48 protein-coding genes and 1 pseudogene (1 of these 49 running past the window's edge) are annotated in these 52039 nt (G+C 63.9%); 31 read left to right on the top strand and 18 right to left on the bottom strand.

Features of this window, described 5'->3' with window-relative positions; genetic code table 11:
- Positions 1-63: 63 nt before the first annotated feature.
- The 3 genes and pseudogenes from MTR72_RS35695 to MTR72_RS35685 form a co-directional block, all read right to left on the bottom strand.
- Positions 64-1680: a phosphoenolpyruvate carboxykinase gene (locus MTR72_RS35695; RefSeq protein ID WP_280967948.1), complete on the bottom strand. Its 1617-nt coding sequence runs from the start codon at positions 1678-1680 to the stop codon at positions 64-66.
- 282 nt (positions 1681-1962) lie between these two features.
- Positions 1963-4550, bottom strand: a pseudogene (locus tag MTR72_RS35690) (CHAT domain-containing tetratricopeptide repeat protein).
- Positions 4551-4638: 88 nt separating this feature from the next.
- Entirely contained in the window at positions 4639-5373 is a 735-nt protein-coding gene (locus tag MTR72_RS35685; protein WP_341512008.1) for a HugZ family pyridoxamine 5'-phosphate oxidase, read from the bottom strand.
- A gap of 241 nt (positions 5374-5614) precedes the next feature.
- Here MTR72_RS35685 and MTR72_RS35680 point away from each other — a divergent pair, with 241 nt between their 5' ends.
- The 5 genes from MTR72_RS35680 (at position 5615) to MTR72_RS35660 (ending at position 9619) form a co-directional block, all read left to right on the top strand.
- On the top strand, positions 5615-6316 hold the full coding sequence (locus MTR72_RS35680; RefSeq protein ID WP_280967946.1) for a response regulator transcription factor: 702 nt from the start codon (positions 5615-5617) through the stop codon (positions 6314-6316).
- 121 nt (positions 6317-6437) lie between these two features.
- Positions 6438-8240: a sensor histidine kinase gene (locus MTR72_RS35675; protein ID WP_280967945.1), complete on the top strand. Its 1803-nt coding sequence runs from the start codon at positions 6438-6440 to the stop codon at positions 8238-8240.
- Positions 8237-8761 (top strand): HPr kinase/phosphorylase, encoded by a 525-nt coding sequence (locus MTR72_RS35670; RefSeq protein WP_280967944.1) that lies wholly within the window; start codon positions 8237-8239, stop codon positions 8759-8761. The genes MTR72_RS35675 and MTR72_RS35670 overlap by 4 nt, the downstream gene beginning before the upstream one ends.
- Before the next feature lie 133 nt (positions 8762-8894).
- Positions 8895-9296 (top strand): PTS sugar transporter subunit IIA, encoded by a 402-nt coding sequence (locus tag MTR72_RS35665; protein WP_024339151.1) that lies wholly within the window; start codon positions 8895-8897, stop codon positions 9294-9296.
- On the top strand, positions 9293-9619 hold the full coding sequence (locus MTR72_RS35660) for an HPr family phosphocarrier protein (RefSeq protein ID WP_280967943.1): 327 nt from the start codon (positions 9293-9295) through the stop codon (positions 9617-9619). Before MTR72_RS35665 ends, MTR72_RS35660 begins: the two co-directional genes overlap by 4 nt.
- Before the next feature lie 51 nt (positions 9620-9670).
- Here the strand turns inward: MTR72_RS35660 and MTR72_RS35655 are convergent, their stop codons facing one another.
- Positions 9671-11299, bottom strand: coding sequence for a glycosyltransferase family 39 protein (locus MTR72_RS35655; RefSeq protein ID WP_280967942.1), 1629 nt, complete (start codon positions 11297-11299; stop codon positions 9671-9673).
- Between the two features lie 114 nt (positions 11300-11413).
- Between MTR72_RS35655 and lepA the strand changes: the two genes are divergently transcribed.
- Positions 11414-13225, top strand: coding sequence for a translation elongation factor 4 (gene lepA, locus MTR72_RS35650; RefSeq protein WP_280967941.1), 1812 nt, complete (start codon positions 11414-11416; stop codon positions 13223-13225).
- A gap of 504 nt (positions 13226-13729) precedes the next feature.
- Complete coding sequence (locus MTR72_RS35645; RefSeq protein WP_280967940.1) at positions 13730-15463, top strand: adenylate/guanylate cyclase domain-containing protein; 1734 nt, start codon at positions 13730-13732, stop codon at positions 15461-15463.
- Positions 15464-15527: 64 nt separating this feature from the next.
- Here the strand turns inward: MTR72_RS35645 and MTR72_RS35640 are convergent, their stop codons facing one another.
- Entirely contained in the window at positions 15528-16568 is a 1041-nt protein-coding gene (locus MTR72_RS35640; RefSeq protein ID WP_341512007.1) for an alpha/beta fold hydrolase, read from the bottom strand.
- 420 nt (positions 16569-16988) lie between these two features.
- Between MTR72_RS35640 and MTR72_RS35635 the strand changes: the two genes are divergently transcribed.
- The gene (locus MTR72_RS35635; protein ID WP_280967938.1) at positions 16989-17423 is read left to right on the top strand and encodes a hypothetical protein; all 435 of its coding nucleotides are present in this window, start codon (positions 16989-16991) and stop codon (positions 17421-17423) included.
- A gap of 117 nt (positions 17424-17540) precedes the next feature.
- On the opposite strand, the gene MTR72_RS35630 is transcribed toward MTR72_RS35635, so the two are convergent.
- Both MTR72_RS35630 and MTR72_RS35625 read right to left on the bottom strand, forming a co-directional pair.
- Complete coding sequence (locus MTR72_RS35630) at positions 17541-18284, bottom strand: Crp/Fnr family transcriptional regulator (RefSeq protein ID WP_445819670.1); 744 nt, start codon at positions 18282-18284, stop codon at positions 17541-17543.
- Positions 18285-18664: 380 nt separating this feature from the next.
- A complete protein-coding gene (locus MTR72_RS35625) occupies positions 18665-19990 on the bottom strand; it encodes an acetamidase/formamidase family protein (protein ID WP_280967937.1) in 1326 nt (441 codons plus the stop codon).
- A gap of 460 nt (positions 19991-20450) precedes the next feature.
- Between MTR72_RS35625 and MTR72_RS35620 the strand changes: the two genes are divergently transcribed.
- Together MTR72_RS35620 and MTR72_RS35615 are read left to right on the top strand one after the other, a co-directional pair.
- Positions 20451-21959 carry an amidohydrolase family protein gene (locus tag MTR72_RS35620; protein ID WP_280967936.1) on the top strand — a complete coding sequence of 503 codons (1509 nt, stop codon included), beginning with the start codon at positions 20451-20453 and terminating at the stop codon, positions 21957-21959.
- A 217-nt stretch (positions 21960-22176) separates the two neighbouring features.
- Positions 22177-23325 (top strand): acyl-CoA dehydrogenase family protein, encoded by a 1149-nt coding sequence (locus MTR72_RS35615; protein ID WP_280967935.1) that lies wholly within the window; start codon positions 22177-22179, stop codon positions 23323-23325.
- 183 nt (positions 23326-23508) lie between these two features.
- On the opposite strand, the gene MTR72_RS35610 is transcribed toward MTR72_RS35615, so the two are convergent.
- Positions 23509-25656 carry a putative bifunctional diguanylate cyclase/phosphodiesterase gene (locus MTR72_RS35610; protein WP_341512006.1) on the bottom strand — a complete coding sequence of 716 codons (2148 nt, stop codon included), beginning with the start codon at positions 25654-25656 and terminating at the stop codon, positions 23509-23511.
- Here MTR72_RS35610 and MTR72_RS35605 point away from each other — a divergent pair.
- The 7 genes from MTR72_RS35605 to modC all read left to right on the top strand — a co-directional run bounded on the left by MTR72_RS35605 (position 25655) and on the right by modC (position 30376).
- Entirely contained in the window at positions 25655-26047 is a 393-nt protein-coding gene (locus MTR72_RS35605) for a hypothetical protein (protein ID WP_280967932.1), read from the top strand. The two genes, MTR72_RS35610 and MTR72_RS35605, sit on opposite strands and share 2 nt — an antisense overlap.
- A 73-nt stretch (positions 26048-26120) precedes the next feature.
- Positions 26121-27065 carry a penicillin-insensitive murein endopeptidase gene (gene mepA, locus MTR72_RS35600; RefSeq protein WP_280967931.1) on the top strand — a complete coding sequence of 315 codons (945 nt, stop codon included), beginning with the start codon at positions 26121-26123 and terminating at the stop codon, positions 27063-27065.
- Positions 27066-27294: 229 nt separating this feature from the next.
- Positions 27295-27504, top strand: coding sequence for a TOBE domain-containing protein (locus MTR72_RS35595; protein ID WP_341512005.1), 210 nt, complete (start codon positions 27295-27297; stop codon positions 27502-27504).
- Position 27505: 1 nt separating this feature from the next.
- Positions 27506-28012, top strand: coding sequence for a hypothetical protein (locus MTR72_RS35590; protein ID WP_280967929.1), 507 nt, complete (start codon positions 27506-27508; stop codon positions 28010-28012).
- A gap of 191 nt (positions 28013-28203) precedes the next feature.
- Positions 28204-28989, top strand: a complete 786-nt coding sequence (gene modA, locus MTR72_RS35585; RefSeq protein WP_280967928.1) for a molybdate ABC transporter substrate-binding protein — start codon at positions 28204-28206, stop codon at positions 28987-28989.
- 27 nt (positions 28990-29016) lie between these two features.
- Complete coding sequence (gene modB / locus MTR72_RS35580; protein WP_280967927.1) at positions 29017-29712, top strand: molybdate ABC transporter permease subunit; 696 nt, start codon at positions 29017-29019, stop codon at positions 29710-29712.
- A 1-nt stretch (position 29713) separates the two neighbouring features.
- Positions 29714-30376, top strand: coding sequence for a molybdenum ABC transporter ATP-binding protein (gene modC / locus MTR72_RS35575; RefSeq protein ID WP_280967926.1), 663 nt, complete (start codon positions 29714-29716; stop codon positions 30374-30376).
- 158 nt (positions 30377-30534) lie between these two features.
- On the opposite strand, the gene MTR72_RS35570 is transcribed toward modC, so the two are convergent.
- Together MTR72_RS35570 and MTR72_RS35565 are read right to left on the bottom strand one after the other, a co-directional pair.
- A complete protein-coding gene (locus MTR72_RS35570) occupies positions 30535-30795 on the bottom strand; it encodes a hypothetical protein (RefSeq protein WP_280967925.1) in 261 nt (86 codons plus the stop codon).
- Positions 30796-31124: 329 nt separating this feature from the next.
- Positions 31125-32918, bottom strand: coding sequence for a potassium/proton antiporter (locus MTR72_RS35565; RefSeq protein WP_280967924.1), 1794 nt, complete (start codon positions 32916-32918; stop codon positions 31125-31127).
- Positions 32919-33382: 464 nt separating this feature from the next.
- On the opposite strand from MTR72_RS35565, the gene MTR72_RS35560 reads away from it, so the two are divergent.
- Together MTR72_RS35560 and map are read left to right on the top strand one after the other, a co-directional pair.
- On the top strand, positions 33383-34699 hold the full coding sequence (locus MTR72_RS35560; protein WP_280967923.1) for a mechanosensitive ion channel family protein: 1317 nt from the start codon (positions 33383-33385) through the stop codon (positions 34697-34699).
- A 129-nt stretch (positions 34700-34828) separates the two neighbouring features.
- A complete protein-coding gene (map, locus tag MTR72_RS35555; protein ID WP_341512004.1) occupies positions 34829-35647 on the top strand; it encodes a type I methionyl aminopeptidase in 819 nt (272 codons plus the stop codon).
- A gap of 36 nt (positions 35648-35683) precedes the next feature.
- On the opposite strand, the gene MTR72_RS35550 is transcribed toward map, so the two are convergent.
- Complete coding sequence (locus tag MTR72_RS35550; protein ID WP_280967921.1) at positions 35684-36280, bottom strand: bifunctional transcriptional activator/DNA repair enzyme AdaA; 597 nt, start codon at positions 36278-36280, stop codon at positions 35684-35686.
- A gap of 131 nt (positions 36281-36411) precedes the next feature.
- Between MTR72_RS35550 and MTR72_RS35545 the strand changes: the two genes are divergently transcribed.
- From MTR72_RS35545 to MTR72_RS35530, 4 genes are all read left to right on the top strand, one after another.
- Entirely contained in the window at positions 36412-37353 is a 942-nt protein-coding gene (locus MTR72_RS35545) for a DMT family transporter (RefSeq protein ID WP_280967920.1), read from the top strand.
- Positions 37354-37432: 79 nt separating this feature from the next.
- Positions 37433-38254, top strand: a complete 822-nt coding sequence (locus MTR72_RS35540) for an intradiol ring-cleavage dioxygenase (RefSeq protein WP_280967919.1) — start codon at positions 37433-37435, stop codon at positions 38252-38254.
- Between the two features lie 60 nt (positions 38255-38314).
- Positions 38315-39028, top strand: coding sequence for a RadC family protein (gene radC / locus MTR72_RS35535; RefSeq protein ID WP_280967918.1), 714 nt, complete (start codon positions 38315-38317; stop codon positions 39026-39028).
- Between the two features lie 93 nt (positions 39029-39121).
- A complete protein-coding gene (locus MTR72_RS35530) occupies positions 39122-39295 on the top strand; it encodes a hypothetical protein (protein WP_280967917.1) in 174 nt (57 codons plus the stop codon).
- A gap of 69 nt (positions 39296-39364) precedes the next feature.
- On the opposite strand, the gene MTR72_RS35525 is transcribed toward MTR72_RS35530, so the two are convergent.
- A complete protein-coding gene (locus MTR72_RS35525; RefSeq protein WP_280967916.1) occupies positions 39365-39670 on the bottom strand; it encodes a YMGG-like glycine zipper-containing protein in 306 nt (101 codons plus the stop codon).
- 486 nt (positions 39671-40156) lie between these two features.
- Between MTR72_RS35525 and MTR72_RS35520 the strand changes: the two genes are divergently transcribed.
- From MTR72_RS35520 to MTR72_RS35505, 4 genes are read left to right on the top strand one after another with little or no spacing between them, the layout of a single operon-like run.
- On the top strand, positions 40157-41059 hold the full coding sequence (locus tag MTR72_RS35520) for a DUF6662 family protein (protein WP_280967915.1): 903 nt from the start codon (positions 40157-40159) through the stop codon (positions 41057-41059).
- 24 nt (positions 41060-41083) lie between these two features.
- On the top strand, positions 41084-41539 hold the full coding sequence (locus MTR72_RS35515) for an FMN-binding protein (protein ID WP_280967914.1): 456 nt from the start codon (positions 41084-41086) through the stop codon (positions 41537-41539).
- A gap of 3 nt (positions 41540-41542) precedes the next feature.
- Positions 41543-42358: an FAD:protein FMN transferase gene (locus MTR72_RS35510; RefSeq protein WP_280967913.1), complete on the top strand. Its 816-nt coding sequence runs from the start codon at positions 41543-41545 to the stop codon at positions 42356-42358.
- 4 nt (positions 42359-42362) lie between these two features.
- Entirely contained in the window at positions 42363-42848 is a 486-nt protein-coding gene (locus tag MTR72_RS35505) for a hypothetical protein (protein WP_280967912.1), read from the top strand.
- Positions 42849-42883: 35 nt separating this feature from the next.
- Here the strand turns inward: MTR72_RS35505 and MTR72_RS35500 are convergent, their stop codons facing one another.
- Positions 42884-43258 (bottom strand): hypothetical protein, encoded by a 375-nt coding sequence (locus MTR72_RS35500; RefSeq protein ID WP_280967911.1) that lies wholly within the window; start codon positions 43256-43258, stop codon positions 42884-42886.
- Between the two features lie 287 nt (positions 43259-43545).
- On the opposite strand from MTR72_RS35500, the gene MTR72_RS35495 reads away from it, so the two are divergent.
- The gene (locus MTR72_RS35495; protein ID WP_280967910.1) at positions 43546-44919 is read left to right on the top strand and encodes a peptidoglycan-binding protein; all 1374 of its coding nucleotides are present in this window, start codon (positions 43546-43548) and stop codon (positions 44917-44919) included.
- A 38-nt stretch (positions 44920-44957) separates the two neighbouring features.
- Here the strand turns inward: MTR72_RS35495 and MTR72_RS35490 are convergent, their stop codons facing one another.
- Genes MTR72_RS35490 through MTR72_RS35470 form a run of 5 tightly spaced genes read right to left on the bottom strand, consistent with a single transcriptional unit; the run spans position 44958 to position 49302 of the window.
- A complete protein-coding gene (locus tag MTR72_RS35490) occupies positions 44958-45650 on the bottom strand; it encodes an AprI/Inh family metalloprotease inhibitor (protein WP_280967909.1) in 693 nt (230 codons plus the stop codon).
- Complete coding sequence (locus MTR72_RS35485; protein ID WP_341512003.1) at positions 45650-46639, bottom strand: 2-hydroxyacid dehydrogenase; 990 nt, start codon at positions 46637-46639, stop codon at positions 45650-45652. The genes MTR72_RS35490 and MTR72_RS35485 overlap by 1 nt, the downstream gene beginning before the upstream one ends.
- A complete protein-coding gene (locus MTR72_RS35480) occupies positions 46639-47457 on the bottom strand; it encodes an ABC transporter permease (RefSeq protein WP_280967907.1) in 819 nt (272 codons plus the stop codon). The genes MTR72_RS35485 and MTR72_RS35480 overlap by 1 nt, the downstream gene beginning before the upstream one ends.
- A complete protein-coding gene (locus tag MTR72_RS35475) occupies positions 47454-48269 on the bottom strand; it encodes an ABC transporter ATP-binding protein (RefSeq protein ID WP_280967906.1) in 816 nt (271 codons plus the stop codon). Before MTR72_RS35475 ends, MTR72_RS35480 begins: the two co-directional genes overlap by 4 nt.
- Positions 48270-48279: 10 nt before the next feature.
- Complete coding sequence (locus MTR72_RS35470; RefSeq protein WP_280967904.1) at positions 48280-49302, bottom strand: ABC transporter substrate-binding protein; 1023 nt, start codon at positions 49300-49302, stop codon at positions 48280-48282.
- A 168-nt stretch (positions 49303-49470) separates the two neighbouring features.
- On the opposite strand from MTR72_RS35470, the gene MTR72_RS35465 reads away from it, so the two are divergent.
- From MTR72_RS35465 to MTR72_RS35455, 3 genes are all read left to right on the top strand, one after another.
- The gene (locus MTR72_RS35465) at positions 49471-50277 is read left to right on the top strand and encodes a creatininase family protein (protein ID WP_280967903.1); all 807 of its coding nucleotides are present in this window, start codon (positions 49471-49473) and stop codon (positions 50275-50277) included.
- Between the two features lie 138 nt (positions 50278-50415).
- Positions 50416-50679 (top strand): hypothetical protein, encoded by a 264-nt coding sequence (locus tag MTR72_RS35460; RefSeq protein WP_280967902.1) that lies wholly within the window; start codon positions 50416-50418, stop codon positions 50677-50679.
- A 393-nt stretch (positions 50680-51072) separates the two neighbouring features.
- On the top strand, positions 51073-52039 hold the beginning of the coding sequence (locus tag MTR72_RS35455) for a carbohydrate porin (protein WP_280967901.1). The gene runs 1010 nt beyond the window's last position; 967 of the gene's 1977 nt are visible here — the first part of the coding sequence; it begins with the start codon at positions 51073-51075; the stop codon falls past the right edge of the window.

Here is a 52039-nt window from a genome sequence, read left to right as displayed (position 1 = left end):
CAGCAGTCGCCCAAACAAAAAGGGCGGCCTCTCGGCCGCCCTTTGCATTTCCGTTGAACAAAGTTACTCCGCCGCGAGCTTCACGTCCGGAGCTGCCGCACGGATCTCGGCGTCGACCTGGGCTTCGAACTTGGCGAAGTTCTTCTGGAACATGCCGACCAGTGCGCGGGCGGTCTTGTCGAACTCGTCCTTGTCCTTCCAGGTGTTGACCGGATTGAGAATCTCGCTCGGCACGCCCGGCAGCGCCGTTGGGACCGCGAAGCCGAAATACTTGTCGGTGCGGAATTCGACGTTGCGCAACGAACCGTCGAGCGCCGCGGTCAGCAGCGCCCGCGTCACCTTGATCGGCATGCGCGAGCCGACGCCATACTTGCCGCCGGTCCACCCCGTGTTGACCAGCCAGCAGTCGACATTGTGCTGGGCGATCAGGCCGCGCAGCATGTTGCCGTAGACGCTTGGGTCGAGCGGCAGGAATGGCGAGCCGAAGCAGGTCGAGAATTCCGGCTGCGGCTCGTTGCCGAGACCGCGCTCGGTGCCGGCAACCTTGGCGGTGTAGCCGGAGAGGAAGTGGTACATCGCCTGCGCCGGCGAGAGCTTGGCGATCGGCGGCAGCACGCCGAAGGCGTCGGCGGCGAGCATCACCACGTTCTTTGGCTGCGGCGCACGGCCGGTACGCGAGGCGTTCGGGATGAAGTCGAGCGGATAGGCCGAGCGCGTGTTCTCGGTCTTGGAGCCATCGTCGAAATCCACCACGCGGGTGTCCTCGTCGAGCACGCAGTTCTCAAGCACCGCGCCGAAGCGCGTCGAGGCGGCATAGATCTGAGGCTCGGCTTCCTTGGACAGCTTGATGCACTTGGCGTAGCAGCCGCCCTCGAAGTTGAAGACGCCGTTCGGGCCCCAGCCGTGCTCGTCGTCGCCGATCAGCGTGCGGTTGGGATCGGCCGACAGGGTGGTCTTGCCGGTGCCGGACAGGCCGAAGAAGATCGCGGCATCGCCATTGGCGCCGACATTGGCCGAGCAGTGCATCGGCATCACGCCGCGCTCGGGCAGGTAATAGTTCAGCGTGGTGAAGACCGACTTCTTCATCTCGCCGGCATAGTAGGAGCCGCCGATCAGCACGATCTTGCGGGCGAAATCGATCGCGACGACGTTCTCCGAACGCACGCCGTGACGTTTCGGATCGGCGCGGAAGCTCGGCATGTCGATGATGGTGAGCTCGGGCACGAAGCTCGACAGCTCGACGGCTTCGGGGCGGATCAGCAGCGTGCGGATGAACAGCGAGTGCCAGGCGAGCTCGGTGAAGACGCGGGTCTTGATGCGGTAGGCCGGGTCGGCGCCACCATAGAGGTCTTGCGCGAACAGCGTCTTGCCTTCGGCGTGCTTCAGGAAGTCCTGGTAGAGCGCCTCGAACTGCTCCGCGGTGATCGACTGATTGCCGGCCCACCACATCTTCTGGTCGGTGGTGGCATCACGCACCGTGAACTTGTCCTTCGGGCTGCGGCCGGTGAACTCGCCGGTGTCGGCGCACAGCGCACCGTCTGCAGACAGAACCGCTTCGCCCGCAGCTAGCGAATATTGATAAAGCTGCGGCGCGCCAAGATTCCAATGCACCTGCTTGAGCTTCTTTAAGCCGAATTTGTCGGCGCCGAAGGCACCGTTGCGCACGCCCGTCTCTTGCACGAAGAATCCTCCTAGAACCCGCGACACTCAGCGCGACCAAGTTTGGCGCCATCGCGGTCACCGTGAATAATAGGCCATCCGGCCTCGGCTGGGCGACCTAATAATGATGAACGCTGGCGTTGCCAAGCTGATCCCGCAGGAATTGGTTTATTCAAGGACCGCGCCAAACGTCGCGCATGTCAGCTCTGAGCAGGCGCATCAAAAATTCGCGGATGATCGCGCAACCAAACGCGCGATTCAGCGTTATCCGGTGTTTTTGCGACGCACAATCATGGGGGCAATCTACTGTACTGCACCTTCGCCGATGAGTGCGAACGGTGCCCAGATAGCGGGATATGCATTGCGCGGTGACGATCCGTCGTCGAGATAGGCCAGCATCGCGCGCCGCAAGGCTTCAGCGCGCCCCATTCCCGGTTCGCTCTTGAGCAAATCGAAAGTCGACGTGGTCAAGCGTGTGGCAGCTTCCGAGTCGACCGCCCAATGCGAGACCAGCAGTGCGCGGGCCCCGGCGTAGAAGAACGAGCGCGCCAATCCCGACAGCGCCTCGGCGCCCGGCCTGTCGCCGGCAATCGTATTGCACGCCGACAGCACCACCCAATCCGCATTGAGCTTGAGCGAAGCTACTTCGCTCGCGGTGAGCAGACCGTCGTCGAGCTCGGAGGCTGGTCGGGGATGGAGAGCGCGAGCGAAGGCTCGCCCAGTCCCTTGACGTCGCCGGCGACGAGGCCATGGGTTGCAAAATAGATGATGCTGTATTGAGCAAGCGCTGCGCGCTTGAGCGTCGTCTCGCTGGCATCGCGCCCGAGATGGATATCGGCTTCAGTCGCACCGACATCCTTCGCCACGGCATTGAGCTCGTCCGCGGTGTCGGGAAGCCGCGGCAGCGCTTGCGAAAGCCGTGCACGATCGACGCCCGCACCGCGCCAGAAGTCGGTATAGGCGACAGCCGCCAGACTGCGCGCCGCAACCTTTCCGCTTGCGCGACGGTCGGCCGTCCCGGCTTCGGCAGGGTTGAACACAGGATCGCCAAAGCCGGTCATCGGCTTGGCACCCTGATTGTTGCGTGCAAAGGCGCGCAGCGATTTTAGGCTGACCACCGACGGCAGGACAGAAACCGCCTGACGCCGCAACAGCCAGGCGGCGCTGCGATAACCTTCGAGCTTATCGGGAATGGCAGCTTGCGGCTTCTCCGTGACAAGCAAATGAAACGGCAATGCGGTCAACGCGCCGGAGGGCACCACCAGCAGGCTGCGCTTGTCCTTCGTCAACGCCTCGACCGGACCGAGCAGTGCGACATAGAGCTCGTTGGCGAGCGCAAGGTCGAACAATCCCGACTTGCCCGATGCATCGCGTGCCTTGCCGACATCGAGCCCTCGGCGGAAGGCGGACAATTTCAGCGCCAGCGAATCGGCACCGAGCGAAATTTCCTTCCAGTCGACGTCCTCGCGCGTGATCGCGATGACATAGCTCCGCTCGTCGACGACGGAATAGAGCACCATCGCCTCGTCGGCTGATAGCAATGCCTGAATATCCTTCGCCGTCAGCGGCAGCGGATTGGAGAGCGAGGCGTAGTCGGGGAATTCGACGGCGAGCGTCTTCTGCAAGCCTGAACGCTCGTTCGCGATTCCCACGAGCCGCGCGCGGCTGCGCTGCTCGGCGGCGACGTCGCGCTGGGTGGAGGGTTTCGACACCGCGGCAACGATGGCCTTGTCGAGCGTCTCGGCCTCAGCCGCAAGATCCTGATCGCTGCGCACGAGTTCGGCGAGCCGATCGCTGCCGGCGGCAGGCGCACCGCGAGCTTGTTGACGGCGAAGGCTGCGGAAGATTGCGTGCCGCGCTGGATCGCGGCGAGCGCATCGTCCAGGGACTTGTCCGCGGGCAACAGAGATTGCTCTCGCGCGGCGAACAGGATCGGCAGCACGACGCGTAACTGCGCGCGATTGTTGCGAAGCGTCTTTTCCGCGAACGGCAAAGCGTCGGCGGTGTTCCCGGACACGTACAGGAAATAGGCGAGATTTCCGGTCGAGGTCGCGACGTCAGGATGATCGGGCCCAAGCGCACGCTCGCGGATCGCCAGCGCGCGCCGATAGAGCGGCTCGGCCTCAGTGTAGCGGCGCTGATGCTCGTAGAGTCCGAAGATTGTTCAGGGAGCGCGCGACGTCGGGGTGATCCGGCCCCAGCACCTTTTCGCGAATCGCGAGCGAGCGCTTGATCGGCGCCTCGGCGTCCGCATAGCGATTCAGGTCGCGATCGAGCTGGCCGAGATTGTTGAGGAGCGTCGCGACCGCCGGATGCTCGGGGCCGCCGACCTTCTGGTAGATCGCGAGTGCCTGCCGGAACAGTGGCTCGGCGTCCGCATGGCGCTCCTGCTTCACATAGAACGTGGCGAGATTGTTGAGGGACTGGCCGACATCAGGGTGCTCGCGCGACAGCGACTTTTCGCGAATGGCGAGCGCGCGCTTGAACAACGGTTCGGCCTCGACAAAGCGGCTCTGCCGCTGGTCAAGCGCGGCGAGGTTGTTGAGCACTGGCGCGATCTCGACGCTGTCGAGACCGGCGCCCTTCTCCATCAGCGCGATGGCGCGCTTGTAGAGCGGCTCCGCCTGATCGTCGCGGCCCTGGTCTGCATATATCTGCGCGAGATTGTTGAGCGCCGCCGCGAGGTCGCGGCTGTTATTTGTCTTCTCGAGGTTCGCCACCATCGCCTGCGCCAGCGGCAGCGCCTCGGGATATTTGCCGGCGCTCCTGAGCGCGTTGATCCGCGCGCTCTGAGCAGAGAGATCACCCTTCTGGGCAAGGCCGGGCGTTGCCAGCGATGCGGCGAGCGCGAGCGCCAAGCCGGCGACCAGCGTCAAACGGCGACCTGTCATGAAACCTCTCGGCTGGCGACCGCCGGCCACGTCCGGCCGACACCGTGTTGGGTCGCAGCGATGCGCCGGGGCGTTCAATTTGTCGCAGCTACTCCGCCTTCGCCCGCGCTTCGCCCGCAAGCCTGACCAGCATCTTGCGCAATGCGGCGCCGCTGGTGACACGCTCCGGGAACTCCAGCCGCAGCACGGTCTGCGCTGTCTGCATATCGAGCCCTTCGGGATCGCAGCCGCTGCAGCGCCAGTTTCCCGCGGCACTATTGAGAAGCTTTGTCGCGTAGAGATTCATGGTGTCGCGGTGATCGGCATTCATGTGCGCGACGGCCGCCTCTTCCGCGTCCAGCAGGTCCTCGGCCCCGGCGAGATCCGTAAGGAACTGCTCCGGCTTGAGATCGATGATACGGCCGAAGCCCGCTACCAGATGGGTTCCCGTGGGTCGAATCCGAAAGAAGGAGAAATCGTTAAAAGAAACAAAGGCCTCCGCCGACGGATGAGCATTGAGATAGCGCCGCTGCAGCAATTCCCTTTCGGCATCGACCTGTTCGGCTCGGCCCGAGAGCATGATCCGGGCCCCCTCCAGGGGATCGCCGGGGGCGCGCTCGTCCAGCATCAGGGAGACCCTGGCGTCGGCGAGGATGTTCCTGGTGTGAACGGCGAGGCGCGAGATCAGCAGGATCGGAGCACCATCAGGATGGCTCGCCAGATTGACCAGCGAGCAATAGGGATCACCGCTGCCGGCCATCAGCGTTGCCAGGGCGCCCTGACGGGAACGCCGCAGCAGCGATTTGGCGAGCTTTGCGGGGTCGAAATCGGGGGTCGGTTGCATCGGCTTTCTCGGCTCGGGTGGTTGCAAGGGAGGCCTTTTTTCGGGTAAACGAGGGTCCGGTTATGGGTCGAAACACGGCAAATTTGCCGTGTTTCGTGGAACTTGGTCACACTTCAGCCCAGCTTGCATTGCTCGTTGACCTTGTCGAACCCCGAGTTCGGGACCCATGTATGCGGCGCATCACTGGATTGCTCGCCGTTTCAAGCCACGACCCAAAACGGAAAGCAGAAAGCAGAGGCTCATGCCCACAATCGCTTTGGTCGACGACGACCGCAACATTCTCACATCCGTCTCGATCGCGCTGGAAGCCGAAGGCTACCGCATCATGACTTACACCGACGGTGCCTCCGCGCTCGATGGTTTCCGCACCACTCAACCGGATCTTGCCATCCTCGACATCAAGATGCCGCGCATGGACGGCATGGAGACGCTGCGGCGGCTGCGGCAGAAGTCCGACCTGCCGGTGATTTTCCTCACCTCCAAGGATGAAGAGATCGACGAGTTGTTCGGCCTCAAGATGGGCGCCGATGATTTCATCCGCAAACCGTTCTCGCAGCGGCTTCTGGTCGAGCGCGTCAAGGCGGTGCTGCGCCGCTCAGCGCCGAAGGATCCGGCCGCCGTGCCGAAGGAGAACGACGCCAAGGCACTCGATCGCGGCCTGCTGCGCATGGATCCCGAGCGGCATACCTGCACCTGGAAGAACGAGCCGGTGACGCTGACGGTGACCGAATTCCTCATCCTCCAGGCCCTGGCAACGCGGCCCGGCGTGGTGAAGAGCCGCAACGCGCTGATGGACGCCGCCTATGACGATCAAGTCTATGTCGACGACCGCACCATCGACAGCCACATCAAGCGGCTGCGCAAGAAGTTCAAGGTGGTCGACAACGAGTTCGAGATGATCGAGACGCTGTACGGCGTCGGTTACCGTTTCAAGGAAGCCTAAAGGCGCGCACGCCTTCATGAATGCTGCAGGGCCCGTATCGGTTCTGATTCCATCAGGACCGATATGGTTCTAGGATGCGGGGCCCCCAATCGCACGAGCTGACCTAACGCGGGCGTAAGCATTGCTTGACCGAACGCAGCCTCATTCGAGCGTGAATGCCGAGGACGCCATCCACGGCGTGCCGGATCGTGCGGTCGAGGACAAGCCGCCCGCGCAAGGCTGGCGGCCGCTGAACTGGCTCAAGCGCGCCGGGCAGTTCTTCTTTGCTCTGTCGTTCTCGAGCCTGACCCGCCGCATCGTCTCGCTCAACCTCGCGGGCCTCGTCGCGCTGGTCGCGAGCATCCTGTATCTCTCGCAATTCCGCGCCGGCCTGATCGACGCCCGCGCGCAGAGCCTCCTGGTGCAGGCCGAAATCATCGCCGGTGCAATCGCGGCCTCCGCCACCGTGCAGACCAACGCCATCACCATCGATCCCGACCGGCTGCTCGACCTCAAGCCAGGCGAGACCTATGGTGGGTCGGACGAGTATTCGCCGCTGGATTTCCCGATCAATCCGGAGCGCGTGGCGCCGGTGCTGCGCACGCTGATCTCGCCGACCAAGACCCGCGCCCGCATCTACGATCCGAACGGCAGCCTGCTGCTCGACAGCCGCAACCTCGAGAACGTGCTGCGCCTCGATTTGCCGCCGCCCTCCGCCGAGAAGCCGAACATCGTCGAGCGCGGCATGGTCGCGGTGCGCACCTGGCTGAACCGCGGCGACCTGCCGCTCTACCGCGAGCTCGGGCCGGAGAACGGCAATGGCTATTCGGAGGTGGCCGATGCGCTCCAAGGCCAGAAGCGCTCGATGGTGCGGGTCAATTCGCGCGGCGAGGTGATCGTCTCGGTCGCAGTCCCCGTGCTGCGCTCACGCGCCATCCACGGCGCGCTGATGCTGTCGACACAGGGCGACGACATCGACCAGATGGTGACCGCCGAACGCCTCGCGATCCTGAAGGTGGGTGGCGTCGCGGCCGCAGTCATGATCATGCTGTCGCTGCTGCTCGCAAGCACGATCGCTGGTCCCGTGCGCCGGCTCGCCGACAGCGCCGAGCGCGTCCGCCGCCGCATCAAGACCCGCGTCGAGATTCCCGACTTCACCCGCCGCCGCGACGAGATCGGCCATCTCTCCGGCGCGCTCCGCGACATGACGAATGCGCTCTACAGCCGCATCGAGGCGATCGAGATGTTCGCCGCCGACGTGGCCCATGAGCTGAAGAATCCGCTGACCTCACTGCGCTCCGCGGTGGAGACGCTGCCGCTGGCGCGCAACGAGAACAGCCGCGGACGCCTGCTCGAGGTGATCGAGCATGACGTCAAGCGGCTGGACCGGCTGATCTCGGACATTTCCGATGCAAGCCGGCTCGATGCCGAGCTGCAGCGGCAGGATGCGATTCCGGTTGATCTCAGGCGCCTCTTGAGCACGCTGGTTTCGGTCGCCAACGAGACCAAGCTCGGCCACGACGTCGCGGTCGAGGCGCGCTTCGAGGGCCGTGGCCCGACCGACAACTTTTCAGTGCCCGGTCATGATTCACGGCTGGGACAGGTGGTCTCCAACCTGCTCTCCAACGCGCAATCCTTCTCCGAGCGCGGCAGCAAGGTGCGCCTCACCTGCCGCCGCGTGCGCGCCGAGATCGAGATCGTGATCGACGACGACGGCCCCGGCATCCGCGAGGACGCGCTGGAGCGCATCTTCGAGCGCTTCTACACCGACCGGCCGCATCAGGGCTTCGGCCAGAACTCCGGTCTCGGACTTTCGATCTCCAAGCAGATCATCGATGCACATGGCGGACGCATCTGGGCGGAGAACCGCGCAGGCCCGCCAGACGCCGACGGCGCCCCGACGGTTGCCGGCGCACGCTTCGTGGTGAGGTTGCCGGCGCTATGAGCGAAGACGGCCCGAGCGTTCACGCCTCCGCGGTCAAAGTGGGAAATTTGGCGGTGCTGATCCGCGGGCCTTCGGGCTCCGGCAAGTCGCGGCTTGCCTTTGATTTGATCATGACAGGGCGCAGCGGGGTGGTCGAAACGGCCGTTCTGGTCGGCGATGACCGTGTCCATCTGGCGACAGTCGGCAACGAAATTGAGGTCCGCCCTGCCCGCATGTTGGCCGGCCTGATCGAGATCCGTGGCCTCGGAATTCGCCGCTGCGACTTCGTGGAGCGTGCGACGGTCGGTCTCGTGGTCGATCTCGCCGCTCCGGACGCCGAACGCCTGCCACCGCCCGAGGCGCTCAAAACGCGCATTTTTGGTGTTGAAATACCGCGAATCCCGGTCGGCAGCGACCATTCGCCGCTGCCTTTGGTTGTCGCAGCCTTGACCACTACCAAAAGTTCATCTTCCGTTAACCCTTCGGGCGATTGTTTGAAGGGAAATGGTAACCATATGAACCCCACTATCGCGACCGAATAGACCGGCGCAGCTCCCCTCATCCATCCGTCTAGATTCAGGGAGATACGCAACATCCCCTCTTGCGCAGGGGCTCTGGATGGTCAAAGTGGCGCGTTCGTGCGGCGCACCAAGAGCGCCCGCGAGGAGTTTTCCGATGATTGGTCTAGTACTTGTGACCCACGGGCGCCTTGCCGACGAATTCAAGGCGGCGCTTGAACATGTCATGGGTCCGCAAAAGCAAATCGAAGCGATCACGATCGGCGCCGAGGATGATTCCGATCTCTGTCGAAGCGACATCATCGAGGCGGTTAACCGCGTCGATTCCGGCGACGGCGTTGCGATCCTCACCGACATGTTCGGCGGCACGCCCTCCAACTTGGCAATATCCTGCATGAGCCGGCCCAAGGTCGAAGTGCTCGCGGGCATCAACCTTCCCATGCTGGTGAAGCTCGCGAAGGTTCGCGAGGAGCGTTCGTTGCCGGACGCGATCGCGATGGCCCAGGAAGCGGGCCGCAAATACGTCACCATCGCCAGCCGCGTGCTCGCCGGCAAATGAGCGACGACGCGCCGCTCGGAAACCAGGCCGGGACAGGCGTGCCCGCGGGAGCGATCTCCAAAGAGCTTCTGATCATCAACAAGCGCGGCCTGCACGCCCGCGCCTCCGCAAAATTCGTTCAGACCGTCGAGCGCTTCGACGCGCAGGTGTGGGTGACGCGCGGCGGCGAGACCGTCGGCGGCACCTCGATCATGGGCCTGATGATGCTCGCTGCCGGCCCCGGCACCACCATCACCGTGGCGGCCGCCGGCACCGACGCTGAAGCTGCACTCGCAGCGATTACCGAACTCGTCGAGAGCAAGTTCAACGAGGAAGGGACGTAGCCCGTGCTGGGCTGCGCGCCCTCGCCCCGCTTGCGGGGAGAGGTGAAGGCGTCACTTCGCCGGCGGCGCGATGTAGACGTTCCAGGTCATTGCCGGGCCGGCCTTGCCGTGGGTGAAGCGCCGTGTCGTCATCACCATGCGCTCGGCATTCGGCGCGGTTTCCGACATCCATTTCTCGAACGCAGGCAGGCGAGGATCGGTCGTATCGAACACGCCGATGAAGCCCTCCTTCTTGACGTCCTCCAGCGAGGTCAGCCCCGAGCTCCAGGCTTCGTTCGGCGTGAACGGGCTCGGATGATCCTGGCTGTAGAACACCATCGGCTGGATGGTTTCCATGGTGCCGGCGACCACCGGCCAGCGCGAGGCGAAACGGGTATGCCAGGCGTGCGTCAATTCGCGCGCAAGCTCCGAGCGCGCGCCATAGGTCGCCGTGTTGCCGGCATTGGCGGCCATCTCGCGCGTTGCAATCCATGGCGAGGCGGCGAGCGTCGCGACGCTGAGCACGAGCCAGATCGCGGCGATGTTGAACAGGCTTGCGCCCTGCACCCGCAGCGCAGGGATGGCGACCAGCGCCAGCGGCACCAGGAAAAACAGCGATATGCCCCAATCGGTCTTCAGGTAGACGCTGAAGGCGAGCGCGCCGAGCGGCGGGCCGAGCGCGACGATGATCTGGATGATCCAGACATTCAGCGCCTGCGAACGGTCGACGCCGGAATTGGCGCCGCGCGCCCAGGCCCGTGTGACAATGCGCAAGGGCGCGCGCAGGAGCAGCGTGAACCACGGCGGCACCAGCGCGATGGCGAGCGCAGCCAGCGCGACCGGCAAGGCCAGCAGCGCGACGTTGTGCAGGACGTAGCCGAACACGAGCTGCCGCACGTAGCTCTCGTGTCCTTCGAGACTATAGGTATCCCCCGCATAGGTCAGCGGGACGAAATGCGCTTCCGCCAGCCAGATGATGTGCGGGATCATCGCGACGAGAAGCGTCGCGATCGCAACCCAGGGCGCCGGCGAACGCAGGAACTTCAGCCGCTCCGGATGGAGCAGCGCCGCAAGCCCGATGGCGCCGATCATGGTCAGCACCCAATACTTGGTCATCAGCGCCAGCGCACCGGCAAGCCCGAGAAAGAATCCGGACTGCCAGCTCCGCTTCTCGAACGCGTTGAGATAGGCGAGCACGACGAGCGGCAGGGTGACGAGTTGCAGCAGGTCCGCGTTGTACTTGAACCCCTTGAAATTGAAGATCGGGTAGAGCGCGACCATCACCACGACCAGGAACGCGCGCCTGGCGTCCACCACGCGCAGTGCGACGAGCCAGCAGATCACCATGCCGACGCTGACGGTCGCCATCGCGAGCGCGTAGGTCGCCCAGTCCGTCGCCGGGAACGCCTTGAACCAGAGGCCGGCGATCCAGCCCGACAGCGGCGGGTGCTTGCCGTAGCCGAACAGGAATTTCTGGCCCCAGGCATAGGCTTCTGCGACGTCCATATGAACGTCCTGTGCCGCCTTGAGATTGATCAGGATGAAGGTCCAGAGCACCGCATGCAGGATGGCAAGCTGGATCACCAGCCACAGGCTGGCCTCGGGGCGGGTCGCGCAGGCAACCAGCCAGGCTTTGAAGCGGCCAAAGCTCACCCGGGTCTTCGCGCGCGCTCTGGCAGATGGGATCGAGGTCGTCGACATGGGCCGTTGCGTAGCGCGTTTTGAGCCCTCGTGGAATCAGCTTGGCGTGAAGAAAGGCCCTGAAAATACAGCAATATGGTTGCCGCACGGGGATGTGAGTGGTATCCCGCGCCCATGACGACCGTCCCCATTTCCAACATCCGCAATTTCTCCATCGTCGCCCATATCGACCATGGCAAATCGACGCTGGCCGACCGCCTGATCCAGATGACCGGTGGCCTGTCCGACCGCGAAATGGCGGGCAAGGAGCAGGTGCTCGATTCCATGGATATCGAGCGCGAACGCGGCATCACCATCAAGGCGCAGACCGTTCGGCTCTCGTACCGCGCCAAGGACGGCAAGGATTACATCTTCAACCTGATGGACACGCCCGGCCATGTCGACTTCGCCTATGAGGTCTCGCGGTCGCTGGCGGCCTGCGAGGGTTCCCTGCTGGTGGTCGACGCCAGCCAGGGCGTCGAGGCGCAGACGCTCGCCAATGTCTACCAGGCGCTCGACAACAACCACGAGATCGTTCCGGTCCTGAACAAGGTCGACCTGCCCGCCGCCGAGCCTGAGAAGATCAAGCAGCAGATCGAGGACGTCATCGGCATCGATGCGTCCGACGCGGTGATGATCTCGGCCAAGACCGGCCTCGGGGTGCCTGATGTGCTGGAAGCCATCGTCACCCGCCTGCCGCCGCCGAAGGGCGACCGCGACGCGACGCTGAAGGCGCTGCTGGTGGATAGCTGGTACGACGTCTATCTCGGCGTCGTCGTGCTCGTGCGCATCGTCGACGGCGTGATGAAGAAGGGCCAGCGCGTCCGCATGATGGGCACCGGCGCGGCCTATGACGTCGAGCGCGTCGGCTTCTTCACGCCGAAGATGCAGCAGGTCGAGGAGCTCGGCCCCGGCGAGATCGGCTTCATCACCGCCGCGATCAAGGAGGTCGCCGACACCCGCGTCGGCGACACCATCACGGACGACAGGAAGCCCGTTGCCGACATGCTGCCCGGCTTCAAGCCGGCGATCCCGGTGGTGTTCTGCGGCCTGTTCCCGGTCGATGCTGACGACTTCGAGACGCTGCGCGCCGCGATGGGCAAGCTCAGGCTCAACGACGCCAGCTTCTCCTTCGAGATGGAGACCTCGGCCGCGCTGGGCTTCGGCTTCCGCTGCGGCTTCCTCGGGCTGCTGCATCTGGAGATCATCCAGGAGCGGCTGTCGCGCGAGTTCGATCTCAATCTGATCGCGACCGCGCCGAGCGTCATCTACAAGATGAAGCTGACCGACGGCACCGAGATCGAGATCCACAATCCCGTCGACATGCCCGACGTGGTCAAGATCGCGGAGATCGACGAACCCTGGATCGAGGCCACGATCCTCACCCCGGACGAGTATCTCGGCAGCGTGCTGAAGCTGTGTCAGGACCGCCGCGGCTCGCAGAAGGAGCTCACTTACGTCGGCTCCCGCGCAATGGTGAAATACGACTTGCCGCTCAACGAGGTCGTGTTCGACTTCTACGACCGCCTGAAATCGGTCTCCAAGGGCTACGCCTCGTTCGACTATCATCTCACCGACTACAAGCCGGCCGATCTCGTCAAGATGCAGATCCTGGTCAACGGCGAGCCGGTCGATGCGCTCTCCATGCTGGTGCATCGCACCCGCGCGGAAGGCCGCGGCCGCGCCATGGTCGAGAAGATGAAGGAGCTGATCCCGCCGCACATGTTCCAGATCCCGATCCAGGCGGCGATCGGCGGCAAGGTGATCGCCCGCGAGACCGTGCGCGCGCTGCGCAAGGACGTCACCGCAAAGTGCTACGGCGGCGACATCACGCGTAAGCGCAAGCTTCTGGAAAAGCAGAAGGAAGGCAAGAAGAAGATGCGGCAGTTCGGCAAGGTCGACATCCCGCAGGAAGCCTTCATTGCCGCGCTGAAGGTGGATAGCTGAGGCGAAGACTGAAAGCCACCTGAAGCGCGACGGAATCAGGTCCGGTCCGAGATTTTCGCGACCGGACTGCAAGAATCTCGAAAACAACCCCATGCACAGTAGCCGGCGACTTGTCGGCATTACGTTTTTTCGATTTTGCGAAACCCCATTTGACACGTCGGGCAAAACACCGGCAGGATGCCCATCCTCGCGGCTCGTGGGCCCGGTGGGCTTTGCGAACCCGCCGAAACGGCGCAGTCGGCAAGAGCGACATTCCGCAAAGGGGCTCTCCTTGCCGCGCCAAATTATGCTGCAGGCATATACGGCGGTGCGCACTGGCGCTCTTTCCATATCCCAGACAAACCTCGGTCAGTGCGGCTGACGCGTTTCAACTTAGCTGCAATGACCGTGAGAGCCCGTTTGGCGCCGCAGTCCGATCCATCGTAGAATATTGGTGGGTTGGTGGGCCATGTGCGGGCCATGGTGCAAGAGCGGGTTCGAGTCGAGCGTAGATTATCGGCGATCTTGGCCGCCGACGTGGCTGGCTATTCTCGGCTCATGCACAATGACGAAGAGGCGACCCACGCCAAGCTGACGGCACTCCTCGCCGGAGGTGTCGAGCCCGCGATTGCGCAGCACGGCGGCCGCATCGTGAAGAACACCGGCGACGGGTTTTTGGCGGAGTTTCCAAGCGCGGTCGAAGCGGTGCGGGCTGCCATGCAGTTCCAGTCCCGCATCAACGAGCTTACCAGCGACGATGCGGAAGACAGGCGCATTCTCTTCCGTGTGGGGCTCAATATCGGCGACATCATCGTCGAAGCCCATGACATCTTTGGAGACGGCGTCAACATTGCGGCGCGGCTCGAGAGCATCGCCGAACCCGGCGGCATCTGTATCTCTCAGACTGTCTTCAATCACGCGCGCGATAAGGTACCTTTCGACGTCGAGGAAGCGGGCGAGCAAACTCTGAAAAACATCGCCCGGCCTGTCCACGTTTACCGCATCATCATCGACCCCGCCCCGCGGACTGCGACGCCCAAACGCGAGATTCCCGCGCTCGCGTTGCCTGACAAACCGTCCGTCGCCGTGCTGCCGCTGACCAATATGAGCGGCGACCCCGAGCAGGAATTCGTGTCCGACGGTATAGCCGAAGATGTGATCACGGCGCTATCGCGCTATCCCTCACTGTTCGTCATCGCTCGGAACTCGTCGTTCACCTACAAGGGGCGAGCGGTTGATGTGAGACAGGTCGGGCGCGAGCTCGGCGTCCGCTACGTGCTTGAAGGCAGCGTGCGCAAGGCCGGCGGTCGGATCCGCGTGACCGCGCAGCTCATAGAGGCGGCGACCAGCAATCATGTGTGGGCCGAGCGCTACGACCGCGATCTCGCGGATGTTTTCGCCGTGCAGGATGAGCTTACCGAGGCGCTGACGACTGCGCTCGCCCCCGCCATTGCAGACGCCGAGCTCCGACGCGCCATGCGCAGGCCGCCGGGGAGCCTTGATGCCTGGGCAGCCTATCAGCGCGGCCTGTGGCATCTGAGCAAAGCGACCGCAGACGACGATGAGATCGCAGAGCAATTCTTCAGACAGGCGATCGATCTCGACCCGACCTTCGGCGGCAGCTACAGCGCGCTCGCGCTCTATCAACTGCAAGCGGCCGCGCTCTACCAGAAGATAGGCCTGCGAGACGCGCAACGCTCGGCGGAGGCCTTGGCCCGCCGGGCGGTCGCGCTCGATGGCGCCGATGCGGAAGCCCGTTCGTGCCTTGGCTGGGCCTTGCAAGCACGCGGCGAGGCTGACGATGCGTTGGCGGAGATCGAGCGGGCTCTCTCCATGAGTCCAAATCTGGCGATCGCGCATGGCCATCGAGGCGCGACGCTGATCTTTGCTGAACGGCCCGAGGAGGGGGTCACGGCTCTCAAGGCGTGCATCAGGCTCGATCCCCGCGACCCCTATCTGGCAGTCCGCTTGTTGCACATTGCGTGCGGCTTATATTTCTGCGGCGAATACGCGGCTTCGATCGAGGCCGCAAAACGTCTGATCCGGTCGTATCCCGATTTTCCGATGATCTACCGCTGGTTCGCGGCGGCGCTGGGCCAGCTTGGCCGCACGGCGGAAGCGAGGGAAGAGCTGGAAAAGGCCGTGTCGCGTGCACCGGGGGCATTCGACATGTATGTCCGCAACAGGGCTCCGTGGTTTCGGCCAGAGGACCACGCACATCTCATCGACGGTCTGCGTAAGGCCGGATGGAGGGGGTGAGGCTGCATTGAACTTCGGGTCATCCGTCCTGCTTTGCAGCGAGCTTTGCCGCAGAACCGGCCTATCAGCGATGAGACGCCAGCCAACCAATGATCTTCGGCCAGATACGCGCGTAAGCTTCCCGCCCCAAAAGAATTCCGAGGTGCTGCAATGCAATGCCGATTTCGCCGGGGTATTTGATGAGCGCGACATCCTTGGCAGGCAACGCATCGAGGAAAGGTTCAATCGAGGCGAGCGGTGCAACGTCGTCTGCCGTGTTGACCACCGCGAGCATCGGGATATCGAGACATGATGGACCAATCGTGTGACCCAGCACGGTGAGGTCGCCGCGGCAGAACCGGTTTTCCCGATACAGCCATTCAGCAATCTGATGGACCAGCTTGCCCGGAAGCGGAGTCTCGTCCAGAGCCCAGCGCTCAACCCGCGCATGGACATCCAGCGCACGCAAGTCGCCAAGGCTCATTGCTGCATCCGTCAACCGATGCCATACGAACGTATCGGGGGAGGCGAATGCGCTTGCATGCGACAACAGCGAGCCCGGGATGATGTCCGTTTCACTCAGGTCGGGCGGGATCATTGAAACAAGCGCATCGCGAAATCTGTTCGTCGCCGGTTGAAAGCAAAGCGGCGCACCGAGAAGCAATAGACCGCGCACGGCTCGCGGTTCGCATGCACAGAAGACTGCCGCTAACGTCCCGCCAAGCGAATGGCCGATCAGGAAGGGCTTTGTCGATTTCGGCTCGGTTGCGATCCTCGCCACACATTCGGATATGGCTCTTGCGCATTCATCGAGCCCGACATGTCCTCCTGATGCTGTCGGTGCAATCCATTCGAGGAGGTATATGCGCAGGTCATGGTTCAAACAGTTCCGGATGACGCTGAGGTTTGGCCCGAGATCCCAAATATAGGGCCGCTTGATTGGAGCAGCGACAATGAGCAGCGGTGGCTCTCGGCCGCCATAGTCGCGCAGCCGCCAATGATCTCCACTGGCAAGTATCCGATGCTTCAGTTCGGCAGGATCAAATCCGATAGCTCCCAGGGCATGGCCCTGTACTCGACGCATGAGATCAAGGGCCGCAAATTGGGCCTGTCGTAACGATTCCACCCGGCCCGCTCCTTGGAGTTTTGTCGGCTTAACTCGGCCGCTCGAGGGGCGTTCCTGGCTTAGGAGAACATGTCGCAGCGCTAGTCACCGTTCTATCGCCGCGGACATTGATCCTAACGACCTCCAGCTCAGATGGCCCATGGCGAAAGACCTGAATCAAAGTCGCAGCAATCAAAGTCGCAGTGTCCATTCAACTTAGCCGGCCGCAGTTTGCCCAAGACGTTCGCCTTGTGGTGGAAGGCGAAAAGGGCACGGATGATGACGAAGAGGGAGAGGCCGCCGACTGAGGCGGCCTCTTGGTGGAGATCTTGAGCCTCGCTGAACTCAGCCACTCGTCAGTGTTGGCGCTGCTTTCGCGCGCCCGGAACAGAAGGCCCCTACTTTTGTTCAATCGTCCTGAGAGCTCAAAGGAGAAGGGATATGATCGCTAACAGACTTATGATCTTGGGCGCGGTGCTCGCCTTCAGCGCCACCTCCGTTTATGCCGGTCCCTGCAACACGGCGAGCCGCGATGCAGGATCGGGGAAGGTCCCGGGCTACACGGGACAAACCACCGGTTCCACAGCAACTGATTCCAAGCAGCAACCGCCGACATCTTCGATGAGCAAAGCCTCGGAGAACACCGCAACGTCGTCGGAAGACGCGCAGCGGCAGATGCAGAGCCAGCCCACCGCTGCCGAGCAATCAACGGCGGCCAAGCCTGCACCCTCCGCGCAGGCGCCGGATCGGACGGCAGGCACGACGGAGCAGACCCGTCCAGCGCCCACCGAACAATCAAAGAAGGCGACGGCCGGTGCGGCCGAGCCCGCACCGTCCGAGAAAAAGGTGACGGCGGCCGAGCAGGACTGCGAGTAAGCGCGAGGATAATGGTTTGACGGAGGGAGCATATCGAGGGCTGGCCGAACGCCTTGGCCCTCGATCGGCGCCCGGAGCAAAATCGCGCGCCGAAACGGCCAGCATCGCCCGATTCATTTACTGCGTCGGCAGAACCAAAGCGCGAGATCCGGCTGCATTCATCGAGAATATCTCTTCGATTTCGAGACGCATGGTATCGCGGCATTCGCACGCCGCCGCTGCGAGCCGCGACGGGTCGATCTCGATTTCGCCGCGCCGTTCAGATCTGATCGCTCCGGAAGCGCGCAGATTGCGCATCAGGAGCGTCACCGTCGTTCGTCGCACACCCAGTATCTGCGAAAGTGCCTCCTGGGTAAGCGGGAGGACGTCGTCGTCGATGCAGTCGCGAAGCTGGAGCAGCCAGCGTGCCATGCGGGCTTGCACCGGATGCAGCGCATTGCAGGCCCCGCCGACTTGAAACTGTATCAGCATCGCCTTGAAGTGAATCTGGACTGCGTGGCGGATCGCGGGGCTCCGGCTGAAGGCCGTGTGGAATCGCGATGCCGGAATCCGCGAAGCGGTGCCCGCAGCACGAACGACGGCGGTAACGGCCGTGTGGGACGGCCCCAGCACGGACAGAGTGCCGACCGCTCCCTCGCGCCCTATTGCAGCGCTGGCGACCGTCTGCCCGTTCGCCATGTCGACCATCACCGAAATGGCGCCGCTATGAGGGAAGAAGACGTGCTCGGTCTGGTCACCCGCGCGCGAGACGACCGCATCGCGATCGAGCGGGACCATCTCCAGCTCGGGTGCCAGCAGATCGAGGTCGGCCGCCGGGAGTGCAGCCAGAAGTCGGTTACCAACTCCGCTGGGAAGCGTCACTGTGGCCCGCCGCGAACCATCCGCCGCAGCGCATTTCGAATGGCATAGGGCGGCAGGTTCAAACTTTGTTTAAATCCGCCGACGCTACGCGCTCCGAAATCCAGTTCAGCCACGGAAGCTCTCAATCTCAAAAATAAACTCCAAACACGGGCGATCGAGGCGACTTTTTGTCTCGCAGGATCATTGAGGACTTAGATTCAGGCGTTACGCGGCACCATTGCAAAATGCGTATGGGTAACACCATAGGGCGTTCCAATTTCCGGAACGCGGCAAACGCGTCATACATCGGCGAATGCCGAAGCGCTGTCGTATTTTCCGGGATAAACATGCGCTATGCGCCAGACCCCGTTGGTCCGTTGCTGCGCCGTAGAGTGAGCCACTCATACCACCGTCATTTCGCGCCTGAGATCGGGAGCGAAGATGGCCTTGGGGATCAGGGCGTGAACGCCGCGCACGATGTCGACCACCTGCGTCACGCGGAAGCTCGCGGCGATGCTGCACAGGGCGTACGCGTCCAGCTCACTGATCTTCGCGCGCGTCGCCAGAAACTTGATCGCATTGCGCGCAGCAAGCGTCATCGCTGCGTTCAGGTCCTTGTCAAGCCCGATGACGATCCAATGTGTGTCCGTCTCCGCCACCGGCCAGGCCAGGTTCTTCTGCTTGTGGAGGATGATTTGGATGCGCAACTCCTTCATCCGAGTCTCCAGCGCAGTGAGCGAAATCTCGCCGTCCCCCTGCACAGCGTGGCTATCGCCCGTGTAGATGAGGGCTCCCGGCTTCCACACCGGGATGTAGAGCGTCGAGCCTTCGGACAGCTCGCTGAGATCGAGATTGCCGGCGTGCGGGCCTGGAGGCACCGAGCTGGTCACGCCGGGACTCAAGGGTGGAAAATAGCCGTCGGGTGGCGCGACGCCCAGGGTGCCCTGGAACGGCTTCAATGGAATGCTGATGTTAGGCAAAAACTTGCCCTTCATGGCGCCAAGGTCGAGATCAACGTACTTGACCTGCCCCTGCGCATAGTCCTGCGGCAGCAGCCCGGAGCCGAGCGATCCCGGGTTATTGAACACCGCGCCCCATTCGTAGGGACGGATCGATTGGTACCGGATTTCCAGCACGTCGCCCGGTTCGGCGCGGTTCACAGCAATCGGTCCGATGATGGAATGTGGCCCCCGGCCGGGATTACTTGCGCGCATCTGCGCCAGGGTATCAATCGACACTCCTGGCTGCATTTCATTCAGGAAGTGCGACCAAGTATCGGGGAAGCTGATGATGTCGCCCGACTCGATGGTGAGAATGGGCGGCAGGGTGGCATCGAAGACCCCGAGCCGAACCGTTTCCCTGGTCGAAGGAATCACGTGCACGCGACCCTCAGGCTGGGAACGGCGCACAGGCCCAGCGCCGGGCTCCTGCTGCGCCTGCGCAAGACTGGTGAACCACGGCTCAACAGCCGCCAGCACACCCATAAAGCTGCTCGCCTGCAAGAACTTCCGGCGCCAGCGGCCACGGGCTGACAAATAGCCATCAAATGTACACTGATCAACGTGGTTCATATTGAGGAGGCGATCGGAGGCGCGACTGTCAAAGGCCGCGTCCTTGATATCCTCGCGGATGATACCCGTTCCCTTCTCGTCGCCGCAGCCGAAGAGGTCGGCGCAGGCGTGATGGTGATCGTGTGTGTGTTGGTGTGCGCGCTCGAGCTCTGACATGATGACCCTCGCAAATAGAGCTGATGCTAGGGGTTCGCGCCGTCAGCAAACTCCTGCTGAGTTGTCCCGTCAACGGAATGCCCGCTGCCGCCAGCCCAGGCCGTCCATTGGAACAACGAGCCTTTCACACTTCGGCCCTGAGAACGATAAGCTGAAAGAAAGATGCCGTGTTGGGACAGCGGGACTGTCGGATTACATCGCTTGCGCCAACAAAAGTTTGAGCCTTGAATCAGCAACGGCGCGCCAATGCTCAGGTAGTTTTCGAGTATGCCTACCGCTCTCGCAGATGAAGCGATGAAGAGATTCGCCTGGGAGTGGGACGTGCGTGATGGCTTCATGCGTGGTGAACCGGAGAGGTACGCCTGGTCGGTCTAGCTAACCGATTGGGAGTTGGCCAAACGCGTAGCCTCATGCGAGCACCGCCCAGCACGGTCGATGGCCAACAAACGGGAGGAGAACAATGAGCACCTGGCTTAGTGAGCGAGAACAGCGTCTCGTCGCGGGCGCGGAGGCAGCATCGTCGGCAATGCCGATTCCGACCCAGATTGTCTCCAACGGCGAGTATCTCCCGCCCCCGCAGAGCGCGGTCCAGAGACGGGTCGAGGCGCGGATCAACGAGCTCGCCGACGTGAACGGCAAGCACCTCGGCTTGAGCCGCAGGCAGTTCTTGCACACGAGCTGCGGCATGGCCGCGGCGTTCCTCGCCATGAACGACATCTACGGCAATGTTTTCCAGGTCGCACCCGCCGAGGCCCGTGAGCCCGAATTGATGCTGGCCCGGACGCAACGCCTCGCCGACCAGTTCATCTTTGACGTCCAGACCCATTTCGTGCGCGACGACTTCGACCACAAGGAGCTTCTGGGGCTGGCGGACTTTGCGAGCCAGCACTGGAACCCCAAGATGAAAGAGGAAGGCGTTTCCTCGCTCGCCCGCTACAAGTTCCAGAATTACGTGAAGGAGATCTATTACGACAGCGACACCAACATGGCGCTCTTGAGCGGCGCGCCGTTCGACGACCCGAGCTGGTGGCTTCTCTCCAACGAGCAGATCGTCAAGGCAAGAGAACTGATCAACGACTTCGCCGGTTCGCGCCGCCTGCTCGCGCACAGCGTCATCACGCCCAAGCAACCCGGCTGGATGGATGAGGTGGACAAGGCGATCGAGGTCTACAAGCCGGATTCCTGGAAGTCCTACACGATTGGCGATCCGCTGGCGCCCTCGAAGTTCCCATGGCGGCTCGACGACGAGCAGGTGATGTATCCGTTCTATGAGAAAGCAGTGAAGGCCGGCATCAACACGCTGTGTATCCACAAGGGGCTGCTGCCGCCCGATTATGAGAAGTCGTTCGCCGGCGTATGGGAATATGCAACGGCGTGGGACATCGGAAAGGCCGCGAAGGATTGGCCGCAGATGAACTTCGTGATCTATCACTCGGCGCTGCGGCCTTTCCTCGAACTACCCGATCAGGCCTGGGCGGATTTCGAGCAGACCGGCCGTATCCAATGGGCCACCGATCTCGCGGAAATCCCGCAGAAGTTCGGCGTCACCAACGTCTATGCCGAGCTCGGCACATCCTTTGCCAACTCGGCCGTGGCGCATCCGAAGTTCTGCGCTGCGCTGGTCGGCACGCTGATCAAGGGGATGGGTGTCGACCACGTCATGTGGGGCACCGACTCGGTCTGGTACGGTTCGCCACAGTGGCAGATCGAGGCGCTGCGCCGGCTCGAAATCCCCGAGGATATGCAGAGGAAGCACGGTTTTGCGGCGCTTGGCGACGCCAATAGCGCTACCAAGCAGATGATCTTCGCGGGCAACGCAACCAGGTTCTACAAAATCAAGCTGAAGGCGGCCGAGAATACCAGGATGCCGGCCTTTTCCGAGGACCGCCTCGCGGCGCTCAAGAGCGAGTACACACAAGCCTCGAAGCAACCGTCGAACCTGCGCTACGGCTACGTTCGCGCCGCCTAGCAACGGTGGCAGCGGCGGGCAAGCGACAGTCGCGCATGGCCGAGTCCACGCCAAGGAGATCGCGGCACCAGATTCCGGGCTCGGCGCACAAGTCGCGGGCCCCCATTGCGCACTTGCGCAATGGGGAATGACGGCGGCACCGCCTTGATCCTCTCCGTCAAATAGACCACCATCGCGCATCTACCGCTCACGATAGAATGGGCGAGGAAACACGGAAATGAACGGGGTTGGTCTGGTCGAGCGCGCGCGGGCGATCGCGCCGCTGATTGCGGGCGAGGCGGACGAGATCGAGCGGACGCGGCGGCTGACGCCCGCCGTCACTGACGCGCTGATCGAAAACGGGCTCTATCGCGCGCTGCTGCCGCAGAAGCTCGGCGGCACTGAAGCCGCGCCGGAAGCCTTCATGCAGATGCTGGAGGAGATCGCGAAGGCGGATGCCTCCACAGCCTGGTGCCTCGGCCAGTGCAGCGTCTGCGCGATGATTGCAGCGTCCCTCGACCATGACACCGCGCACGAGATCTTCAACACACCGCCCGGCATCCTCGCCTGGGGCGCGATCGCACATGAGGCGCGCGCGGTCGAGGGCGGCTATCGCGTCAGTGCGCGCTGGGATTTTGCCTCGGGCTCGCGGCAGGCGAGCTGGCTGGGCGCGCATGTCCGCATCCTCGGTGCCGACGGCACGCCGCGCAAGAATGCCGATGGCTCGCCGGAGGTGCGCACCATCCTGTTTCCCGTTGCGAGCGCGACGCTCCACGACGTCTGGAATGCGATCGGGCTCGCCGGCACCGGCACCGATTCGTACGAGGTGCGTGACCTCTTCATCCCCGAGCGCTTCGCGACGTTTCGTGATGTACCGCAGGCCCTGCGCGAGCCGGGCCCGCTCTACAGGCTCGGGACCGGTTCGGCCTTCAGCCTCGGCTTCGCCGCGGTCTCGCTCGGGGTCGCGCGCGCCACGCTGGATGCCGCAATTGCGCTGGCGCGCGGCAAACACCAGTCGCTCGCCACAAGCGCGATGCGCGACAACCAGGCTGTCCAGGGCCTGATCGGCCGCACCGAAGGCGATCTTCGCGCCGCCCGCGCCTATCTCTACGCGACGGCAAGCGCGATGTGGCGTGACCTGGCCGCGACCGGCGAGTTCGGCAGTGCGCACCGCACCGCGGTCCGGCTGGCCGCGACCTGGACCATCCATCAGGCGGCAAAAGTGGTCGACACCGCCTATCACATGGCGGGCGCGACCGCCGTATTCCGCAGCAATCCGTTCGAGCGGCGGTTTCGCGACATGCACGCGATCGCCCAGCAGCTCCAGGCCCGCGACACGCATTACGAGGATGTCGGCAAGGTGATCCTCGCGGGCGCCGGGTCATGAGGCGATGAGTCTTGATTGAATCCGTGCATGCCGAGAGCGCAAGCGCAGGCAGCCCCGTTGAGGCCATCCTTCGAGATGCCGCTATCGGCGGGAGATTGTCTCGTTCCGCATCGTCATTGCGAGCCAACGGGGCCGCGCGTCGCGCGGACCCGTTGGCTCGCAATGACGGAGTGCGGTGCGCCGTCACGCCACAAGCGCGGCGTCCTCGTCACCAGCGGCATCGATTCCGCGCTGCGCGGCCAACAGGCTGATGATCTCGGCATTGGGCCGGGCCTTGCTGAACAGAAAGCCCTGACCCTCGTCACAGCCTTCCGCCCTGAGGCAGCTCAACTCGGCTTCGGTCTCGACGCCCTCGGCGGTGATGGTGACCCCTAAACCTTTGCCGAGGCTGACGATCGAGCGAATGATCGCCTGCGCCTCGCGATTGGCCCCTAAGTCGCGCACGAAGGACTGGTCGACCTTGATCTTGTCGAACGGAAAGCTGCGCAAATAACTGAGGCTGGAATAGCCGGTGCCGAAATCGTCCATCGAGATGCGCACGCCGAGCGCGCGCAGCGCGTGCAGCGTCGCCAGCACCTGCGCGCTCTTCTCGAGCAGCAGCGTCTCGGTGATCTCGAGCTCGAGGCGGCGCGGCAGCAGGCCGGACTGCTTCAGGGCGTCGGTCACGATCGAAAGCAGATTGCCGCTGCGGAACTGGAGCGGCGACAGGTTGACGGCGACGCGGACGTCATCCGGCCAGGTCGCAGCATCGAGGCAGGCGCGGCGCAGCATCAAGCCGCCGAGCGGATTGATCAAGCCGGTTTCCTCCGCGACCGGAATGAACTCGGCCGGCGAGACCATGCCGCGTTCGGGATGCGGCCAGCGCACCAGCGCCTCGAAGCCGGTGATGCGCCCGCTGGAGAGATCGACCAATGGCTGGTAATAGGGCCGCAGCACGTCGTTCTGGATCGCGTCGCGCAGCTCGACCTCGATCTTGCGGCGGCTTTGGGCCCTGGCATCGAGGGCAGCCTCGAAGAACGCGAAGGTGCCGCGGGCATCGATCTTGGCGCGCGACAGCGCCATGTCGGCGCTCTTGAGCAGCTTCTCCGAATCCTCGCCGTCGGCGGGCGCCATTGCGATACCGATGGAGGCGCCGATCACCACGGAATGACCGTCAAGCAGATAGGGATCGGCGACGGCTTCGAGGGGGCGCTTGGCCAGCATCACCGCGTCCTCGGGGCGTGCGAGCCCGCTCTGCACGATGGCGAACTCGTCCGAGTTCAGCCGCGCCAGCGCATCCTCCTCGCGCAAGGTCGAGCGCAGCCGCTTGGCTACGCCGCGCAGCAGCTTGTCGCCGACCGCGTGTCCCAGCGTGTCGTTGACCGCCTTGAAATTGTCGAGCCCGAGCATCAGCACCGCGACCTTCTCGGCGCTGCGGCGCGTGTGCAGAAGCATCTCGTCCATCTGCTGGCGCAGCAGGTTGCGGTTCGGAAGGCCCGTGAGCCCGTCATGCTGGGCCATGAAGGCGAGCCGCGCCTCGGCGCGCTTGCGTTCGGTGATGTCCATCAGCGCGAGCAGCACCGCCGGCCGGCCGGCATAGGTCAGCTCGCGGGAGTAGATCGCAAGATCGATCAGGGCGCCATCGGCCTTGACGTGCTTCCAGGTGCGCGCGGCCTGCTCCTCGCTGGAGCGGTCGGTGGTCCAGGGCGGTTCGCTGTCGAACGCCTGCAGCGACCGGATCGTCAGCTTCTCGAACTCGGTACGGCTATAGCCGTAGTGAGCGATGGCGGCATCGTTGACGCCGAGAATGCATTCGTCATCGAGCGCGCACACGATCATGGGGACGGGATTGCCGTCGAACAGCAGGCGGAACGAGGCCTCACGCTGCTTCAATTCGGTGATGTCGACGCGCAGGCCGACGACGCCGCCATCATCGGTCAGCCGCTCCTCGATCAGGATGACGCGGCCGTCGGCTAGCTTCTGCTCATGGCGTGCGCCCGGTTGATAGAGTTTCTGCAGCCGCTCGGAGATCCACTCGTCCTCGTGGCCGATCGCCTCCGGATAGTCGCCGCGCGCGACGCCGACGCGCAAGGTATCTTCGAGGCGCGCGCCTTCCGCGAACAGATCGGCGGTCTTGCGATAGATCTCGGCGTATTTCCTGTTCCAGAGGACATAGCGGCCTTCGGCATCGAGAAAGACGATGCCCTGCGGCAGGATGTCGATGGCCTGGCGAAGGCGTTCATGCGACTTGCGCGCGTCCGCGATCGCAGCCTCCGCCTCGGCGCGGCTGCGCATGAGTTCGTCGATCTCGACAGACGAACTTTGCGGAGCTGCGGCCGCAGAGCCAGGCATGCGCAAGCGCCCGCGGCTCCAGGCCAACCGCTTTCGCTTTCTTGCTTTTCGAGACCCCAAACTCAACGTCACACGTCCCACTCGCACCCAGTGGCCGCAAGTCTTCGGGCAAGTGTCTGAAAAAACAGTAATCTCGGGCCGTGACCTGCAGCGCCGTCCGCTGCGACAGGTTGCGAATCTTAGTTTTGTGCCTGTTTGCGAGGCGCCGCCGTCCAAGCTGGCGCGGCAGCCGAGGCATACAGTCTCGATCGAAGAGTGGAATGGCGCAAAAAAACGCGCGCTCTTCATGAATCAAGTCCGGCGACGTGTCCATTTGCACACAGGGCAGGCCCATTCCGGATTGCTTCGCGCGAATTTTGGTCAATCCGACACACGGTTATCGCTGCGTTAATAAAGAGGCCGCCGGAGGCAGGCATGACCTAAATCTTAACCCTGACGTTGTGTTGGGCTATAACAACGTCTGCATGAGTCCCCGCCGCATCACCCCTCTCCTGCTCCTGTTGGCTCTCCTGCTCGCCGGCGCTGCGCTGGCCCAGGACAAGGGCAGCGTGAATCCAAATCCGCTGCCGCCGCTCGCCAATCCCAACGATCCCAAGATCGGCGCCAAGGAGCTGTTCGCGCGACAAGTCCTGCCCTCGAAGGGGCCGGCGCATGTCATCGGCTCTTACGTCAAGGGCTGCATCGGCGGCGCCGCGCAGATGCCGCTCAACGGCGACAATTGGCAGGTGATGCGGCTGTCGCGCAATCGCAATTGGGGCCACCCCGACATGATCGCGCTGATCAAGCGGCTCGCGGCCAAGGCGCACAAGGACGCCGGCTGGCCGGGCATCCTGGTGGGCGACATCGGCCAGCCGCGCGGCGGCCCCGCATTGTCGGGCCATGCCAGCCATCAGATCGGATTGGACGCCGACATCTGGCTGACGCCGATGCCCGACCATCGTCTTTCGCGCGAGGAGCGCGAGGAGATGTCGGCAGTGATGATGGTGCGCGAGGACCGGCTCGATATCGATCCGAGAGTGTTCACGTCAGGTCACGTGCTGGTGCTGCGCGACGCCGCGCAGGAGCCGGCGGTGCAGCGCATCTTCGTCAATGCCGCGATCAAGAAGGCGCTGTGCCGCGAGGCCAAGGGCGACCGCTCCTGGCTGTCGAAGATCCGCCCCTGGTGGGGCCACGACTATCACTTCCACATCCGCATGCGCTGCCCGCCGGGCGCCAGTGAATGCGAGAGCCAGAAGTCGCAGTCCGAGGACGAAGGCTGCAAGCCCTCCGACCTCGCCTACTGGTTCAGCGATGCGGTGCTGCACCCGAAGCCGCCACTGATCCCGCCCAAGCCCAAGCCGCCGATGACACTGGCGCAGATGCCGGCCGCCTGCAAAGCCGTGCTGCATGCGCCGGATGCGAAGCCGTAGCGCTCACCGCCGTCGTCCTGGCGATAGCCGGAACGACGACGAGATCGCACCGATGCGCTTATGCCGGATGACAAGTCACTAGCTGGCTTGCACCGCGCGAATGCGCTAGGATGCGGCGTCGCCTTGGCCGTAAGCGGGCGGCTTTACCGGGATGCGTATCCCGCCCTCACCGATCCGATTCATCTCCCACGCGCGGCATTGTCGCGCGCGCCAGCGTCGCGAGAGCTCCATGCGCATCAGTGCACGCAACCAGATCAAGGGCACCGTCGTCGAGGTCACGAAGGGAGCAACGACCTCCCACGTCCGTGTCGACATCGGCAACGGCACGATCGTGACCTCCGCGATCACCAACGAGGCGGTCGACGATCTCGGCATCAAGGTGCAGGGCCAGGTCTTCGTCGTGATCAAGGCCTCCGACGTCATGATCGCGGTCGACTGACATGCGCACGTCTCTGATCCTCGCGCTGCTGCTGCTCGGTGCCGGCCCCGTTCTCGCGGCCGAAGAGCCGAGCGGCTGCGACAAGTTCAAATGGCCGATCGCGCGCGAGCGCGCCGCGCTCACGACGCCGGACCGTGCGAAGCTCGCAACGGGGAGCGAACAGGCGACCTTGCCGTCATCGGCCATTACGCTGGGACTGGTGACGCCCGCGGACGCCAAGCTGCCGACGCCCCCCGAACGCACGCCTAAGGAGGGTACCTTTGCCGGCTTCGCGAGCTTCAAGGCCGCGCCCAAGGCTGGGCTCTACACCGTCAGCCTCTCGGCCGGCGCCTGGGTCGACGTGATACAGGACGGGCACGTGCTCAAGCCCGTCGCCTTCAGCGGCGCGACCGCTTGCGACGGCATCCGCAAGACCATGAAATACGAGCTTGCCGCACAGCCCTTGGTGCTCCAGGTCAGCGGCGCCAAGGACAACGCTGTCTCGATCGCGATCCTGCCGGCGCAATAGACCCGCCTCCAGACAAACCGTCGCCTTTGACCTGAAGCCTCAGCCTGCTATCTTCGCGAGCAGCGATATCCCCGTCGGCCGTAAGCCGCTACGGGGCCCCGCGGAACAGCGCTTCCGCCCATCGTGCCTGACCCACCAACGCCAGATTTGCGCGTGCGCCTGCACGCGCGAGCTTGCACGGAGCGCTATCCATGTTTCGCATTGCCGGACTTTTCACCGCCTTCGTGATCCTCGCGGGCGCGAGCCTCTCGCCCGCCGCCGCCGAGGACAAGACCATCACCGTGTTCGCCGCGGCCTCGATGAAGAACGCGCTCGACGAGATCGACGCCGCCTACACCGCCAAGACCGGCATCAAGTTCAGCGTCAGCTATGCCGCGAGCTCAGTGCTCGCGAGGCAGATCGAGCAGGGCGCGCCGGCCGACGTGTTCGTCTCCGCCGATACCGACTGGATGGACTACGCGACGGCTAAGAAGACCATCAACGAACAGACCCGTGTCAACCTGCTCGGCAACAACATCGTGCTGATCGCGCCGAAGGATTCCAAAATCGATCACGTGACGATCGCCCAGGGCTTCGATCTCGCAAAGCTCGCCGGCGACGGCAAGATCGCGACCGGCGACGTGAAGGCGGTACCGGTCGGCAAATATGCCAAGGCGGCGCTGGAGAAGCTCGACGCTTGGCAGGCGGCGGAGGCGAAATTCGCCATGGCCGAGAGCGTGCGCGCGGCGCTGACGCTGGTGGCCCGCGGCGAGGCTGCGCTCGGCATCGTCTATTCGACCGACGCCAAGGTCGAGCCCGGCGTCAAGATCGTCGGCACCTTCCCGGCGGATTCGCATCCCGCGATCATCTATCCGGTCGCGGCGACCACGGCAGCGAAGCCGGAGACCAGCGGCTATCTCGCCTTCCTGCGCTCATCGGTGGCCAAGCAGATTTTGGAGAAGTACGGCTTCAAGTTCCTGATCAGCCCGACAACTTGATTTTTGCGACTTGATGTTTGCGATTTGATGTCCGAGATCACGCCTGCGGAATGGACGGCGATCCTGCTCTCGCTCAGGGTCGCCGTCATCGCAACGCTGGTGGCGACGCCGTTCGGCGTTGCCCTGGCATGGCTGCTCGCCCGCCGCGACTTCTGGGGCAAGTCGCTCGTCGACGCGCTGGTGCACCTGCCCTTGGTGCTGCCGCCTGTCGTCACCGGCTATCTCCTGCTTCTCAGCTTCGGCCGCCGCGGCCTCGTCGGCGGCTTTCTCGCCGATCATCTCGGCATCGTCTTCGCCTTCCGCTGGACCGGCGCGGCACTCGCCTGCGGCGTGATGTCGTTTCCGCTTCTGGTGCGGCCGATGCGGCTGTCAATCGAGGCGATTGATCGTCGGCTCGAGCAGGCCGCCGAGACGTTGGGCGCGGCGCCCTGGAAAATCTTCTTCACGGTGACACTGCCGCTGGCGCTGCCCGGCGTGCTCGCTGGCATGGTGCTCGGCTTTGCCAAGGCAATCGGCGAGTTCGGTGCGACGATCACTTTCGTCTCCAACATTCCCGGCGAGACCCAGACGATCTCCTCGGCGATCTATTCGCTGATCCAGACGCCCGATGGCGACGCTGCCGCGGGCCGGCTCGTCATCATCTCGATCGTGCTCGCGCTCGGCGCGCTGATCGTCGCCGAGTGGTTCGCTCGCCGCGCGACCGCGCGATTGCATGGAAACTGACATGCTGCATGTCGAGGTCGAAAAACAACTCGGTGAGTTCTCGCTGCACGCCTCCTTCACCAGCGAGGGCCGCGTCACCGGCCTGTTCGGCGCGTCGGGCGCCGGCAAGAGCTCGCTCGTCAACATGATCGCGGGCCTCTTGCGTCCCGACCACGGAACCATCGCGATTGACGGCGATGTCGTCGACGACACCGCGGCCGGCATCCACGTACCGACCTATCGCCGCCGCATCGGCTACGTTTTCCAGGACGCGCGGCTGTTTCCGCATCTCAACGTCGCGCAGAATCTCGATTACGGCCGGCGGATGAATCGCCTCGCGCCCGATCCCGTGCAGCACAAGCGTATCATCGACCTGCTCGACATCGGCGCGCTGCTCGACCGTCGCCCCGGGAAACTCTCCGGCGGCGAACGCCAGCGCGTCGCGCTCGGACGCGCGCTCCTGTCCAAGCCGCGCCTGCTGCTGCTCGACGAGCCGCTCGGCGCGCTGGACGAAGGCCGCAAGCTGGAGATCCTGCCCTATTTGATGCGGCTGCGCGACGACGCCAATGTGCCGATGGTCTATGTCAGCCACGACGTCGCCGAGTTGCGCCAGCTCGCCACGCAAATCGTGATGCTGAAGCAAGGCCGGGTGACGTCGTTCGGCGGGGTGAAGGTGTTGTCGTGAGGCGTTGGCAGGGAGGAGTTGTGGCGCGAGACTGGCAACCCACGAGTCTTCGCCAAACTCGATCCTGTGGTTATGGGTCCCGGGCTCGCGCTATGCGCGCCCCGGGACGACGGTGAAGATGACGCTATTTCATCGCGTCATCTTCAGATCGCGCCGGCCTACCACCCACGCTCGACGTTGCGCACGTCGCCGGTGCTGGCGTCGACAAAGACCTGCATCCAGCGGCCGGTACGATCGCGGCCCTCGATCCGCCATTCGTCGCCGAGGAACTGGGTGTGGGAGACGGTCATGACGCCGATGTCGGTCGCGACATCGAGCGCCGCCTGCATCGAGATCTGATCGCCCGTATCGAAGGCCATCGCCGGCGCGGCCGCCCCTAAGCCGATCGCGACGATGGCCGGCAAGATGAGTTTTCGCATGGACTGCTCCTGTCAAAGACGTTGACCGTTACGCCGCTAGGAACGAGCAGAACGGGCATGCGTTCCGGCCGCAACCCTAAGGGAACAGCGGAAACTTTCGGCGCTTGCGGCGTTTTGGTGGCAGGTTCCCTACGAAATGGGCGCCACTCTCTCCCGAACTTCAGGACGCCGTTTTATGGTATGGCGCTTCAACAAACTCCGTCATTGCGAGCGCAGCGAAGCAATCCAGACTCTCACCGCGGAAAGATTCTGGATTGCTTCGCTGCGCTCGCAATGACGAGAGTGGGGCTGGTTCCGTCCTGCCAAACTCGATACGGAACGCGCGGCACCTAAATCCCCGCCACCGAGGTCCAGAGATCGGCGAGCTTGCGCCGCAGGGCCTGCGCGCGCGTCACGGGCTCCGGCTTCTCCTCGTCCTCCGGCAGGCGCAGGCCGACGACGTTGACGCGGCCACCGGAGATCGAGCGGGCCACCAGCACGATCTCGCCGAGCGCGAGCTCCGCACCCTCCTTCGGTGCGCGATCGAGGTGAACGTCGAAATAATCGGCCAGGGTCAGCCTGCCCTCGTCCTCGCTCACCTTCACGCCATAGATCTCGGCGAGCTCGGCGAGGGTGTGCTCGCCGGAGACCATGAAGTCGCCGAGCAGATGCGGATCGGGCGCCGAGCTCGGCTGCATGTCGACGAAGAAGCGGTCGAGCGACTCGGCCTTTTCCGGCGGAGCGAGCAGATAGATGTAGTCGCCCGGCGCGATCGGATCGGCCTCGTTGGGCGTCAGGATGCTCTCGTTGCGGATCACCAGCGTCGGCTTGGACCATGACGGGATCAGACCGCGGCGGAAATACAGGCTCTTGGGACGGACGGAATAGCCGACGAGCTGCTGCTCGAGCTGGCCGGGCAGGTCCAGCTCGACGCGGCGCGGCCCGCGCTCGGCGCGCGGCAGCGCCACGTGCAGCTTCCGCGCAGCGGGCGCCAGCGTCCAGCCCTGCAGCAAAAGCGAGATGATGACGACGACGAAGGCGACGTCGAAATAGAGATAAGCCTTCGTCAATCCGACCAGCATCGGGATAGATGCAAGGAAGATCGCGACCGCACCGCGTAAGCCCGTCCAGGCGATGAAGATCTTCTCGCGCCAGTTGAAGCGGAAAGGGGCGAGGCACACGAACACCGCCAGCGGTCTTGCGATCAGCATCAGCACAAAGGCGACTTCGACGGCCGGCAATGCGCTGGCGCCGAGCCGCTGCGGGGAGACCAGAAGGCCGAGCAGCACGAACATCACGATTTGCGCGAGCCAGGTCGCCGCGTCGAGAAATGTCACCACCGAATTGTGGGCGCGCGTCGGACGGTTGCCGATAATGATGCCGGCAAGATAGACCGCGAGGAAGCCGGAGGCGTGCACGATCTGCGAGCCGCCGAAGATGACGAGCGCCGCGGTGGTGACGAACGGCGCATGCAGGCCCTGCGGCAGCGCCACCTTGTTGAGCGCCACGACGACCAGGCGTCCGCCGATCACGCCGATGACGGCGCCCAGCACCGCCTCCTGGATGAATTCGATCAGCACATGGCCCGCCGTGCCCGACCCCAGCGAGATGTATTCCACCAGCATCAGCGTGAGGAAGATCGCGAAGGGATCGTTGGTGCCTGACTCCGCCTCCAGCGTCGCACCGACGCGCGGACGCAAGCGCAGGCCCTGGGTGTGCACCAGGAGGAATACCGCAGCGGCGTCGGTCGAGGCGACGACCGCGCCGACCAGGAGCGCCTCGGACCAGTTCAGGTCGAGCGCGAATTTGGCGAAGGGGGCAGTGATCAGCGCGGTGAGGAGCACACCGGCGGTCGCAAGCACCACCGACGGCGCGAGCACGGTCCGGATGCTCGCAAACCGCGTCCGCAAGCCGCCGTCGAACAGGATCAGTGCGAGCGCCACCGAGCCGACCAGATAGGTCGTGCGCACATCGTCGAACTGGAGCTGCCCGGGGCCGGAATCGCCCGCCAGCATGCCGATCGCAAGGAAGACCAGCAGCAGCGGCGCGCCGAAGCGTAGCGCGAGCAGGCTCGAGAGGATGCCGGCCATCACCAGGACGGCGCCGAGCAGAATGGCGATGCTGACCGAGTCGAGAGAAGCCATGTGGTGCTGCGGGTTACTCCAAGATCGACGGGATTCAGTTCAGACGGGCACTGGCCGGGCCACTCCCTCGCCCGCTTGCGGGGTCGGGACGAGCAGAGTTCGCCCTGAGAGGGTGGCGTGAGGGCGAGTCTCCACAGGGACGGTGACTGAGAGACTCGCGGAGAGTCCCCCTCACCCGAAATTCAAGCTGCGCTCGAATTTCGACCTCTCCCCGCAAGCGGGGAGAGGTGAGGTGTGCCACGACCGACAGATTTGCCCAGCTCGAAAACATGTGCTCATGATCCTTATCGTCGTCGCATTCCCGCGCCAACCCATTTTCTCCCGCTCGCGGCAATCTGCCCGTATTTTGCGGCCTTAACTCGCATCACATGGCGGTGTATCGATGGTTCGGCCGCTCCCTTTGTGGGATTCTGCGGCGCCCTCGAATCATCCGTCCCGCCCTGATCACCGACGAGACCGCCCGAATGGACATGGACCTCAAAGACCTCACGGAGTTCGTGCAGACGACCGCGCGCAGCGTCGGCGCCGAGATCTCGTCGCCGTGGTTCTACCTCCAGTTCGGTCTCATCCTGACCGCGGCCGGCATCGCCTATGCGGCGGAAGCGGGCATTCGCAACCGCGTGGACATGACGAACCTGGCGATCCGCTGGCCGCTGCCACTTCGCCACTTCGCCCGCGTGATGGTCTCCAGCGCCTCCACGGCGGTGTTCACCCTGCTCGTGATCATCTCCCGCGTGGTGATGTATCATGCGACCTGGCCGAGCCGGAGCTACCTGCTGATGGTCGCCGCGAAGCTGGGGCTGGCCTGGCTCGCGATTCGGCTCGTGACCTCGGTGCTGCGCAACGCCTTCATCGTCAAGCTGGTGTCGATCACGGCGTGGTTCGTCGCGGCCCTCTCCATCATCGGCCAGCTCGATGCGACGGTGGAGATGCTCGACTCCTTCGCGATCGTGCTCGGCGGCCTGCGGCTGACGCCGCTGCTGCTGATCAAGGCGGGCGCGCTCCTGATCATCGCGCTCTGGCTCACCAACGTCGCGAGCAATTTCGCCGAGAGCCGGATCAACTCAACGACCGACCTGACGCCGTCGGTGCAGGTGCTGCTGGTCAAGATCATCCGGATCGGCCTTCTCACCGTCGCCATCGTGATCGCGCTCGGCGCGGTCGGCATCGATCTGTCTGCACTCGCGGTGTTTTCCGGCGCGGTCGGCGTCGGCATCGGTATCGGCCTGCAGAAGATCGTCGCCAACTTCATCTCGGGGATCATCCTGCTCGCCGACAAGTCGGTGAAGCCGGGCGATCTCGTCACCATCGGCGACAATACCGGCCGCATCAGCGCGATGAAGACGCGCTATATTTCCGTTGCCGCCGGCGACGGCCGCGAATTCCTGGTGCCGAACGAGGACTTGGTGACGCAGAAGGTCGTCAACTGGACCTATACGGACAAGAACACGCTGGTGAAGATCACCTTCGGCACCAACTACGACGCCGATCCGAGGCTCGTCTGCAAGCTCGCGATCGAGACCGCCGCCGCCCACCCGCGCGCGCAGAAGGGCAAGCCGCCGAACTGCATCCTGACCGAGTTTGCCGAGGCAGGGATGAAATTCTCGCTGACCCTCTGGCTCGCCGATCCCGACGGCATGGACAACGTCAAGAGCGACGTCATGCTGGCGCTGTGGGAGGCCTTCAAGCGCGAAGGTATCCGGGTTCCCTACCCCGTTCGCGAAATCCGCATCCGCGGCGGCGCTCTGCCGGTGGAAACCACCGTAGAAGTCCCGAATTGAGTCGCCTTTCAGACGCAGGACGGCCAAGCTTGGCTTGCATGAAGGCCGGCGATCATTAGATTAGGGCGTGAAATCAAGCCCTTCCGCCGACATCGCGACCAGCCTCGAGCCCGTAAAGATCGCAACCAGATGAGCTACGTCGAAGCCACCGATACCTCGCTCCGCAAGACCGGACAGATCAAGCTGCATGGCCCGAGCGCCTTTGCCGGCATGCGGAAGGCGGGAGCGCTGGTGGCCAAGTGTCTCGACGAACTCACCGACATCGTCGGCCCGGGCGTGCCGACCTCGCGCATCGACGAGTTCGTCCGCGAGTTCGCCTTTGGCCACGGCGCCTATCCGGCGACGCTGATGTATCGTGGCTATCGCTATTCGACCTGCACCTCGCTCAACCACGTGGTCTGCCACGGCATGCCCGGCGATCGGCCGCTGAAGGAAGGCGACATCGTCAACATCGACGTCACCTTCATCGTCGACGGCTGGTATGGCGATTCCAGCCGGATGTATGCGATCGGCCCGATCGCGCGCAAGGCCGAGCGGCTGATCGAGGTGACTTACGAGGCGATGATGCGCGGTATCGCCGCAGTGAAGCCGGGCGCCACCACCGGCGACATCGGCCACGCCATCCAGAGCTTCGTCGAACCGCAGGGCATGAGCGTGGTGCGTGATTTCTGCGGCCATGGTCTCGGGCGCATGTTCCACGATGAGCCCAACATCATCCATATCGGCCGACCCGGCGAGGGCGTCCAGCTCAAGCCCGGCATGTTCTTCACCATCGAGCCGATGATCAATCTCGGCAAGCCGCATGTGAAGATCCTTTCCGACGGCTGGACCGCCGTGACCCGCGACCGCTCGCTGTCGGCGCAGTTCGAGCACTCCGTCGGCGTGACCGCCACGGGCGTCGAGATCTTCACGCTGTCGGAACGGCACGGCGAGAAGCAGATCGGCTGATTTTTTTAGCGCGGCTCGCTCACACCATCGCGACGTCTATCGCCGGCGCCGGAATGACGATGGTGGCCGCTTGTAGGTTGCGGCAAAGGCATCGTTAAACCGACGAACGCTGCCGAATCCGGCCGCGAAGGCGATCTCCGCCAATGTCATATCGGTCTGATCGATCAGGCGCTTGGCTTCCTGCACGCGCCGCGTCGCGGCAATCTCGCTGGGGCTTGCGCCGGCGTGGCGCATGAACAGGCGCAGCAGATGGCGCGGCCCGACTCCAAGGATTTCGGCGAGCTCCGCCATCGACCCCCGATCCAGAAAACCGTCATTGATCAGGCGCATCCCGCGCGCAACGGTAGTGGCTGTCCCCATCCACGCCGGTGACCCCGGCGCTGCTTCCGGCCGGCAGCGCAGGCACGGGCGAAAACCGGCCCGCTCGGCGGCGGCCGCGGTCGCATAGAAGGTGACGTTCTCGGAGCGCGCCGGGCGAACCGGGCAGACCGGCCGGCAATAGATCCGCGTCGAGCGAACGCCGGAGAAGAACAGGCCGTCGAACGCGCGGGCACGCGCCAGCCGCGCCCGATCGCAGGTCTCCCAATCGAGATGCGGCGGCAGCACTTGCCGATGGGCTGGAATTCTCGCCATGACGGAAAGGTAGTCTCAACCCATCCCGCCGAGTAGCCGAAACCGGACTCGATCGGGCGATGAGGTCCGAATTCGGCCAGCCTGCGCCGCCGTTCGGGATCATGGTGGCGACAAGTTCCGGAGCAGATCCCATGAGCACGCAGGCGCCACAGGCAAGGTCAGGGCAAACCACACTCGCGCGCGAGATCGGGCTGTTACTGCTCCTTTCGCTGATCTGGGGCAGCTCATTCACGCTGATCAAGGTGGCGATCCCGACGATTCCGCCGTTCACAATGGTTGCCGTACGCGTGACGATCGCAGCCATTCTCCTGACCCTGATCGCCACCGCGCAAGGACACTTCCTTCCCCGCCAAGGGTCGGTCTGGCTCGCTTTCTTCGTGCAAGGGCTGCTGCAGAGCGCGCTGCCATTCACCCTGATCAGTTGGGGCGAGATGCATATCGCGAGCGGGCTGGCCGGCGTGCTCAATGCAACCCCGCCGATGTTCGTGCTCGCGATCGCGATGATCACCGGACGCGGGCGCCGGACCATAAGCAGCCAAAAGGTCATCGGTGTCGGTCTTGGCCTCGCAGGCGTGGCCGTGACAATGGGCATCGATGCGCTCTCCGGGATCGGCACGGCGGCACCGCTGGCGCAAGCGGCCGTGCTCGGCGCGAGCCTTTGCTACGCGCTCGCGCCGATATGGGGACAGCGGTTCTCGAACCTTCCCGCAATCGTCACGGCCGCCGGTGCCATGAGCTGCGCCGCGATCCTGATGCTGCCCGCGGCCGCCGTCCTCGAGCAGCCATGGAGGCTGGCGCTGACGGCACAGGCGATCACGGCGGTCGTCACCCTTGCGGCCGTCTGCACCGCGCTTGCGATGGTGATCTATTTCCGGCTGATCCACACGCTCGGCCCACTCGGCACGACCAGCGGGAGCTACCTGCGCGCGGGATTCGCGGTGGCACTCGGCATCGCCCTGCTTGGCGAGCGCTTTACCTGGTCTGGTCTGGCCGGAATGCTGCTCATTGTGGCCGGGGTGGTGGCTGTCACGGTGCCTCCACGGAAGCGACACAGCGAGAAACAATCGATCTGATTGCCGCCATTGTCGCAGCTTGATCTTGCCATCCCCCCTGCCGATGACGATCTCTCCTCGGGGCTAACAGGAGAGATGATTGGCCAAGTCAACGCGTCGCGGTTTCCTTGGATTCGTGTCCGCCAGCGTCGCCGGCCTGCTGCAGACCCGTGCCCAAGCAGCTCCAGCCACCGCCGACATCGAGCCGGCCTGCATCCTGACGCCCCAGGCGGAGGAAGGGCCGTTCTATGCCGACCCGAAACTCGTTCGGTCCGACATTACGGAGGGCAGGCCCGGCGTGCCGCTGACACTGAGGCTGCGCGTGATCGAAGCCGGGCCCTGCACGGCAATCAAGGACGCCCGGGTCGACATCTGGCATTGCGATGCAAAAGGCCTCTATTCGGCCTTTCCCGGCCAGGGTGACGGCCACAACGTCGACGCGACCAGCAAGACGTTTTTGCGCGGCACGCAAGTCACCGACGAGGCCGGCTGGGTTGCGTTCAACACCATCTATCCCGGCTGGTATGACGGCCGTGCCACGCACATCCATTTCAAGGTGTTTTTGGACGACCGCACGGTGCTGACCGGGCAGACTTTCCTGCCCGACGCACTGAACGAGTTCATCTACGTCAACGTTCCCGCCTACAAGGACCGCGCCCGGCAGCGCACGATCATCAACGCCAATGACTATGTGATCGGACGCTCCGACCCCGAGCATCGCGCCTTCTGCGCGGTGAAGGAGGAGCGCGACCGCTACGTTGCGACGCTGACGCTCGGCGTCGACCGCCGCGCCGATGCGACCGCCGGGCGCCGCGGACCTCCGCCGGGTCCATCGCCGTCAGGCATGGGCGGATCGATGTTCGGCCGCCCGATCAAGGACCGGCTCGCGGCGCTGGTGCCGGGATTGAAGCCGGGGCGCTAGAGCGGCGCCAGCGCAATTGACGGTTGCAAAAGACGTGACCCGCGGCGATGCTGGCGCGCGATGCCCGCCAAACCCGACTCCGGCAACAGCAAGTCTGAGGACACGCCGCACTATCACGGCCATCGCGAGCGGCTGCGCGAGCGCTTCTATAGCGCCGGTCCGGATGCGCTCAGCGACTACGAGCTGCTGGAGATGGCGTTGTTTCCGGCGCTGCCGCGTCGCGACACCAAGCCGCTCGCGAAGACGCTGATCAAGACCTTTGGCTCGTTTGCCGAGGTCGTTCATGCGCCCGTCGCGCGGCTGCGCGAGGTCGACGGCGTGGGCGAGTCAGTCGTCAACCAGCTCAAATTGATCGCGGCCGCCGCAAGCCGCGTGACCAAGGGCGAGGTCAACAGCCGCAACGCGCTGTCATCCTGGAACGAGGTGATCGACTATTGCCGCTCCAGCATGGCGTTTGCCGACAAGGAGCAATTCCGACTGCTCTTTCTCGACAAGCGCAACCAGCTCATCGCGGACGAGGTGCAGCAGACCGGTACTGTCGATCACACGCCGGTCTATCCGCGCGAGGTGGTCAAGCGCGCGCTTGAACTATCGGCAACTGCCCTGATCCTCGTGCACAACCACCCCTCAGGCGATCCCTCGCCCTCCCAGGCCGACATCCAGATGACCAAGGCCATCATCGATATCGCCAAACCGCTCGGCATCGCCGTGCACGACCACATCATCGTCGGTAGAAGCGGGCATGCGAGCCTGCGCGGGATGCGGTTGATCTAGGTCATCCGCCGCCCGTTTACCAACTATTAACTCTTCGCTTCGGGCCGCAGGGAACGTGTGTCACACTCATTCATCATCGAAGGAGGGGAATCGATGGTGAATCAGATAATCGAGCGCATGTGGAGCACGGGCCTGTCGTTGCTGAGCCCGGGCTATCTGGTCGACTGGCTTCTCGACCAGATCGAGAAATTGAGCCCAATGATGATGCCTGCTCCTATAGACATGCCGTCGTGCCAGCAGAGACGGGTCGAAACGCGCCTCGACTAACTCGGCGCGACGAAGCCTTACGCCGGCGATCACGCGCGTGACGCCGGCGGCAGGTCAAAGCAAAACTTCTCAATAGCAATATCGCGAATCGATCCGCACGTAGTAGCCGTCCGGACGCTGCATGTAGCAGCCGCGCTGATAGGCATAATAGCCGGAGCGGCGCCGCTCGCCTTCGGAGGCGATCGCAGCACCGGTGCCGGCGCCGACAACGGCGCCGATTGCCGCTCCGCGGCCGCCACCAAGCGCACCTCCCAGGATCGCCCCGCCGACGCCGCCGATGATGGCGCCACCGACGGCATCCTGCGCCGCCACCTCATGAACCGGCATCGCCATGGCAACCGTCAGACATGCCGCAATTCCAAGACCTCGAAGCATTTTCGCAATCCTCCCCATCTGATGCCGCAAGTGATAGCGCGGGCTACGAATTCCAGCCACAGCAATCGCGGATTTCTGGGAATTGGTACTGTTCTCGATGTCCGCGGCGAGGCCGCGACGGAACGAAGACACCGTGACTGGACACGCCCATCGGAAGCAAGTCTACATTTCCGGCGGCGCCGACATATTCACTTCGCCCTATGAGCCGTCGAGAACGGCGCAAAGCGATCGGCGAGGTCTCCACCGCCGCGTCTAGAATCAATCAAAACTGGAATCTCTCAAAACCGAATTGACGATGCGGCACGATCAGCAAGCCGTACTGATCGCCCTTTTGCCTATTTTTCCCGACGCTTAGCAGGACAAGGTCGAGCCGTAACTGATCCACGTGCGGTGCGCGCTTAGATCGATTCCGGACTGAGACCTATTGTCACGCCTTCGTATGTCACTGTAGCCGAGGGCCAGAGGCTTTCTCTGAAGGGGACAACAGTGAAGCGTTTAGTGGGACCGATCTGCGCGGCGACTGTGATGCTGTCCGCTTGCCAGGCAAATGCAGGGGAATCGCCGTTCGGCTGGATCTACACCGCCGATCTGCATCCGCAGGGCACGTTTGAATACGAGCACAAGTCGTTCATGCAAGCCGGCCAGTCGCAGGGCCAGTATTTCCTGATGCGGAACAAGGAGGAGATCGAGTACGGCCTCACCAACCAGCTCCAGATTTCCGGCTACTTCAACTGGAGTTACGCTAACGCCTACCGCAACGGATTCGATGGGACAACGGGCGGACCGGGCGCAACACAATTCCTGGACGCATCCTTCGATCAATACTCGCGTTACGAGAAGACGCGTTTCGACTCAGTTTCCTTCGAGGCGATCTATCAGGTTCTGAACCCCGTGACCGATCCCATCGGTCTTGCGCTTTACATCGAGCCGGAGATCGGCCCGAAGGAGAAGGAGCTTGAATGGCGGGTAATCCTGCAGAAGAATTTTCTCGACGATCGCCTGATCCTCGCCCTCAACATCATGGGCCAGCATGAGCGCGAGGTCTATGCCGACGGTTCAATCGAAAGAGCTTCGCCGATCGACGTGACGTTCGGTGCGTCCTACCTCGTGGCGCCGAACTGGATGATCGGCCTCGAGACGCGCATTCACAACGAATTCACTGGCTATTGGTTTAATAACCCCGAACATTCGGCGTTCTTTGCCGGACCAGTCATCCACTATGGCCAGAAGGAATTCTGGTGGACGCTGGCCTGGCGCCATCAGCTTCCGATGGTCATCACCTACAATGAGGATCAGGCGTCGGTCGTGAAGCACGGACGCATCTACGGCGACGAGCATGCGCGCGACGAGGTGATGTTCCGCCTCGGCGTTCCTTTCGCCGTGAAATGAACTCCGGCATTTCGAGGCAGCAAGATGAAGTGGACACCACTCATCGCAGCGCCGGCGGCGATCGTCGTGATCGCGCCGGCAAGCGCCAACGTGTACATGAGCGAACAGCAGGCGATGCAGGCGATCTTTCCCGGCGCCTCGTTCTCGCCCGGCGGCAGGGCGGGCGTTTTTCGTGCCTCCTCGGGCGGGATCGTCGTCATCGACCGCGTGCTGGGCAAGCACGAATACATCAAATACGCCGTCGGCATCACCGCCGCCGGCACGGTCAAGCGCATCGAGATCCTCGAATATAACGAGTCCTATGGCTATGAAGTTCGGGAGGCCTCGTGGCGGTCGCAATTCGTCGGCAAGAGCGCGAGTTCGCCGCTGCAGCTAAACGTCGATATCAAGAACATCAGCGGCGCGACGCTGTCGGCCAAGCATATCACCGATGGCGTGCGGCGCCTGGTCGGGCAGTTCCAGAGTTTGAAGGGGCAGTAGGCCATGAGGCGCGCGCGACCGCTGCTGGGCACGATCGTGGAGATCGAGGTCGACGGCATCGCACAGGCCGCCGCCGAAAAGGCGATTGCCGGCGCCTTCGAGGCGGTATCGCTGGTTCAGCGCTTGATGAGTTTCCACGATGGCAGGAGCGACATCGGGCGCATCAACCGGGAGGCGTTCCGGTTGCCTGTGACGATTCACCCCTGGACGGCACGCGTTCTGCGTCATGCTCAGACGCTTCATGCTGCAAGCAACGGCCTGTTCGACTGTGCAGTCGGCTTCGAGTTGATGCGACGCGACTTGCTGCCATCGGACGACCTCGATCATGTTGCCGCGGGCGACTTCGGCGCAGTGCACCTTTCGGCCGATCGATCCGTGCGCCTGACGACACCTGTCGCAATCGATCTTGGCGGAATCGCCAAGGGCTATGCGGTGGATCGTGCCATCGCCTCGCTTCGGTCGGCAGGCATCCGAAGTGCGACCGTCAATGCCGGCGGCGATCTGCGCGTGATGGGCGAGATCGACCAGCCGATCCACGTGCACGTTCCGAACGTAGGCCTGATCCCGGCGGGACACTTACGCAACGGTGCCGTTGCAACCTCCTCTGCCGCCGCTACTATCGGTCGAGACGGGGCGTCTCGGTCGCCGAGCTCCGGAACGGACGGCCGAGCCTATTCGGTGGTCGCGCCGAGCTGCATCGTCGCCGATGCGCTGACCAAGATCCTGGTTCAGACCGGCGAGCCACAGCACCCCTGCTTCGCGCGCTTCGGCGCGACGGCTTTCATCACCGCCGGCAACCTGCCATCGATCGCGGCCTGAACCCATGCGCCTCGGCCTTGTTCAGAAGAGCGTTGTCTGGACTACCACCAGCGTGGTCGCACTGAGCGGCCTCGCCTGGTTCGTCCTGCACGACCTTGTCGAGGCCGAGCCCGGTGAAAGTGAGCGGCTGCTGCTGACGCTGCACGGTATCTCGGCCTATGCGATGCTGATCGTGATTGGCTCGTTGCTACCGCTACATGTGCGTTCGGGCTGGAAACGGCAGCGCAAGCGGTGGACCGGCGGCACTACGCTCGCCACGCTCGTCTTGCTGGCTGTGACAGGCCTCGTTCTCTACTACGGGAGCGAACAGACCCGCGAGCCGGCCCGCTGGGTCCACATCGCCATCGGGCTCGCCTGTATCGCGCTGTTTCCCGTCCACGCGATGCTCACTGCAGCGGTCAGGCGCAGCGTGGACGCCGCCGCGCCGCGCGAAGATCAGACAACGGAAGGCCGGAGCCGCTTTGCATCCGCGATCATCGGCCGACGCTAGTCGCCGGGACGATTTTTAAACGAATCTCGTTCGAGTCATGGGGACAGCCAACGCTGCACCGCCTCAGTGGTGTCCGCCGGCGTCGTATTGAAGCAGATTGCGGCATTTGGCGCCAGACGATGCACGAGATTGAGGATCTTCTCGAACAACAGGAGGCGCTCCTTCGGTTCTCGCAGGCCCGCGCCGATCACGATGCAATCGAAGCTCTCGTCGCGCAACGCCGCCGTAACGGCGGCTTCCGCCGTGACGTCGAGATCGATCAGGCAGCTCGTGACCTCGAAGCCGAGACCGCGCAGCCGCAGGAGCTGCGCCTCGATGTAGTTACGGACGAGCTCAGGCGTGAGCTGCGGCAGCGCACTATAGTCCACGCTGCCCGGCTCGATGCCGATCGCAAGAACGCGCTTGGTCATGCGGGGCCTCCTGCGGGATCATCGCTGTCGCTAACGGATGACGGGTCCGGCGGGTTCCGGGATTCCGGCGTCGTCGTATCGCCGGCTGCGCGAAAGATTGCGGCCTTTGACCGCGGCAACCTCAGCGATTTCGTACCCGCCGTGTAAGCCAGTTCACACGCGACTGAGCCGGCAGCCTGCAACATTGCGCCCATTACGCCGAGAGCTCTTGCCGCGAGGACGGCACGGAGCTCTCACCAAGTTTGCACAAAGTCCGAACAATTTTAACAGTTTCGCGGGAGCGGGACATGGTGTCATTTCAGAGCCTGAAGAGCGAATATGAGAGGAATTGGGCCAACCTCCAGATCCGGCCCTCACGCCTTGACGATGCGAACGCGGTGGCGCATCGGGCGATCAACGGCAAGAAGACCTATCAGCAGATCGAGCAACGCACCGGTGTGCCCTGGCATTTCGTCGCCCTCTGCCACTATCGCGAGTCCAATTTCGATTTCGACACCTATCTCGGCAACGGCCAGTCGCTCAATCGCGTGACGACCATCGTACCGAAGGGGCGCGGCCCGTTCAGCTCGTTCGTCGACGGCGCCGTGGATGCGCTGAGAATCCAGGACTTCGTCGGCGCGACGGACTGGAGCGCCGCGCGAACCTTATTCCGGCTCGAGGCCTTCAACGGCTTCGGCTATCACGCCAAGGGCGTCAACTCGCCCTATCTCTACGGCGGCTCGACGCTCTACGGTCCACCCGAGGCGAGGGCCGGCAAGTTCGTCCGCGACCACGTGTTCGATCCGAGCCACGTGGACTCGCAGCTCGGAACGGCCGTGATCCTGCATGCGATGATGACGCTCGATTCCTCGATCAACCTCGACGGCAGTCCGCCGGGCGCGGGCAATCCCGAGCCCGACGAGGAGGCCGCGGCGACGATTGTTCTGATGCAGCAGGCGCTCAACCGGCTCGGCGCCAATCCGCCGCTCGCCGAGGACGGCATCAGCGGGCCGAAGACCAAGGCAGCGGTCTCGAGATTTCAGCAGCAGAACGGCATCAACGATTCGGGCCTGCTCGATGCAACCACCATTGCCGCCATCACACGGGCGTCCCAACCGATCACGGTGACGCCGCCCGTCGACCTGTCCCAGATCCTGAAGCGGCTGGAGGACCTCGCGCAGGTCATGCGGCCACCGGCGGCAGGCACGGCACCGGGCGGCACCACAGCGGTGACCAACGATCCGATCAGCGTGTTCGAACGTCTTTTCTCCCTCGTCAACAAGACCGCCCCGATGCCCGGAACAGTCTCGCCGACCAATGCCGCGCCGGTCGACCAGTTGAAGCAGGTCGTGGAGGTGCTCGGCACATTGCTCAACGGCAACGGCAAGCCCGTGCTCGGCCAGGTCAACGGCGCGCTCGGCGAGACGATCGGCAAGCTGCTGGATGGCAGGAAGACCGCGCTTGGCATCGGCGGCACGCTCATCACCGCGCTGTTGTCCGCGGTGACGGCGAGCCCCAATGCGGGAGGTCTTGCGGGCCTGTTCGGAACGATCGTGTCGGCCGTACCGGGTCTCGGCCAGTTCGCCATGCCGATATTCCTGGCGCTCTCGGCCTGGGGCGTGCTGGGCAAGCTGGAGAAATGGGCGCAGGGCACCGCTCCGCCGCCCAAGCCGGTCACCTAAGCCGGTGTCTTGAGCGCGGATCGCGCGCGGCGGCGCGCCTATTGACGCAGCATGATCAGGGGATCGGCAGTGTCGGGAACGCGCCGCCATTGCGCGTTGTCATCGGCCTCGAACTGCCAGGTCTCGCCGGCCTTCGACATCAGGATGATCTGGCCACGCTCGAGCCGCCATTGCGTCGGATTGAACTGCGCAATGACGGCATCGCATTTCGGCTTGAGGAAGACCTGGAAATTGTCCGGACCCGCTTCGGTGTTGGTCAGCGTCAGTCCGCAGACCGGCTGGCCGTTGCCGCGCACCATGGACCAGTCGCCGATCATCTGGTCCATCGACTTGGCCATCGAACGCGCGGCGGCGAGGTCTTGCAGGATGTAGACGCCCTCGCCCTGCCGCAAGCCTTCGAAGATACCGGCCTCGACCTCGGTGAAGTCGATCACGGCTTCGCCGGCCGCATCCTGCAAGCGAACGATGTCGAGTCCCTTGACGCTCCAAGCGACGATGTCCTTGGTGAATGGCAGCGCGGTCTTACAGGCGGGCTCGAGCTCTAACTTGAGGCCATGACCTGCGGCATCACCCCTGAGCGTGACGACGCAGGTCTTGCTGCGCTCGGTGGTCGAGAGCTCCCACTGCCCGACCATCTCTTTCTTCAGGGTCGTCGCATCCTGCGCCGGCGCAGGGCTCGCTGCGGCAACGCATGCCGCGATCGCCAATGCGAAGCCCCGAAGAATCCTCATCAGCGCCCCTTCACCGGAGTTTCCGCCACCGGCGTCAACGGCGCCTTGCCCGCGAACCAGCTCTTGAGATTGTCGACCACGAGCTGGTCCATGGCGTTGCGCGTGACCACCGAGGCCGAGCCGATATGCGGCAGCAGCACGACGTTCTGCATCGCCTTGAGCTCGTCCGGCACGTTGGGCTCGGCGGCGAACACGTCGAGGCCGGCGGCGAGGATGGTGCCGGACTTCAGCGCCTGGATCAGCGCCGGCTCGTCGACCACGGAGCCGCGCGCGACGTTGATCAGCACGCCACGCGGCCCCAGCGCCTTCAGCACCTCGGCATTGATCATCTTGTTGGTGCTGGCGCCGCCGGGCACGATGACCATCAGCGTGTCCACGGCCTTGGCCATCTCGATCAGGTCGGGATAGTGCTTGTAAGAGACGTCCTTGGCGGGGTTGCGCGAATGATAGACCACCGGCACCAGCGAGGCCTCGAGCCGGCGCGCAATGGCCTGGCCGATCCGCCCCATGCCGACGATGCCGACCTTGCGGTCGCGCAGCGAGCCGACGCTCAGCGGATAGTTCTGCGTGAGCCAGAGCCCGGAGCGCACATAGCGGTCGGCCTTGATGAATTCGCGCAAGGTGGCGAGCAGAAGGCCCATCGCGACATCGGCGACTTCTTCCGTCAGCACGTCGGGCGTATTGGTGACGATGACATCGTGCTCGCGCGCGTATTTGGCATCGACGTGATCATAGCCGACGCCGAAGCTCGCCACGATCTCGAGTTTCGGGAAAAGTGACAGCGAGTCCTTGTCGGCGCGCACGGTGTGATAGGTCACCGCGATCCCGCGGATCTTTTCCCGAACCGCCGGCGTCAGCCGCTCCAGGTCGGCGCGCGTCTCGGCCTTGTGCACGACGAAATGATCGGAGAAGCCGTTGTCGAGGATCGGCCGCACCGGCCCATAGATCAGAAGGTCGGTCTTTTCGGACGAAATCGAACCGGTGGTCATCAGCTTTCCTTTCCAAGCGCGCTCTCATGCCAGCGCCGCAAAACGAGGTGCGAAACTAGCGCCAGCACCCCATAGATGACAATCCCGGCAAGCGACAGCAAAAGCAGCGCCGCGAACATGCGGGGTATGTTCAGACGATAGCCGGATTCGGCGATCCGGTAGGCGAGCCCGGAGCCTGCGCCGGCGGTGCCCGCCGCGATCTCGGCCACGACCGCGCCGATCAGCGACAACCCACCGGCGATGCGCAGGCCGCCGAGAATATAGGGCAGCGCCGATGGCAATTTCAGGAAGCGCAGGGTCTGGGATCCAGACGCGTCATAGAGCTGGAACAGGCCGGCGAGATTGCGGTCGACCGAATTCAGCCCGAGCGTGGTGTTGGACAGCACCGGGAAAAAGGCGACGATGAAGGCGCAGACGACGACCGCAGTCTGCTGCTCCAGATAGATCAGGAGCAGCGGCGCAATCGCGATCACCGGCGTGACCTGGAGCACGACGGCGTAGGGGAACAGCGAATACTCGACCCATTTCGACTGGTTGAACAGCAGCGCGAGCGCGATGCCGCCGATGCTCGCGGCCACAAAGCCTTCGAGCGTGGTCAGCAGCGTGGTGGCGAGCGATTGTGACAGCACCGCCCAGTCGTTGATCAGCGTCACGAAGATGGCCGAGGGCGCCGGCAGCACGTAAGGCGGGATCTCCCTGACGCGAACCACGAGCTCCCAGGCGGCAAGACCGGCGGCAAAGACGATCACAGGAAGCACGAAGCGCACCGCACGCTGCGCCCCGGACGGCTTTGCTGAAGCGGAGGATTGCGCGCTCATAGCATCGACTGTCCCGAATAGGACGGCGCGAGCGCGCCGGACACCTTGCGGCAGTAATCAGCGTAGGCGGCCGAGGTGCGGAACTCCTCACCGCGCGGCTCGACCGTCTCGATGCGGATGTCGGCCTGGATCCGGCCGGGGCGCGCCGTCATCACCACCACCCGCTGCGACAGGTACACGGATTCGAACACGGAATGGGTGACGAAGATGATGGTCTTGCGCAGGCCCCGCCACAGCGCGAGCAGGTCGTTGTTGAGGCGAAAGCGCGTGATCTCGTCGAGCGCGGCGAAGGGCTCGTCCATCAAGAGGATGTCGGGATCGGTGACGAGCGCGCGCGCCAGCGACACCCGCATCTTCATGCCGCCGGAGAGCTCGCGCGGAAAGGCGTCGGCAAATTCGGCAAGGCCGACGCTCGCCAGCGCATCATCGACACGTGCGCGGGCCTCGGCCTTCGGCAGGCGCGCGAGCTTCAAGGGCAGTCGCACGTTCTCGCGCACGCTGGTCCAGGGCATCAGGGTCGGCTCCTGGAAAACGAAGCCGATGCCGTGGCCGGGCTGCGCCGCGCCCTCATGGCGCGACACACGCACCGTGCCGGACGAAGGCGCACCTAACCCCGCGATCAGGCGCAGCGCGGTCGACTTGCCGCAGCCGGACGGCCCGAGCAGCGAGACAAACTCGCCCTTGCGCACGGCGAGATCGAGCGGGCCGAGCGCCATGACGCCGTTGTCGTAGGTCTTCGTCACGCCGCGCAGGCTGACGGCCAGCGCCGTCAGGCCGGCCTCGGCCCCGGACGAAGCTCTGACGTCTGACATCGGCCTGGCGTTACGGCTTGTTCGGGCGCAGCTCGACGCCGACGCCCTTGTTGACGAAACGCAGCGTGTAGGATTTGCGATAGTCGATATCGCGCTTCACGACGCCGGCCTTGACCATCTTGTCGAAGAACGAGGTGTAGCGTTCGTCGCTCATCGCGCCGATTCCGTTCTTCAGGGACTCGCCGGAATCGACGATGCCGTATTCCTTCATCTTGGCGACGGAGTAGGCGAGCAGCTCGTCCGTCATCTCCGGATTGAGCTTCTTGATCATGGCATTGCCGGCGGAATTGTCGCCGTAGATGTAATTGTACCAGCCGACGACGGAGGCATCGACGAAGCGCTGCACCAGATCAGGCTTCTTCTCGACCATGTCGCGGCGGGTCTCGATCAGGGTCGAATAGGTGTTGAAGCCGTAATCGGCGAGCAGCAGCACGTTGGGCTTGAAGCCGGCCGCCTTCTCCACCGCGAAGGGCTCGGACGTCACGTAGCCCTGCATCGCGCTCTTGGGGTTCGCGATGAAGGGCTGCGGATTGAAATTGTAGGGTCGGACGTTCTTCTCGCTGAAGCCGTATTCGGATTTCAGCCACTGGAAGTAGCTGGTCATGCCCTCCTTGGAGACGAACAGCGTCAGCGGCTTGAGGTCCTCGATTTTTGCGACCTTGGCATCCGGCTGCGTCAGCATCACCTGCGGATCCTTCTGGAAGATCGCGGCGATCGTGACCACGGGGACATTGTTGGTCACGGCATCGAACGACATCAGCGTGTTCGCGGCCATGAAGAAATCGATCTTGCCGGCGATCAGCAGCATCCGGTTGTTCTCGTTGGGCCCGCCCGGGACGATGGTGACGTCGAGCCCGTAGCGCTTGTAGGTGCCGTCGGCGACCGCCTGGAAGAAGCCGCCATGCTCGGCCTCGGCAACCCAGTTGGTGCCGAAGGAGACCTTGTCCAGGGTCTCGGCGCGCGCCGGGACGACCGACGCGAGCGCGGCGATCAAGCCCGCCGTTAACGTTCGCCGCAGATGAGAGGGGCTCATGATTGCACTCCGTCGATCGCGTCTAGCCCAGATTGCGTCCAGCCCAAGTGACTAGCCCATGTGAGACCAACGCGATAAAACCGCAAGAAGTTCGGGGACGCTGGCTGTCGGACCCGCGTCCCCTTGAGTAGTACAAATTACGTGACAAATTCGCGCAAAGAAACCTCAATGACGCCTCCCCGCGACTGGACCGACATCCGCTGGGCCGACGCTGGCCCGGCGGAGGTTGCGCGCTGGATCGCGGTGCTGCCGCTGGCGGCGACCGAGCAGCACGGCCCGCATTTGCCGTTTGCGACCGACGTGCTGATCGCGGACGCTTATCTGGCGCGCGTGCGCGAGCTGTTGCCCGCGAACCTTCCGGCCACTTTTCTTCCCGTACAACCGGTCGGAATCTCCACCGAACATATCGACTATCCGGGCACGTTGACGCTGGCGACCGACGTCGCGCTCAAGGCCTGGACCGGACTTGGCGAAGATGTCGCGCGGCGCGGCGTGAAGAAGCTCGTCATCATCACCAGCCATGGCGGCAACAGCGCGGCAATGATGCTGGTCGCGCAGGATCTTCGCGCGCATCAGAAGCTGTTCGTGGTGACGACATCGTGGTCGCGGCTATCAGGCGCGGACAAATTGTTCCCGGCGCAGGAAGTGCGTCACGGCATCCATGGCGGCGCGGTCGAGACCTCGATCATGCTGGCGCGCTATCCCGATCAGGTGTGCATGGATGCGATCGCGGATTTTCCCGCGAGCAGCATCGCGATGGAGACGCAGTATCGCTGGCTGTCGACGCAGCGGCCCGCGCCGTTTGCCTGGCAGGCGCAGGATCTCAACGCGAGCGGCGCCGTCGGCAACGCGACACTGGCCTCACGCGAGAAGGGCGAACTGCTGATCGACGAGGGCGCCCGCGCCTTCTGCGAACTCTTGTCCGAGGTCGATAACTTCGACGTGAACAGGCTCGCCAAGGGGCCGCTCGGCTAGCTCTCATCCTTCTGGAATCATTCGCGAAAGTAGTGGGCTCACCGGTCGCGTCCGCCAGCTTCGAACCCGGCGCGGCGAGCCTCCGTCCAATTGGGCACGCGGGCCACGACGGACCGCCTCAACCCGGATGGATTTCAAATGTCGATCAAGACCAGGATTGCCGCTGTCACGCTCGCTGCTCTCACTGTGGCCGGCAGCATCGTGTCCACCACCTCGCAGGCCGAAGCCAAGCCGCTCGGCTGGGGCTGGGGTGTCGGCGCCGGTATCGCCACCGCCGCCATCGTCGGCTCCGCGATCGCCGCCAGCAATGACCCCTATTACTACGGCTATCGCCGCTGCGGCTGGGTCGCCCAGTACAACGCCTACGGCCAGTACGTCGGCCGCGTTCGCACCTGCTACTGATTTGAGGGCTTGAGGCCGATCTCACGTGGATCCTGCGTTCGACGCGGGCGCCTCATCCACCCCGTGTCGTCCTCCCGACCCGCCCGGCTGTCCCCCCGGGCGGGTCTTCCATTTTTCGACCTCGCGAACTTGTTGCAGTCCCGTCACACAGGGATGCGAACCATCGTCTGCGGCATTCCGCGCTAGTTGCTATTAAGAATTATTCGCAATAAGGTCCGCAACAAGCGCAGGGACTTGGGAAGAAATCGCGTCGAGGCGGGATCATCTCGCCGGCTGAGCAACCAAGACCTGATGACAGGACCGCTGCGAATCGGCAGTGATATCGCGTCGGTTGGGGCACATTTGCGTCTGGGGGACGTGCGTTTGACGTTGAGAGGTCACCGACACCGGGTCTTGCGGACGGCCGCGACCATCGCCTCCAGCGTGCTGATCCTGCCTGCCGCTGGTGTTGCGGCTGATCTGCCGCTGAAAGCGCGAGCAGCCAAAACCCTCTACGACTGGACCGGCTTCTATGTCGGCGGCCACTTCGGCTATGGCGATGCGAGCTTCGGACCCGGCACCCACCCGCTGCCGGAGCAGGGTCTGATCCTGCCGCACAGCGCGATGGGACTGAGCGGCGGCTATCAGCTCGGCTATAACCGCCAACTCGCCAATAATATCGTTCTCGGCATCGAGGCGGACGCCACGTTCCCCGGCCCGCTGGATACGCCGGCGCAGGGGCGAGACCCCCAACCCTTTAACACCACCATCGACTATGTCGGCACTGTGCGCGGCCGCATCGGTTACGCGTTCGGCCGCTTGATGCCTTATGTCACCGGGGGCTTCGCCTGGGGACACACCCATGTCGACATCAACGATCCTCCTGTCAGCAACGTCATCGCGCGCCCTGGACACTATCAGGCGGGGTGGACGGCCGGACTTGGTCTCGAATACGCGGTCAGCGGCAACTGGACCGCAAAGGCCGAGTACGAATATGTCGACTTGTCTCGTCGTACTTATGATCTGAGTGGCTTCGGCTTCGGCAACCTCAACGTCGAGCCGCGCATCCACCTGTTCAAGCTCGGCCTGAACTATCAATTCGGCGACACGCCGTGGATGCCATCCGTCGACGGCAAGACGAAGCTGCCGGAATCCAGCGTCTGGAATGTCCACGCGCAGACGACGTTCCTGCCGCAGGGCTATGGTCCGATCCACTCACCCTATGCCAGCCCGCAAAGCCTTCCCGGCAGCGGCCAATTGCAGGCGACGTGGACGACGACGGCCTTCCTGGGCGCGCGGCTGTGGGACGGCGGCGAGTTCTATTTCAACCCAGAGCTGGCGCAGGGTTTTGGCCTCAACGGCACGCTCGGCCTTGCCGGCT

It is taken from the genome of Bradyrhizobium sp. ISRA442 (assembly GCF_038085055.1).
In the GTDB taxonomy this organism is placed as follows: domain Bacteria; phylum Pseudomonadota; class Alphaproteobacteria; order Rhizobiales; family Xanthobacteraceae; genus Bradyrhizobium.
The sequence above is the reverse complement of the archived record's forward strand: the minus strand, read 5'-3'. Positions and strand labels throughout refer to the sequence as shown.

Coding starts and splice junctions, on each gene's coding strand:
- MTR72_RS35685 (WP_341512008.1), bottom strand. CDS start 5,373: ATGCAACCGACCCCCGATTTCGACCCCGCAAAGCTCGCCAAATCGCTG.
- MTR72_RS35680 (WP_280967946.1), top strand. CDS start 5,615: ATGCCCACAATCGCTTTGGTCGACGACGACCGCAACATTCTCACATCC.
- MTR72_RS35670 (WP_280967944.1), top strand. CDS start 8,237: ATGAGCGAAGACGGCCCGAGCGTTCACGCCTCCGCGGTCAAAGTGGGA.
- MTR72_RS35665 (WP_024339151.1), top strand. CDS start 8,895: ATGATTGGTCTAGTACTTGTGACCCACGGGCGCCTTGCCGACGAATTC.
- MTR72_RS35660 (WP_280967943.1), top strand. CDS start 9,293: ATGAGCGACGACGCGCCGCTCGGAAACCAGGCCGGGACAGGCGTGCCC.
- MTR72_RS35655 (WP_280967942.1), bottom strand. CDS start 11,299: ATGTCGACGACCTCGATCCCATCTGCCAGAGCGCGCGCGAAGACCCGG.
- lepA (WP_280967941.1), top strand. CDS start 11,414: ATGACGACCGTCCCCATTTCCAACATCCGCAATTTCTCCATCGTCGCC.
- MTR72_RS35635 (WP_280967938.1), top strand. CDS start 16,989: ATGATCGCTAACAGACTTATGATCTTGGGCGCGGTGCTCGCCTTCAGC.
- MTR72_RS35625 (WP_280967937.1), bottom strand. CDS start 19,990: ATGTCAGAGCTCGAGCGCGCACACCAACACACACACGATCACCATCAC.
- MTR72_RS35620 (WP_280967936.1), top strand. CDS start 20,451: ATGAGCACCTGGCTTAGTGAGCGAGAACAGCGTCTCGTCGCGGGCGCG.
- MTR72_RS35615 (WP_280967935.1), top strand. CDS start 22,177: ATGAACGGGGTTGGTCTGGTCGAGCGCGCGCGGGCGATCGCGCCGCTG.
- MTR72_RS35605 (WP_280967932.1), top strand. CDS start 25,655: ATGCGCAAGCGCCCGCGGCTCCAGGCCAACCGCTTTCGCTTTCTTGCT.
- MTR72_RS35610 (WP_341512006.1), bottom strand. CDS start 25,656: ATGCCTGGCTCTGCGGCCGCAGCTCCGCAAAGTTCGTCTGTCGAGATC.
- mepA (WP_280967931.1), top strand. CDS start 26,121: ATGAGTCCCCGCCGCATCACCCCTCTCCTGCTCCTGTTGGCTCTCCTG.
- MTR72_RS35595 (WP_341512005.1), top strand. CDS start 27,295: ATGCGCATCAGTGCACGCAACCAGATCAAGGGCACCGTCGTCGAGGTC.
- MTR72_RS35590 (WP_280967929.1), top strand. CDS start 27,506: ATGCGCACGTCTCTGATCCTCGCGCTGCTGCTGCTCGGTGCCGGCCCC.
- modA (WP_280967928.1), top strand. CDS start 28,204: ATGTTTCGCATTGCCGGACTTTTCACCGCCTTCGTGATCCTCGCGGGC.
- modB (WP_280967927.1), top strand. CDS start 29,017: ATGTCCGAGATCACGCCTGCGGAATGGACGGCGATCCTGCTCTCGCTC.
- modC (WP_280967926.1), top strand. CDS start 29,714: ATGCTGCATGTCGAGGTCGAAAAACAACTCGGTGAGTTCTCGCTGCAC.
- MTR72_RS35570 (WP_280967925.1), bottom strand. CDS start 30,795: ATGCGAAAACTCATCTTGCCGGCCATCGTCGCGATCGGCTTAGGGGCG.
- MTR72_RS35565 (WP_280967924.1), bottom strand. CDS start 32,918: ATGGCTTCTCTCGACTCGGTCAGCATCGCCATTCTGCTCGGCGCCGTC.
- MTR72_RS35560 (WP_280967923.1), top strand. CDS start 33,383: ATGGACATGGACCTCAAAGACCTCACGGAGTTCGTGCAGACGACCGCG.
- map (WP_341512004.1), top strand. CDS start 34,829: ATGAGCTACGTCGAAGCCACCGATACCTCGCTCCGCAAGACCGGACAG.
- MTR72_RS35550 (WP_280967921.1), bottom strand. CDS start 36,280: ATGGCGAGAATTCCAGCCCATCGGCAAGTGCTGCCGCCGCATCTCGAT.
- MTR72_RS35545 (WP_280967920.1), top strand. CDS start 36,412: ATGAGCACGCAGGCGCCACAGGCAAGGTCAGGGCAAACCACACTCGCG.
- radC (WP_280967918.1), top strand. CDS start 38,315: ATGCCCGCCAAACCCGACTCCGGCAACAGCAAGTCTGAGGACACGCCG.
- MTR72_RS35530 (WP_280967917.1), top strand. CDS start 39,122: ATGGTGAATCAGATAATCGAGCGCATGTGGAGCACGGGCCTGTCGTTG.
- MTR72_RS35525 (WP_280967916.1), bottom strand. CDS start 39,670: ATGCTTCGAGGTCTTGGAATTGCGGCATGTCTGACGGTTGCCATGGCG.
- MTR72_RS35515 (WP_280967914.1), top strand. CDS start 41,084: ATGAAGTGGACACCACTCATCGCAGCGCCGGCGGCGATCGTCGTGATC.
- MTR72_RS35510 (WP_280967913.1), top strand. CDS start 41,543: ATGAGGCGCGCGCGACCGCTGCTGGGCACGATCGTGGAGATCGAGGTC.
- MTR72_RS35505 (WP_280967912.1), top strand. CDS start 42,363: ATGCGCCTCGGCCTTGTTCAGAAGAGCGTTGTCTGGACTACCACCAGC.
- MTR72_RS35500 (WP_280967911.1), bottom strand. CDS start 43,258: ATGACCAAGCGCGTTCTTGCGATCGGCATCGAGCCGGGCAGCGTGGAC.
- MTR72_RS35495 (WP_280967910.1), top strand. CDS start 43,546: ATGGTGTCATTTCAGAGCCTGAAGAGCGAATATGAGAGGAATTGGGCC.
- MTR72_RS35490 (WP_280967909.1), bottom strand. CDS start 45,650: ATGAGGATTCTTCGGGGCTTCGCATTGGCGATCGCGGCATGCGTTGCC.
- MTR72_RS35485 (WP_341512003.1), bottom strand. CDS start 46,639: ATGACCACCGGTTCGATTTCGTCCGAAAAGACCGACCTTCTGATCTAT.
- MTR72_RS35480 (WP_280967907.1), bottom strand. CDS start 47,457: ATGAGCGCGCAATCCTCCGCTTCAGCAAAGCCGTCCGGGGCGCAGCGT.
- MTR72_RS35475 (WP_280967906.1), bottom strand. CDS start 48,269: ATGTCAGACGTCAGAGCTTCGTCCGGGGCCGAGGCCGGCCTGACGGCG.
- MTR72_RS35470 (WP_280967904.1), bottom strand. CDS start 49,302: ATGAGCCCCTCTCATCTGCGGCGAACGTTAACGGCGGGCTTGATCGCC.
- MTR72_RS35465 (WP_280967903.1), top strand. CDS start 49,471: ATGACGCCTCCCCGCGACTGGACCGACATCCGCTGGGCCGACGCTGGC.
- MTR72_RS35460 (WP_280967902.1), top strand. CDS start 50,416: ATGTCGATCAAGACCAGGATTGCCGCTGTCACGCTCGCTGCTCTCACT.